Consider the following 57477-nt stretch of genomic DNA (forward strand, 5'->3'; position numbering starts at 1 on the left):
ACCACCGCGCTCACACCGCACTCGGCGGCCAACCACCCGCCAGCCGCGTCCCCAACCTCTCCGGGCAGAACACCTAGGCGGCGATCGCTCGGGCAGCGGCGTACATGTCTGCCGGCAGCGGATGCGCCAGCTCCCACACGATTCGCATCGGCCTGTCCCCACTGTGCCGCCGGTATGTCATCGGCCCGGCGTACAGGTACGCCGGCACCCCCAGTGCCCCCTCCGCGACCTTCGTCTCTCGCACGAACAGATGCACCGTCGATCCCTGCGACGCGTGGTGGATGTACCGCTGCCCGGTCGCCGACGCCGACGAGGTGGTGCTCTGCGACTCCCACTGGAACAGCGTCTCGGTGATGGCCCGGTCGGCGTACATGGTGGTGGGGGAGTAGTGCTGCTCCGACTTGACCAGGGTGACGAAGAACAGGTCCGCCTGCTCTGACTCAAGCCACTTCACGCCCTCCCGCAGCGATCCCGGGTTGGGCATCCCGAACGCCGCGCACGCTTCGTTGCGGCTGTACCGGGCGTGCACCCGCAGCGGCACCTTGCCGAGCCCGACCGGCTCGGTGACCCGGTGAATTCGGTCCCGCAGCACCTCCGCGACTTGGCGCAGCTCGACGCACCGGGCCGGCTCAGCCCAGAGCCGCGCCAGCCGCGCGTCCCGCTCCGACAGCGGCACGTTCGGCCCCCACAGGCTGAAGTGCAGCATGTCCAGCAGCCGCCCGCCGGTCACCGGTCCGCCCGCCGCCACCTGCTCCCACAGCGCCAGCCGCTCCGGGTCGTCGGTGTGCAGCATTCGGCCGATCGCCCGCCCCAATTCCCGGTCGTTCGGCCCCGGCAAGGACGTCTCCACCCGGGCGAGCCGCCGCAGCCCGGTCCACCCGCCGAGCGTCGCCGACCGGTACACGTCCTCGATCTCCAGGCCGGTGTCCCGCAGGAAGTCGGCGAGGGTCACGTCACCGAGCTGGCGTAGCTCGGCCACCATGCTGTTCTTCGACGACGGGACCGCCTTCTCCAGGTTGCGGAGCACCACCTCCTTCGCCACCCGGTCCAGCTCGACGTGGCAGCCGCTCGGCAGGGACGGAAAGTCCTGCTCAACCGTGTCGTACACCTCTCGGCGGCTGACCCCGGTCAGCGCCCGCCAGCGGAGGTCGAAGCGGAAGTTGGCGTTCTGCCCGCCGATGAAGTCGAGCACGGTCAGGCAGGGCTTGTCGTCGTCCAAACGCAGACCCCGGCCGAGCTGCTGGAGGAAGATCGTCGCACTCTCGGTGGGCCGCAGCATCAGGATCGTGTCGACCATCGGCAGGTCGACGCCCTCGTTGAACAGGTCCACGGTGAAGAGCACCCGCAACTTGCCGGCCTTGAAGTCCCGAATCAGCGCCTGCCGGCCCGCGGTGTCGACCTTCGAGGTCACCGCCGCCGACGGTACGCCCTGCTGGGTGAACCAGTCCGCCATGAACTCGGCGTGCCCGATGCTCACGCAGAAACCGAGCGCCCGCATCCGCCCCAGGTCGACCAGGTCCCGCGCGGCCCGCAGCACCATCCGCGCCCGGGCCTGGTTGCCGGTGTAGAGGCCGTCCAGCTCAGCCGGGTCGTAGCCCTGCCCACGCTTCCACTGCAACTGGGACAAGTCCACGTCGTCGTGCAGCCCGAAGTAGTGGAAGGGCACCAACAACTGCCGCTCCAACGCCTCCCGCAGATGCAGCTCCACGGCCGCATGACCGTCGAACCAACGCCGCACGTCGCCGCCGTCGGCCCGGTCGGGCGTCGCCGTCAGCCCCAGGAGTACGCGCGGCCGCAGCCGCTCCAACAGCCGGGCGTACGTCGGCGCCTCCGCGTGGTGGAACTCGTCCACGATCACCATGTCGAACCGCTCCGGGTCAATTTCCTGGCGGTGCAGCGACTGGATCGAGGCGAAGACGTGCCGCCACTGCGTCGGCTTCGCTCCGCCCACCAGCGTCTCGCCGAAGCTGCCATCCCCCATCACCTGGCGGAACGTCGAGCGGCTCTGCCGCAGGATCTGCTCCTGATGCGCGACGAAGAGCAGCGAGTCCACGCGCTTGTCCCGGTGCAGCCGCCGGTAGTCGAGGGCGGCGACCACCGTCTTTCCGGTGCCGGTCGCCATCACCACCAGGTTCCGCCACCGCCCGTGCACCTCGCGCTCGGCGGTGAGGTCGTCCAGGATCTCCCGCTGATACCCGTACGGCCGGACCTCCAGGTTCGCGATCTCCGTCGGTGCATCGTCGGCGCGCTCACCGCGCAACGCGTGGCGGAGCCGCTCGCCATCCTTCGCCGGGTCGTACGCCTCGAACGCCGGGTCGTTCCAGTAGTCCTCGAAGGTGGCGGTGAAGGTGTCAATGACGTGCGGCTGCTCCAGGTTCGCGACTCTTACGTTCCACTCCACGCCGTCTACCAGCGCCGACTTCGACAGGTTCGACGAGCCGACGTAGGCGGTGGTGGTGCCGTTATTGCGGCGGAACAGCCACGCCTTGGCGTGCAGGCGGGTGGTCCTGGTCTCGTAGGAGACCTTCACCTCGGCGCCCAACTCGGTGAGCCGGTCGAGGGCGCGCTGGTCGGTGGCGCCCATGTAGGTGGTGGTGATGACCCGGAGGTGGCCGCCGCGGTCGATCAGCTCGCGGATGGCTGGCTCGATGAGGCGCAGGCCGTGCCACTTGATGAACGCGCAGAGCAGGTCGACGCTCTCGGCCGACGCCATCTCGTGGGTGACCTCGTGGCCGATTCGCGGCTGGTGGCGGCCGTTGACCAGCAGGGCGCCGGTGGAGAGCGGGGTGGTGGGGCGTTGCGGGAAGGCTGGTCCGGCGGGCGGAGTCGGTGGGGCCGCGATGGCGTGCAGCAGGTGCTTGGCGTCGGCAACCTGGTCGTCAACGCCGACCGCGCGGGGCTCGACCGCCGCGATGCTCCCGGCGATGCGGTTGGCGACCTCGACCTGGCGGGCGAGCTTGTCGTCGCCGCCGGGAACGGCGAGCAGCGCCCGCCGGGCGAGGGTCGCGATGTGCCGGGCGAGGACGTCGTGCGCGTCGGCTACGTCGAGCTTGTCCTGCTGGACAAGGGCGGGATCGACGTGCTGGAGGCGTCCGGCGAGCTCACGGGTAATGACGTGCTCGTAGATACCCGGATCAAGATCAGTCACGCCGGCAATCTATCGACACGAGGATGCTCCGCGCGTCCCCTACTCGGCTGGGCAACTGGATGGCTCAACGTGCTGGTGCCCTCGATCGGTTGACACGCCGCCCGTTGCACGAGCAGTTGACGCGCTGCCGCGACCGTTGCCGGGTTGAGAGCCGGAGGAACCCCGCTACTTTCGGCCCGGGACTCGCGGGGCCGGGAACCAGGCGTCGTCGCCAAGTGGGCCGAGATAGACATACGAGACAGGGCCGCCCCCATTCATCGGGGCGAAGAAGTGACCTGCTTCGTTGATGTACGTCCGTCCGCCCTGATGTCCTTTGACCGCTGCCAGACGGCGTGCGAGGTGCTGGGCCGCAGCGGTCCCAACCGCTTCGGACAGATGATGCGTCTGTGCCCCCTGGCCCGACGTGGCCGCGTACCTCATGTCCGTCCCCCCGGCGGTCAGTATGTAGGGGATGCCGACGTGAGGTCCTGGCCATCGGTCGCCTGGCGTCAGCCCTGCCGGTGGAACGGGGCCAATCTCCTGCCCGTTGAAGTCGAACTTCAAGGGCTTGTGGTACGTGTCGGCATAGACGCTTCCGCCGTGAGAATGTGGCACTAGGACATGCCCGAACTCATTGATGTAGAAGATGCCGCCCAGCCTGCTCTTCAGCTCCTCCTTTACGCTATTGATCATCGCCACGAGCTTTTTGTGTCGACGAATAGTCAATAGCGACTTCTCCCCCTCGTCGCTGCGATAGATCAGTCGGACCTTCCAACCGCCCTCTGGGCTGGAGACTAACGAGTACTTGGCGTCCTTGTTGGCGTTCGACGGTGATAGGCCTGGGTACGGATAGTGCACTCTTGCTCCTGAGGGGAAATTCAAGCAGCGACCGGGGGCTCCATCGCTGGGCGTCCAGCGAGCCTAGTGTTCACCAAGTTTGCCATCTACTTAGGAGGCCAATCCGGCGTCAATATCAACCGATCTCCTTGGGTTGGCGCCCCTAGGTACGACCGGTACCGGTCAAGAGGGCCAGGCGAAGCCGCCCGGAACGTAGGCGAGGAAGTACCGCTGGCCGCCTTGCACGTACCACGCTCGTCCGTCGTGACTCACGAAGAAGCTGATCCCTCGGTCAAACAGGTGACGCCACCCGTCCAAGGCTCGCTGGGCGTTCGCTGCGAGTGCAGCAGGTGCTGCGTCACCGGTGAGGGCGAACTCAGTCGCACCACCCGTCGTTCGCCGCTCGATCACGCCGCCCCTCTTCTGTCGAAGGCGGTAGGTGCCACCGTCCTTGTCGAGCGGCTGATGAAGTGGGGTGCCCGGCGTGAGCGTCGACGGGTCCGTGCTCTCGTCCGTCGGTGCGGCGTCGGTGGCTTCAGCTTCAAGCGGCTCCGCGAGTTGCCCGGCGACGTACGGGACCATGCCGTCCGGACCCTCACCCCAGACGAGGATGAGGCCATGGACGGGTGTGACTCGGAAGCGTCCCCCGGGGCGCCCCCGGACCAGATGCACCATTGACGCGACCTGTTGAGGGTTGCGGATCAAGGTGCCGAAGCTGTTGGTGACGGTGCCGAGGGTATCTACTGAGTACTCTTGGCCAACGATCACTCCCTCCCAGCGAACCGGCTCACTCGGCGGACGCCGGCCCAACCTCTCCCACTCCTGCTCCTCAGTCGGGCGCGGGGTGGCGGGCGGCCCTGGTATCCCTTCCTTCGCCTGCTCGGGCCCACGCGACCAGCGCCAATAGTGGTTGGCGCCCTCACCCGTGAGATCAGCCCAGTCTTCCTTGGCGTAAATCTGTTCGTCGACCGTCCCCGCAACATAGATGAGGTGCATGTCGGCGTGCTTACGCGGCGAATCGTCGAAGCGTCGGCGCAGCACCCTGCCCAGCGCCTGGATTCGCTGACGAACGCTGGATGTGGCGGCGACCGATACCCCGAGGTCGGCCTCCGGCACATCAATGCCTTCTACAAGCGACTTCACAGAGACCAAGATCTGGGCTTGACCCTCTCGAAACCGCTCTAAGGCCTCTACCCGCTCTCGCGTGCCGAGGCGCGAGTGCTCTAGTGCGATTGAGTTTCCAGTCATCTCCTGCTGGAGGTGGTGGTAGAGCCGTTCCGCCTCGCTAACACGCTCATGAAACATGAGGACTCGCCGGGCGGCACTCGTTTCGAGGGCTTCCGCAACGATCCTATGGGCTACGCGACCTCGGTCTTCGGCCCGGTACAGCAGATCTTTGCGGCGGGAGGTGGTTGCGATGTATCTACGAGCGGCCTGCCCTACCTCGTCGCGGCGTGTCTGTAGCTGCTGTGCCCGCCCAGCCTCAAAGCCAAGCGATCGCAGCTCGTCGGCCAAGTCGTCGACCTGCCGGCTGATCTTGTCGTACTCGCGCTGCTCGTCGTCATTCAGCTGAATGCCGTGGTGATGGATGTCGTAGTCCGGCAGCCATCCGGCAAGCCGCGCGTCGCGCAGGGTGAAGCGGTACACCACGGCGCCCAGTTTCCGGCCAACGAGTTGCTCGTCGTAGCGCAGCGGCTGCCCGGATTCGTCGAGTTCCTCCCGGTCCGGAGTGGCGGACAGGCCGAGTTTGTACGCCGCGTCCGTGTCCAGCACGCGGGCGAACGTCGGAGCACCCGCGCGATGGCACTCATCAACGACAAGCATCAGGGGCTGTGCGGCCCGCGCCGCCGCTGGTAGCTCCTTAGCTGCCGTATTCAGTACAGCCACCAAGGCCCGGCAGGTTGACAGGTCGGCGGAGCCGCCAGCACCAAGGAGCCCGATGTCTGAGGGCTTCAGTGTGGTGTACCGCTCTAGTGCCGACTGCCACTGGCGCGCCAAAGCCTCGGTCGGCACGACGACGGCTAGCCGCAGGTCAGGGTCACGCTCTCCGGCACGTGCCGCACATGCAAGCGAGATGAGTGTCTTGCCGCCCCCGGTAACAATTTCAAGTGTTCCTCGGTAGGGCACGTCTCCCGTGGCCCAAGCATCGACCGCCTCGGCCTGCCAGTCCGCTAGCTCGAACCCGCGTGTCTCAATCAAGGGCTTCCCGTCTCTCATGATCAACCTGGCGCACCTTCTGCTGGCACTCCACCTCAATCAGCGTCGTTTCCTGCCCGTTCTTGCACAAGCTGTGCACACGCGAGCTCGTTGACAACTGCCGCCACCATCTCCCGGAGCCGGCGGAGCTCCCCTGCGGTGAGGCCGAGCTCATAGCAGTGGTGGTGTCCGGCGCGGGATAGCGCGGCCCAGGCGTATCCGGCCCGGGCAGCGATGTGTCGGCCAGCGTAGCGGTCGAGAATCAGGAACTGCGGTGACCGGGCGCGCATCCCGGCGACCTCCGGATGGAACCGCTGCCAGTATTCGTCCATCGCTGCCTCCAGCGCGAGGCGGAGTAGCCAAGCGCAGGCGCGCGGCCAGGCGCCGCGCGTGCCGCGTACGACGCTGGACAGCAGTTGATCGGCGGCGTCCAGGCAACTCTGCGGCACCGTCACCAGCGGGCCGGCCGTCATCGCAGGTGCTCCGCGAGTCGGCGGGCGTCCCGGACGAGCGCCTCAAGATCGAAGGTGCCCGGTCCGTGCACGCCCTGCTTGCAGGCCTGGAACGCGTCACCGGCCCACCTGCCGAACTGGTTGATCCTGGTGAGCACCTTGCTGCCTTGATGCATGTCGCCGAAGAGGGCCAGTGCGGCTACCTGGTTGAGCGTCATTGCCTTCTCGATCAACTCTTCGACGTCACCGTGCCGCTCACCGCGGCTGATGCGGTCACGCCGGATCCGCTCGTGACAGGCGGCCTCAAGCGCCGATCGGCAGAAGCCGGAGACCAGGGGATAGCGGGCGTTGTCGGCCAGCTCCTCGGCCTTGAGGATCGAGGTGGCGTCGTTGAGGTACCGCTCGATCGGGTCGCTGTTCTTCCGAATCTCCACCACCGACTCGTCGCGCCGCGTCACTGCCCAGATCGTGGCCTCGATACGCAGCCGACGTACCGCCTCGGGCAGCCGGTTGTCGTGCGTGAAGACCACCACCTGTCGGGTCTCCGCCAGGCTGGCGAGCACCTGGGCCAGGCCGTCGACCTTTGACGGATCCATGCTCTGCACCGGGTCGTCAATGATGAGGAATCGGAACGGACTGTCGTCGGCGCAGGCCCGCGGCAGGAACACCGACAGGCCGAGGGCCTGGAACTCGCCCTGGCTCATGACGGCCATGGCGGAGGTGGTGGTGCCGTCGACCCGGGCGGGGAACGAGATTTTGCGACGGGTGTTGGTGCCGTCGAGTCGCATCCCGCTCAGCTCGACGTTGCTCTCCTGGCGCAGCTCGTCCCAGATCTCCTGCGAGCGCTGGGCGAAGGGCTCGAACCGCTGGTCTCGCAGCTTGGTGATCGCGGTCTTCAGCCAGTCCCGCGCGGTGTTGATCCGCTTCAGCTGTGCGTCGTTCTGCACGCCGACCCGTGCCCGAATCAGCCAGTCCTGCAGAGAGACGGCATGCTCACGCCAGGCGTCGTGGCGCTGCCGCAGCCAGGCGCTCGTCTCGTCCTGCAGTTCGGTGAACGCCTCGAGCAGCGGCGGATAGGCGGTCCGGAGGTGCGCGGCGAGCTGGTCGGGGGAGACCTGGGCTGCGGCGGAGCGCAGGTCGTCCGCTTTCGCGCGGAACCGCTTCACCACATCAGCCTGGTCGAGCGCGCTGGCCAATGCCTCGAGGTCGTCGCTGCTGATTCGCCGGTCCAGGTCGAGCAGCCGCGCGGCCCGGGCCTGCGCCTCCTGGAGCCGCCGGTGCCCCTCCTCGACAGCGACGATCTCGCGCTGGATCTGATGGATCGTGTCGCCGGCCCGAGTGCGCCAGGCGGCGTCCAGGGTGCCGGTGCCGCAGACGGGGCACGGGCGGTCGCCGTGATCGTTATGGAAGGCGACCGCCATCCGGAGCAGCTGGGCTGCCTGCTCGGCCGTGCCGGCGCGGGTAGCGGAGAGCTCGGCGAGGTGCGCCGCCGCAGCGGTGAGTTCATCGGCCACCTCGGTGGCGTATGCCGCGTCTGGTAGCGCGACGGCGACCAGGCGGCGGGCCGCGACGGCGACCGGGTCGTTGGTGTCGCTACCGGCGTCGGCGAGCAGCTGGTCGAGGGCCTCCAGGTTGGGAGCCCGCTTCGCGAGGAGCGCGACCGCTGCCTGCGCCCGCTGGTCGTCGACGCCGACGAGCACGGTACGCAGCGCCTCGCGCGCCGTCTTGACCGCCGAGACCTGGTCACTCAGATCCTTGCGCACCCGCATCAGCCGCTTGTCGGCCTCGACGATCGGGTCCATGCCGAGGATTGGGGCCATGGCGTCGAAGAGCCCGCTGGGCGTGGAGGTCACGAGCCGCGCGAGGTCGCTCGCGGTGAGGAACGGGCGGTAGGCCTCGAGCGGCTCCTGCCAACCGAGTTCCGCGGTGTCCGCGTAGCGGTTCCCGTCATCCGCCAGGACTTGGCCGACCCCCTGGTGCGCCTCGGTGTGGTCATCGCGCCAGGAACGGCGTACTCGAATGGGTTTCGCGGCTCCTTCGGCCCGGAGCATGACCTCGATCTCACAGGGCGAGCCGCAGTGCAGGTTGCGCCAGCCGTCCTTGAAGACGCTGTTGCGGTCGGCCCAGCGCGCGCTGTCACCAGTGAGGGCGAGCTCGGTGGCCTCCGCATAGCTCGACTTGCCGGAGCCGTTTCGACCGACGACGAGGGTGAGGCCAGCGTGCGGCTGCAGCCGAAGGCCCTGCTGTGGACCGACGCCCCGGAAACCGGCGACGGTGATGGACTCCAGGTAGAGCGGCTGTGGACGCGGTCGGGTGGAGGGGTCCCGCTCCGGCAGATCGACGGGCTCGCCGCCGAGGACGGCGGCGAGTTCCTCGTCCCCGGCGTATGCGGCGAGCACAAGATCTACGACGTCGTCGGCGACGTTGTCCTCGGCCAATCGGTCAAAAACCTGGTCAAGTAGGGACTGGTCCGAGGCCATACGGGTCTCCCTTCCAGGCACGACGCTAAGTATTGTTGCCTCGACAAACAACCCGCTTGCCGGGGGATTGCTGGGAAACACTGGAACTTGTACCATGCCTCTCGTGGCCGAGTCCATAGAGCACCTCGAGCGCCGGATCGAAGAACTGCGAGCAGCAGTCCGACGGGCGGTGATGGCTCGCGACTCCGCCCGAGCCCGGGCGATGCGGGCTGAGCTGCGAAGCGCCGAACGGGAATGGGAGCAGGCCCTGACGGATCTCGCCGACGAGGTGGAGGCCGACACACCGCCGGCGAAGCTGGAAGCACCGCTGGTGCCGGTGCGCGAACAGGTCCACCACGCGCTCACCCTGCTGTCGGTGCCGGCCGCGCCGAAGCTGATCGCCGAGGTCCACGCCGCGTTTTACGGCGCGAGTGCCACCGGGATCGCGTCGGGCAAGCTCACCCACCTGCGTCGGGACGAGGAGCGGTCCTTCCGGACGGCGCGGCACTCCCGGCCGTACTACCTCTGCTCCGCGCTCACCGCCGAGCACCTGGCCCCGGCCCGGGGTCTGCTCGCCATCTCCACCTGGCCACTCGATCGGCGCATCATCGGGCCGTTGAGCCTCCGGGTCGACTTTCTGACAGCTGCCATCAACGTGGCGGAGCGGGCAGCCAGGATTCCTGACCAGGATCCGGGCGTTACCCGGCTGCTCTGGCGTTTCGCCACCACCATCCCGGGAGCAGCCCAACCGCACGGGGCGGTAGACGCGGCGACCATTGCCAAGGCCGCTCAAGCGGAGCTCGACGTGCACGCGGCGACCGACCAGTCGCAGCGGGAAGCGGCGGCCGAGCGTGCCCGCCGGCAGATGGACGAGGCCGAGCAGCTCTTCGGCAGCAAGCTGCGCGTACTCAGGGGGTTGGCATGACGAACGTTGGCCAGCGGCTGGCCGCGATCCGGGGCGGGGGCGTCGCGAGCCGGCACAACGCCCGGACCATCGCCGCCCTGACCACCAACCCGGGCTGCGCTCGGCGGGCGGTGCTCGACTGCGCGGGCGTCGACAAGCAGCGACTGGCCGCCTACGTCGACTACCCGGCCCGCTTCGGTCAGTCACAGTTCGCGATCACCCGCGGCAACGCCTTCGAGGCGCAGGTGAAGGCCAACGGCTGCGCCGAGCTGCTGCGGCTGCTGCGGGAGCGGCTCGACCTCGACATCCCGGAGGTCTCGTACGACGACCTGGAGTCGGTCGCCGGCCGCCACGAAAGCCAGGACCTCCGGTACGCCCGGTCGCGCGCCCTGCTCACCCGGGCCGCCGCGCAGGCCGAAGGGGCCGGCACGCTCTTCGACCACCCGCTGCTGCGGCTTGAGGTCGCCGGCCAGCAGGCCTACCTGGAGCCGGACCTGATCGCGTTCCAGCACGACGGGCAGTTCCACGTCGTCGAGATCAAGTCGTTCGCGGTCATCGACGGGCAGGCCGATCCGGGCAAGGTGGCCGGCGCGGCGATCCAGGCGGCCGTCTACGTGCTGGCCATGCGTGCGCTGCTCGGCGAGGCCGGGTTCGACCCGGAGATCGTCTCGCACGACGTCGTGCTGGTCTGCCCCCGCGACTTCTCCAACCAGCCGATGGCGGTCCGGATCGACGTCCGCAAGCAGCTCGCCGTGCTGCGTCGGCAGCTGTCCCGGATGACCCGGATCGACGCGTTGCTGGCCGACCTGCCGGCCACGCTCAGCTTCGACTTCGCGCCCGACGACAACGGAGTGCCCACCCGATCGCCGGCCTCGCTGGTAGCCGCCCTCGAAGCTGTCGAGGCGCGGTACTCGCCGGAGTGCCTGGCCAGCTGCGAGCTGGCGTACTTCTGCCGGCACGAGGCCCGCGGCTGCACGGCGGCGCTGGGCAAGTCCGCGCGGGACGAGATGGGCGGCATCGAGCGGGTCGAAACCGCACTCGCCATCGCCCGCGACCAGCTCGCGCCGGCCGAGGACCAGCAGGAGGCGGCCGCACTGCTGCGGGCTGCCGCGCGGTTGCGGGCCGAGCTGATGAGTGGGGTGGCCGGATGAGCACCCTGACCACGTTGGCGCGGGCCGAGGCCGTGGTGGAGGGCATCGCCCAGCGGACCACCACCGTCCGTCACGTTCACGTCGCCGACCGACCTCTGGTCTTCATCCCGCTCACCATGGCGGGTGAGGCCAACGCGCCGCTCGCCGCGATGGTGGGGGACGACCGGGACGCTCCGACGTTGCTGATCGTGCCGCAGCCTCGGAACCGGGACCAGCGGTTCGCGTTCGCCGCCGAGCTGGCGGGCGTTGTCGTTCCCTACGTCGACAGCTTCCGCAGCGACGTCGAAGCGGTGCCAAAGAACAAGGGCAAGGAGGTCCGTCACCGGTTCGCGGACGCGCCGCAGCTGCTCGTACCCAACCCCGGTGGAGTCGGCTTCACCCGGCTCTTCGGTCGGTCCACCCGGTTCCGCCGCACCGACGGCGACTACCCGGTGGACCCGTCGGTGCCGCTGCTCGGCCGCTGGCTGACGTACTTCTTCGAGCGCGCCGAGCACCCCGGTTCCTCGGCTCTGGTGGCGATGACGCAGGCGCTCTCGATGCACTGGGCCACCGGGCAGAGTCCACTTGAGGACGCGCAGCTGGCCGCCCTCCTGGCCTGGATCACGCCCCCGCCGGGCATGACCGGCGCCGAAGCGGCCGCCGCCGCTGAGGATCCGGTGACCTGGCCGCCGGCCGGTCCGGCCACCGACCCGACCTTCGACAACGAGGTGCTGGCCCCGGCCATGGCCGCGTACGACCGGGCCGTGGCCACGGACTCGCATGTGGCCCGGCGTCGCGGCGAGCTGGAGGAGGTCCTGCGCTCGCAGCTGGAGCCGACCTGGCGGCTGATGTGGCAGGCCATCTCGCTGCTGCGGGAGCTACCCGCCGGAGCGCACGTGACCAAACGCTGGGCGGAGGACCGAGACGCGTTCACCAACTTCACCGCGCATCTGGATGAGGGCGGATTCCCGCAGCCTCGCCGGGACGGGGCGGTCGCCGCGGCCAGGAAGCTGCACCGCATGGAGGGGGCGCTGACCTCGTACGACGTGCAGCGGGCCTACGACGACCCGATGGTGATGGCCGACTACCGGCTCACCGGGGAGGCGTTCGTGGGTAAGGTGACCACCGCCCACCCGACGCGGATTGACGACAGCGGGAAGCGGCGCGCGCTGCGGCCGTGGATCGCGGTGACCACCGCCGACACGGTGCTGGTCACGCCGGGCACCACGCTGTACTCGCCCGAGCAACCCAACGGGCAGAAGGCGCGGGTGATGTCGGTGTCCCAGCGCGAGGACGGGACGACCGCGGTCGTGCTGGAGCTGACCGGGGGCATGGGACGCTCGCTCACCCCGGACCCCGGCACCGTGCCGGAGGTGGGAAAGCGGATCTGCTACACCACGCTCAGCGACTCCTTCATGCCGCCGGGCGCCTTCCCGTCCCGGGAGGAGACGCCGTGGACCCACGGCGGCCCGCCAGCGCCGTACGAGGACAGCGCACCGAGCGCCGAAGACGCTCGCGAAGAGTGGTCGTGACGTTTCGGCCCGCAGCAGCGCTATGCAATGACCAACCATTCAGATCCGTGGGGGAGCTGATTTGAGCAAGTTGGGGACCATCCTCGACCAGATTGATTCGGGCACCGTGCTGTTGCCCGAGTTCCAGCGCGGCTACGTGTGGAACCGGGATCAGGTACGCGGCCTGATGCGCTCGCTCTACCTCGGCTTCCCCGTCGGCGGGCTGCTGGTCTGGGAGACGGAAGCCGACCACGGCTCCGTACGGGGCAGCGACCACGTCGGCGGGGGCGTGAAGCTGCTGCTCCTCGACGGGCAGCAGCGCATCACCTCCCTCTACGGGGTGGTCCGCGGCAAGCCGCCGGCGTTCTTCGAGGGTGACCCGGCCGCTTTCACCGGCCTGCGGTTCAACGTCGAGGAGGAGACCTTCGAGTTCTACGCGCCGGCGAAGATGAAGGACGACCCCACCTGGGTCGACGTCACCGAGCTCTTCGTCGACGGCATCGAACCGCAGATCGGCAACCTCACGGCGCACCCGGACACCATGCCGCACTTCGCGACGTACATGGGTCGGCTCATCCGGCTGCGCAACATCCTCGAGCGCGAGTTCCACCAGGAGAAGATCACCGGCGCGGACAAGGGCGTCGAGGTGGTCGTCGACATCTTCAACCGGGTCAACTCGGGCGGCACCAAGCTCTCGAAGGGTGACCTGGCGCTGGCGAAGATCTGCGCCGACTGGCCCGAGGCCCGCTCGACGATGCGCAAGCACCTGGGCGCCTGGTCGACCGCCGGGTTCGAGTTCAACCTCGACTGGCTGCTGCGCAACGTCAACGCGGTAGCGACGGGCCGGGCCCAGTTCGAGTCCCTGGAGGGGGTCGGCTCGGCCGACTTCGCCCAGGCGCTCACCTCGAGCGAGCGCTACATCAGCGGTTTCCTTGACGTGATCTCCGGGCGGCTCGGCCTGGACCACGACCGCGTGCTGATGGGTCGCTACGCCTTCCCGGTGGTCTCCCGCTTCCTGCATCTCAACGGTGGCACGTTCGCCGACGCCACGCAGCGCGACCGGATGCTCTTCTGGTACATCCACGCCGCGCTGTGGGGACGCTTCGCCGGCTCCACGGAGTCGACGCTGACCCAGGACTACGAAACCGTCGCGCGTAACGGCATCGATGGGCTGATCACCAGCCTGACCCGCTGGCGCGGCGGCAACCTGGTGATCGACGGCCAGGACTTCGAGGGATTCGGCCGCGGCTCCCGCTTCTACCCGCTGCTCTACCTGCTCACCCGGGTGCTCGGCGCCCGCGACTTCGGCTCGGGCCTGGAACTCAAGAGCGAGATGCTGGGCCACCTCACCTCCTTGCAGGTGCATCACATCTTCCCCAAGGCGCTGCTTTACAAGCACGGCTACGGCCGGTCCGAGGTCAACGCCGTCGCCAACTTCTCCTTCCTGACCCAGCAGACCAACCTCGCCATCGGCAAGCGGCCGCCGGAGGACTACTTCGCCGAGACCGAGCAGAAGCACCCGGGCACGCTCGAATCCCAGTGGATCCCGACCGACCCGCAGCTCTGGCGCCCCGATCGCTACCTGGACTTCCTCGCCGCCCGCCGGGAGCTGCTGGCCAACGCCGCCAACGGATTCCTCGCCGGCCTTCGAGACGGCACCAAGCCGGCCGCCGAGCCGCTGCGACCGGTGGTCGTGGTCGCCGAGGAGGAGGTCGACGACGTCCGCGCCGGGCAGGTGAAGGCCCTCGTCGAGGAGCTGGTGGCCGCGGGTTGCGCCGAGCCTGCCCTCGACAGCGAGATCGCGGATCCCGCCACCGGTCGAGTGCTGGGCGTTGCGGAGGCGTACTGGCCGGACGGCCTGCAGCCGGGGCTGGGTAACCCGGTCGTGTTGGAGCTGGACGCTAACCCGGAGCTGGCCCGGATGGAGGAGCTCGGCTACGAGGTCTTCACCTCGGTCGACGCCCTGCGCGGTTACGTGGCCCGGCGCAACGAGCAGGCGGCAGGACTCGCCGACGCTGAGCCGCTCGCCGAGGAGCCGGACGCCGACGTCGAGAGGACCAACGGCTCGGAGGATGCGCCGGTCGTGCCGGCGCAGGCCGGCGGCGATCAGGGGACGGTCGCGGACTTCGAGCGGGCGATGCGCGGGGTGTACGAGGCGGCGCGGCGCGAGGCCGGCTACAACGCCACCTACTTCCTCGGCATGGTCGCCGAGCATGGTGGGCTCGCCACCGCCAAGAAGCTGCTCGCCAGCCCGGTCGTGTCCGACGGGTTCGCGGCGCTGTGGGAGCGCGGGCGACTCGACCTCACGGTGGAGGCCCTGGTGGTCAAGGACGACTACGAGTCGCTCTTCACGCCGCACGAGCTCGACATCGCTCGGCACCGACTGCGGCAGTTCGACTTCGAGACCGCGGCACGGCGGTGAGCACCATGACCACCCTGCTCCTGCCGGACGCACCGGCGGACCCGCCGGCGGTTCAGGCCGAGCGCGTCATCACCGAGGTGCTGGCCGACCTGCGCTCCGGCCTGCACCGCGGCGTCGTGGTCGACTCGCCCCCCGGGGCCGGCAAGTCGACCCTCGTCGTCCGCGCCGCCGCCGAACTGGCCCGCGCCGGCGAGCCGTTGATCGTGATCGCGCAGACCAACGAGCAGGTCGACGACCTGATCGACCGCCTGGCGCAGAAGGCGCCCGACCTGCACATCGGGCGGCTCTCGGCGACCGACTACACGGCGACCGACCGGATCAAGCAGTACGCGACGGTCCGGGTTGCCGCCAAGGTCGCCGACCTCGGTGGTCCATCCGTGATCATCGGTACGGCCGCGAAGTGGGCCATGGTGTCCGAGGGCTGCTGGCCCTGGGCGATTGTCGACGAGGCGTACCAGATGCGGTCGGACGCCCTGCTGCGCGTGGCCGGCCGGTTCGAGCGGGCGCTGTTCGTCGGTGATCCCGGTCAGCTCGACCCGTTTTCCACCGTCGACACCGAGCGGTGGACCGGGCTGACCTGGGACCCGATGCAGTCCGCGGTGGCGGCGCTGCTGCGGCACAACCCCGACCTGCCGGTGCACCGGCTGCCGGTGTCGTGGCGACTGCCTCCCTCGGCGGCGCCGGTGGTGGCCCAGGCCTTCTACCCCTTCACCGGGTTCCAGGCCGGGACGACCGATGGCGAGCGGTCGCTGTCGTTCACCACGGCTGGGTTCGGGCATGGGCCGGTCGACGCGGCCGTGGAGACGGCGGCGGCGACCGGGTGGGCGCTGTATGAGCTGCCGGCCCGGCACACGCTGCGGACCGACGCGGAGGCGGCTGCGGCGTGTGCAGCCCTGGCGCGCCGGGTGCTGGAGCGGGGAGCCGTCGCGGTCTCGGAACGTGACCCGGGCGGAGCGCCGGTCACTGCGGATCGGATCGCGATCGGGGCCGCGCACCGCGACCAGGTGGCGGCGATCCGCGCACAGCTCGGCGCGGCTGGAGCGGACATCACCGTCGACACCGCCAACCGGCTCCAGGGCCGGGAGTACGACGTGACGATCGTGCTGCATCCGTTGTCGGGGCGGCGGGATGCGACGGCGTTCCATCTGGAGTCGGGGCGGCTGTGCGTACTGACGTCGCGGCATCGGCAGGCCTGCATCGTGGTGGCGCGGGCGGGGATAGCCGAGCTGCTCGACGCCCACCCGAGCACCGAGCCGGTGCACCTCAACGTGCCGGTCAAGTTCCCCGACGGCTGGGAGGCCAACCAGTCAGTCCTGGCTCATTTGCTGGCCCACGGAGTGAGGAGCTGACGGTGGCGAGCCGTTGCGAAAGACCGTGGGCGGGGGCGCCCAATCTAGCCGTGACCGCAGCTACACGGTCGCATGCCTCACACTACTCGTCATCTATGTCTGCACGCCGGAGGGAACGAGCATGACGGGGACGATCGAAAACCCAATCCTGAACTCCCCGCATGAGCAGCCGGACCGCTACTACGAGATTGGCCCGCAGGGCCCGACGGGGGAGATCAAGGACGGGCGCCGGCCGAGCGAGTCGTTCATTCCGATCGCAATCACGAAGAAGGGAAAGCCTCAGTTCCAGCAGGGCGCGTTCGACTTTGACGCGACCGGTGAACGGCGGGAAAAGAATACCCTCATCAACGAGATCCGGCGGGATGTCGCGAAGTGGCGTCGCGGCGGCGATTACGCTGGCGTAACCCCAATCACCCGAAAACTGCTTCAGCACTGGGCGGATTCGAAGCGGGAGAACCGCGTCATTTTCGCTCAACGCGAAGCAGCCGAGACCGCCATCTTCCTGACGGAGGTGGCGGGCCGCACCCACAGCTACACCGATTGGCGGAAGCGACTCGAGCCGCAGAACGGGGCGCACAATGACGGCCTTCCTCGGGCTGCCCTACAAATGGCAACAGGCTCAGGTAAGACCGTGGTGATGGCGATGCTCATCGCATGGCAGACCCTCAACCACCGAGTACGCGCACACCTAGGGGGGTTTGTCGGGTGCTGGTGCAGCAGGAGCCGGCCAACCTGCGATTCCTCGGCGGCACGATCCAACGCGCCAAGCTGGGTGACCCTAAGATTCCGCTTGTGTCTGTCGCCGAGCACCAGCGCATCGTGACGACCCTTCGGGAGTTGACCAGGTGGGGCAACTCGCTGCTCGACTCCGAAGGCGCCGCTACCGTGCGAACCGGCTACCTCGACGCACTCCGCTACAACGTTGACCTGACCAGCACCGTCACTAAGGATTCGCCGAATGAGCCTCGCCGCCAATGTCCAGAGGATCGCCTCGTTCATCTGGGGAATCGCTGATGACGTCCTGCGCGACCTGTACGTGCGTGGCAAGTACCGCGACGTCATCCTGCCCTTCACGGTGCTGCGTCGGCTCGACGCCGTGCTCGAGCCCACCAAGCAGAAGGTCCTAGACCTGAAGAAGATCCTCGACGAAGCCGGGATCATCGACCAGGACCAGGCCCTGCGCCAGGAAGCCGGCCAGGCGTTCTGGAACACCTCGCCGTTCACGATGCGCGAGCTACGCGGCCGGTCCTCACAGGCTCGCCTGCAGCAGGACTTCGTGGCGTACATGGACGGGTTCAGCCCGAACGTGCAGCGCATCATCGAGAACTTCGAGGTGCGCCAGCAGATCCCCAAGCTGGCGAAGGCCGACGCTCTCGGCGCGCTGATCGAGAAGTTCCTTGACCCCGCCATCGACCTCAGCCCCAAAGGCCTGGACAACCACGCCATGGGGACGGTGTTCGAGGAGCTCGTGCGCCGCTTTAACGAAGCGAACAACGAGGAAGCTGGCGAGCACTGGACGCCGCGCGACGCGGTTCGTCTCATGACGCGGCTCATCTTCGACCCGATCGCTGACAAGATCCCCGACGGCACCTACACCCTGTACGACGGCGCCATGGGCACCGGTGGAATGCTCACCGTGGCCGAGGAGACCCTTCAGGATCTTGCCGCCAAGAGTGGCAAGCGAATCGTCACCAACCTGTTCGGCCAGGAGATCAACGCCGAGACCTACGCGATCGCCGTCGCTGACCTCCTACTCAAGGGCGAGGGCGCCAACGCCGACGGGCTCGTCGGTGGCCCCGAGTATTCGACCCTTTCGAACGACGCCTTCCAGGGCCGGGGCTTCGACTTCATGCTCTCCAACCCGCCATACGGCAAGAGCTGGTCCACCGACCAGCAGCGCATGGGCGGCAAGAAAGAGATCGTCGACCCTCGCTTCATCGTCGACCACGCCGGCGACCCTGAACTCAGCCTCATCACCAGGTCCACCGACGGACAGATGCTCTTCCTGGCCAACATGGTCTCGAAGATGAAGAACACCCCGCTGGGAAGCCGCATCGCCGAGGTCCACAACGGCTCCTCGCTCTTCACCGGTGATGCGGGCCAGGGCGAGTCGAACATCCGCCGCTACATCATCGAGAACGATTGGCTGGAAGCGGTCATCGCCCTGCCGCTCAACATGTTCTACAACACCGGCATCGCGACCTACATCTGGGTGCTCACCAACCGCAAGCCCGAGCACCGCAAGGGCAAAATCCAGCTCATCGACGCCACCGAGTGGTACACGCCGCTACGCAAGAACCTCGGCAAGAAGAACTGCGAGCTCGGGCCTGACGACGTCGAGCGGATTATGCGGGCGTTCACCGACTTCGACAAGGCCGACGATGACGGCGACCGGTCCAAGGTCTTCGTCAACGCCGAGTTCGGGTACTCCAGGGTCCAGGTCGAACGGCCGCTGCGACTGGCGGGCCTCGATCCGAATGCGATCTACAGTACGGCTCAGATCAACAAGCTGCTCAAGGACGGCGCCGAGCGTGACCCGAACGCGGAACCCGTGATCACGAAGGTCTACTCCGTGGGCACTGAGCCGGACCCGTACCTCGGCCTTTTCGAGGCGGAGTTTCGCGGAAAGACCCGCGTCGTTGCCTACGCGCCAGACTCGCAGCTCCGTGACTACGAGCAGATTCCCCTACTTGAGCCCGCCGGAGAGTGGCGCGACGGCATCGAGGCGTTCATCCGTCGCGAGGTGCTCCCGTACGCACTCGATGCCTGGGTCGACGAGTCGAAGACGAAGATCGGCTACGAGATTAGCTTCACGAGGCACTTCTACAAGCCGGCACCGCTACGCACCCTCGACGAAATCCGCGCTGATATCCGCGCACTCGAAGCTGAGTCCGACACTCTCATCGCGGAGATCGCTCACTAATGTTCCAAGATCTCAAGCCTTACGCAGACTACGCCGAGACCGCGTCGCCTTGGCTTCGACGCGTGCCCACCCACTGGTCCATGCGCCGAATTAAGGGCGTTGTCGAAGAAGTTAGCGACAAGGGCCACCCCGACGAGCCACTACTCGCTGCGACTCAGTCGCGAGGCGTCATCCGCAAGGATCATTACGAGAATCGCACTGTCGAAGCGACCAAGTCACTTGAGACGTTGAAGCTTGTGTGCGTCGACGACTTTGTCATCAGCCTCAGGTCGTTTCAGGGCGGGATCGAGAGAGCTCACGCGAAAGGGATCATCAGCCCCGCATACACGATCCTCCGAGCCTACGACTCGACGACGCGAGATTACCTGACTTTGTTGTTCAAGTCGCGTCCGTTCATTGAAGCGCTCCGGCTCGCTGTCACTGGAATTCGAGAGGGTCAGAACATCGAGTACCCGCGCCTTGCGCGCGAGTCGATCCCGGTGCCGCCGATCGAGGAACAGCAAGCAATCGTCACCTACCTCACCCGCGCCCATCAGCGCATTAACAAGGCGATCGCCACCAAGCGGCGCTTAATCAGGCTCTTGGATGAGCAACGGAATGTAGTGATCAATGATGCGGTGCTGCGCGGTGTGGATCGAGGAGCCCAGCTAGCGGATTCCGGCAGCCGTTTTGTCGGCGCCGTGCCGGCGCACTGGGAGACCCTCAGGTTCTCTCAGGTCGCAACGGTGGTGCAGCGGCCGGGTTTCTCGTCTGAAGACCTGCTGTCTGTCTACTTGGGTCGCGGAGTGATTCCCTATAGCGAGGGCGGGAAGCGCGTGCACGCGCCGAGCCTCGATCTCACGGCCTACCAACTGGTCGAACCGGGGGACGTCGTGATGAATAACCAGCAGGCATGGCGGGGATCGGTAGGCGTCTCAGCGCTTCGAGGAATCGTCAGTCCCGCATACCTCGTGGCCAGACTGTCTGAGACTCTGATCGACTCGTATGCGCGATACCTCTTCGCGGCTCGACCCCTGGTTGACCAGTACGTGGTGGCTTCCAAGGGTGTCGGAGACATTCAACGGAGTCTCCACTGGCCCTATCTGCGAAACGTGCTCGTGCCAGTGCCGCCAATCTTGGAGCAAGAGGAAATCGTGGCGTACCTGGAACGCTCTTTGGCTAGGACCGATCGGGCCATTGGGAAGGTTGCCAAGGAGGTCGACCTCCTCGAAGAATTCCGCACCCGCCTCACCGCGGACGTTGTGACCGGGCAGGTCGACGTTCGCCACATCGCGGCGACATTGCCGCCGACCGACCTCGAAGGCGTGATCGTCGGGGCTGAAGGCGCCGACGCTGGGGACGATGAGGAGTCTGCCGAGTACGACGGGTTGGAGGACGAGTGAACGCGGTGATGAACGAGGAGAGCCTGGAGGCCCTCGTTGTCAAACAGATGGTTGAGGTCGGCTGGAAGCAGGGGATCATCGCCCCGGCGCTGGCCGTCGCCGACGCCGAGCGGCGGGTCGACGTGTCGTTCGCGCCTGGCTACGGACTGGACGTGCAGCAGCTCGCTGCCTTCCTCCAAGAGACCCAGCCCGCCGTCGCCGAGGCGGTCGGTCTCGGGGCGGCCTGGGCGACGGAGAGCCCTGCCCGCACGAAGTTCCTCGCCAAGCTCCAGGGCGAGATCACTAAGAACGGCGTAGTGCAGGTGCTGCGACGCGGCTTCGGTCACAGTGCCGTGCCACAAATCACCTTCTACTACCCGATCCCGACGCCAGGGAACACGATGGCCGAGGCGCTGCATGAGGCGAACCGGTGGGTCGTCGTCAGGCAGGTGCACTACTCGTCGGTTGACGCGGGCAAGTCGCTCGACCTGGTCGCGTTCGTCAACGGGCTGCCGATCGCGACGTTCGAGCTGAAGAACTACATCACTAAGCAGACCGTGGCGGACGCGGTCGCCCAGTACCAGGTCGACCGGAACCCGAAGGAACTCCTGTTCCAGCCGGGACGGTGCCTGGCGCACTTCGCAGTCGACGACAAGCGCGTGAAGTTCTGCGCGGAGCTCACGGGACCCAAGTCGTGGTTCCTTCCGCTCGACAAGGGCCAGCAGGACGGGGCGGGCAACCCTCCGAATCCCGATGGGCTGATGACGGACTACCTGTGGAGACAGATCCTCGCGCCGTCGTCGCTGGCCGACATCATCGAGAACTACGCCCAAGTCACCATGGACAAGGATGCGAAGACGGGCAAAAAGTCCCAGAAGACGATCTTCCCGCGCTACCACCAGCTCGACGTCGTGCGCCGGCTGCTCGCGGACGTCTCGGCGAACGGTGTCGGGCGCCGCTATCTGATCCAGCACTCAGCTGGGTCGGGCAAGTCGAATTCGATCGCGTGGCTCGCCCATCAGCTCATCGAGGCGAAGCACAACGGCGTGAACGCTGTTGACTCGGTGTTGGTCGTGACCGACCGGCGTGTGCTGGACGGTCAGATCAAGAAGACCATCAAGTCCTTCACCCAGGTCGGGTCGACGGTCGCGCACGCGGAGCACTCCAGCGACCTGAAGAACGCGATTGAGGCCGGCAAGCGGCTCATCATCACGACGGTCCAGAAGTTCCCGTACATCGTCGGGAGTCTGGGCACCGAGCACCGGGGTCGGAAGTTCGCAGTCATCATCGACGAGGCCCACTCGTCCCAGACGGGCAAGGCGGCGGCCGCGCTCTCCGGGGCCCTGTCAGCCGAGGGCGCGCAGGGCGACGAGGAGTCGGCCGAGGACATGCTGCTGCGGATGGTCGAGCAGAAGAAGCTGCCGGCCAACGCTTCCTACTTCGCGTTCACCGCGACCCCGAAAAACAAGACGCTCGAGCTCTTCGGTGAGCCGGTGCGCGGTGAGATGGGGAAGCAGCCGTTCCACTCGTACACGATGAAGCAGGCGATCCAGGAAGGGTTTATCCTCGACGTCCTGCAGGGCTACGTGCCCGTCGAGAGCTACTACAAGCTCGTCAAGACCGTCGAGGACGACCCGGAGTTCGACGCAGCCAAGGCGTCGAAGAAGTTGCGCGCCTATGTCGAGGGGCACGAGACCGCGATCCGCAAGAAGGCGGAAATCATGGTCGACCACTTCCATGCGCAAGTCATCGGCAAGCACAAGATCGGCGGCAAGGCCCGCGCGATGGTCGTGACCAAGACGATCGCCCGCGCAATCGACTACTACGAGGCGATCCGCGACTACCTCGCCGAACGCGGCAGCCCTTACAAGGCGATTGTCGCGTTCTCCGACTTCGAGCGGGACGGCAAAAAGGTCACCGAGGCCGACTACAACGGCTTCCCCGGCAAGGAGATTGCCGACCGGATCCAGGAGGACCCTTACCGGATCCTCGTCGTAGCCGACAAGTACCAGACCGGCTATGACGAGCCGCTCCTCCACACCATGTACGTCGACAAGCCCCTATCGGGCGTGCTCGCCGTGCAGACGCTGTCGCGGCTCAACCGTGCCCGGCTGGGCAAGACCGACACCGCCGTGCTCGACTTCGCCAACACCGCCGACGAGATCCGTGCCGCGTTCGAGCCGTACTACCGCACCACCGTACTGACCGGCGAGACTGATCCAGACAAGCTGCATGACTTGCAGGGTGCGCTCGCCCGAACTGGCGTGTACTCCGATGAGGATGTTGACCGATTCACCGCCCTCTTCTTCGACGAGGGCGTCGACCGCTCCCAGCTCGACTCGATCCTCGACCACTGCGCCGCTGAGTACGTGGAGCATATGGACGAGGACGAGCAGATCGAGTTCAAGAGCCAAGCCAAGGCTTTCGTGAGGACCTACTCGTTCCTCTCCCTCGTCCTGCCGTTCAGCAACATCGAGTGGGAGAAGTTGTCGATCTTCCTCGGCCTACTCATCCCCAAGTTGCCCGCACCTGAGGAGACCGACTTGTCGGCTGGCATCCTTGAGACAATCGACATGGACTCCTACCGGATCGAGAAGCGCGAGGAGGTCTCGATCGCGCTCGCCGATGCCGAAGGAGAGCTCGATCCGGTTCCCACTGGCGGAGGGGGACGCGGGATCGACCCAGAACTGGCGCGGCTCTCCGAGATCCTCAACCAGTTCAACGACCTGTTTGGCAACATCAATTGGGACGACGCCGATCGCATCAGGGACCGGATCACCACCGAGATCCCCGAGAGGGTGCTCGCCGACCAGGACTACGCCAACGCCCGATCGAACAACGACGCCGACAACGCCAAGCTCGCCATGACCGCCGCCCTGGCGAAGGTCATGCAGGGCATGCTCCGCGACGAGACTCAGCTCTTCAAGCAGTTCGTCGACAACCCGGACTTCAAGGCCTGGCTGACGGACACGGTGTTCAGGTCAACGTACGACAAATAGGCGACCTAATACGACAGCCGCAGTTCGTGGGGTTACCTCGGATCCTGCGGGAACGGGGACAGCCACCGCATGATCGTCTGTGCGTTATGGACAACATCAGGCCTTCCGGTGGCCGAAGGTCATTGAGTAGAGCCTGCTCGGTGACCAGGGCCCCGGCAAAGTCGTGACGGTGTCTAACTTGTGGGGCTTGGAGTAGGAGCGCCGCTTTTGGTGGCAGCAAGACGAGCATGACCTGTTTAGAAGATCATCAAGGTTCTCTACGCCATGCTGATCGTCCGAAGTGAGTCATGCCCGTGCTGCCATCATCGCTGATCTCGTCCCTGTCCTGCGCACCGGCTCTGGCTGTTGCCGAGACCGCTGGTGGGCTGCCCGAAGCGCTCGCCGGTCTGCCTGATCCACGTGCCAGGCGCGGTGTCCGGCACCGGCTGACGGTCGTGGTCACCGCAGCCGTGTGTGCGGTGGTCGCCGGCTACCGTTCGTACGCCGCGATCGCCGAATGGGTCGCCGACGTGCCGGCCGAGACGGCTGTCGCTCTGGGCATGACTGCCGACCGGCGCCCGTCGGAGGCGATGATCCGTCGGCTGTTGCAGGCCATGGATCCGCAGCTCCTGACTGCGGCGATCAGTGTCTGGCTCGCCGGTCGGGCCACCGCCACCACCTCGACGGCCGGCCGAGCGATCGCCGTCGACGGCAAGACCCTGCGCGGCTCCCGCACCCCCGACACCCCTGCCCGGCACGTGATGACTGCCTGCGACCAGGCCACCGGTGTGGTCCTGGCCGGCATCGACGTCGACGGCAAGACCAACGAGATCACCCGGTTCGCGCCGCTGCTCGACCAGCTCAGCGACCTGCGCGACGCCGTGATCACCGCCGACGCTCTGCACTGCCAGCGCGAGCACGTTACCTACCTCGCCGAGCGCGGCGCCCACTGGATCCTGACGGTCAAAGGCAACCAGCCCCACCTGCACGCCCAGCTCACGGCACTGCCCTGGCGAGCCGATCCCGTCGCCACCCGTGACACTGACCGCGGGCACGGCCGCCGTGAGATCCGCACCATGAAGATCCTGAGTGTCTCCACCGGTATCGACTTCCCGCACGCCGCCCAGGCCATCCAGATCCGCCGCCGCAGACGCCGCCTCGACCAGCCGAAACGCTTCACCACCGAGACCGTCTACGCCATCACCGACCTCCGCGTCCACCAGGCCAAACCGGCACAACTGGCCAGCTGGATCCGCGGGCACTGGTCGATCGAAAACAAGGTCCACTGGGTCCGCGACGTCACCTACGACGAAGACCGATCTCAGATCCGCACCGGCACCGGCCCCCAGGTCATGGCCGCTTTACGCAACGCCGCCATCGGCGCCCTACGCCTGACCGGAGTCACCAACATCGCCGTCGCCAACCGACATCACGCCCGCGACAGCACCCGCCCGCTGGCACTACTCGGCATCACGTGACGACTTTGCCGAGGCCCTGGCTCGGTGACGGCGCACCATGGACCTGGTGATCGATTCGTTCGCCGGCCGGTTCTGCCGGGTCGAGTCCGCCGGGCGGCGGTCGGTTTTGTCACTGGTCTGCTGGCAGACCTGCAGGTCAAGATGTGCGGGGGGTGGCTGAGTGGACCGGTCATGACCGGCCGGATGCGATGAAGCGGCTGCTCTACCGGGCGAAGTGGGACGCCGAGGCGGTGCGGGATGACGTGTGTCAGGTCGTCGTGGACCGCCTCGGTGTGACCGGGTCCCCGCGAAGTGGCACACCTGATGTGAGAGTCCGATGCCCCATGATAAAGCGGGAAACGGATCAGGACATGGGTGCGCGCCGTCGGCATACGCCGGAGCAGGTCATCCGGAAGCTGCGTGAAGGCGAGAAGCTCATCGGTCAGGGCAACGGCCTGGCCGGGGTGTGTAGGCAGTTGGAGATTTCCAAGCCGGCTCGGTGCGCGGCAAGGCGATGACCTTCCTGCAGAAGGTCGGCGCCGGCGACATGGAGAGCCGCCGGGCTGCGACTGGCCGCTGATAGGTCTTGTCTCAGTTAGGCGTCCGTGCGCGGCTGGGCGAGGATGGGGGCGGGCATTGGGAGGGACCGCGAATCGGCGTGCCGGACTGGTTCCCGTTCTCCGTGTCGGCCCCCAGTTTGAAAAGGACTCCTCAACCGGTCCAACGCCCCGGAGAACCTGCTCGCGGTTGAGGGCCCGCTGACCTCCTGTGCCAGCCCGTGAACGCCCGGCCTTGTGGCTACCGATCCAGGGCGGCCCGGCGGCTCATCTGACGCTTCTATGTTTGTCAAAGGCCGGTTCCCCGAGGTCATCGATTGGGTGAGCTGGCGGTAGAGCTCGCGGGCGATGTACCGCCTGAGACAGCGGCGGATCTCTCGGGGGGTCTTTCCCTCCGCGGTGCGCCGCTCGACATAGGTCCGGGTTCGAGGACAACTTCGTATGCGGGTCAGCGCAATGGTGTGGATGGCGCGGTTCAGGGCTCGGTCACCGCCGGGCCCCGCCGTTGGCAGGAGGCAGCGGACGTGCCAACCGGGCTACACCGGCACTTGGAGTTGCTCCGCGACCATCCGCCAGTTCAGCTCGGCGGGCAGTGGCGACACGGTGACACCCGCCCCCTGAAGTAACCGCAGGTGTCGGTCGTAGCTCGGATGGGCGGCAAGCTGCGCCTTGACGTTCGGGAACGCGTAGACCGGGATGCCAGCGCCAAGTGCCTCGTTGAGGATGCCGAGCGCAAGGGTGTCGTTGATCGCCTGGGCCCACTTGTTGATGACGTTGAAGGTGGCGGGTACAACGGCAACCTCGTTCGCCGGAGGATGGGGCTCCGGGTCGCCGGGCATCCGCCAATCGACCCGGACTGGATAGCCGGTCTGCCGCGCGAGCGCTTCCTGGTCTATCCAGGTGGCAGCGGTCGGCGTAGCGGTAAGGCAGACGGTCCAGCCGTCCTCCTGTAGTAGCTCGATCAGCTCGCCGATGCGCAACACGGGAGGAGCGGCGCAGGCGACCAGAGACAGCACGCCCCCCTGTGTCATGCGAGTAGCCCGGCCCGTTCAGCCAGCGGCCGCAGTCCCGGTGTCGCCGATCGTCGCTCCTTCGCCAGCAGGTCGAGCAGGAGGGTGCGGGCCTGGACGTTGGCATGGACCACCTCTGCGGCTATCCGCTCGGCTTCGAGCAGGTGCAGCAGCGAGACGGAACTGTCGCCGGACGACATCATCGCCGCTGCGGCCAGGTCGACCTGCACCTGTGCCCTTCGGCCAACCAGCACCGTCGGCAGCCGAGAGGTGTCGAGCCGTGCTCCGATCTCCAGCGCCCGGTTCGCGTTGCCCGCCCGAACCGCAGCGGAGACCGCGTGGATACCGACGTTCGTCGGGCCAAATCCTGTCCACAACCGGTTGCGATCAAAGCCCAGCGCCGTTGCCAGCCCTTTGGCCTGCGCCAGGAGCTGACCTGCTTCCTTCGGCTTGCCCTGTCCGGCCTTCATGACGGCAGCCAGAAGCAGCAACGCCCCCTGAGCGGAGAGCAGGTCGAGATCGCTGGGAGGGGCAGTGGTTGTCAGCCGAACGATGCTTGTCCGCACGACCTGCTCGGCTTCGGTTGCCCGTCCGGGCAGCCGCATGAGACCGCAGGCCGCCTGGTACGCCGCAACGGCCGCAAGCGCCTGGTCGTCGGCGAGCCGCGCCGCCGTGGAAGCCCGGTCGGCGGTCAGTAAGGCGGTCTCGCCGTCGCCCACCTTGGCCGCCAGCTTTGATGCCGCGATGTACGCGGCGGCGAGCAGCCGAAAAGCTCTGCTGCGACGCATTCCGGTGGACCTGCTGGACAGGTTCGTCGCCTGGCTGAGCACGTCCGGCAGCAGGCGGGCAGCGGATGTGTAGCTTGCCCGCTGGTAGAGGTTGTGCACTCGACCGACGCTTCGCCGCACTTCGACGACCGACCGAGCTGGCCCAGCGGGCGCTGTCAGGTAGCTGGTGAGGAAGGTTCGGAGGTCGTTCAGCACGTCCGGCCGGGTAGCGCCGGAAGCGGGATTACGAGTCTCATCTCCCATGGCCTGCCCTCGATGTGCTGCCACCGACACGTCGACGAGCATGCCGTCGAGCTGTTCGAGCGTAACTCCCAACGCGGATGCGATGCGGGTTCGATGCCAGGGCTGAGGATCCGTCTCAGCGTTCTCCCAGCGCACCACGGTCGACCGCTCCACGCCGAGGACCTCGGCCAAGCGCTCCTGGCTGTACCCGAGGGCTTTGCGCCGCTGGCAGAGCAGGTGTCGCTTCAAGGCCACGACCCGATCTCCCTCCGTCTGCCGCCACTGTAGTAACAGTTCGTCGATCAGGCGGGTACGGAGATGCCTCATTTCTGCGTCACCGAGGCCTCTCAGACGCTGTGGATCCTGGCCTGCTTCTTGCCGAAGCTTGGAGGCATGGCCCGGGGTGGGTGCTGGGCTCCGGCCGGTGCGGACGCGCGGCCGTACCGATCGTCCCCGCCCGCCTCGGCGCCACACCCAACAACTCAGGGAGGGACATGGACTCGGTTGACGAGATCCTCGGCGAACTACCCCTACCGCCCCACGTCACCGCCGAAGACATCACCTTCGCCGTCAAGGCGGTCACCGTGCACGCCGCCGAGCAGTGGCCCGACGGTCCGCGGTGTCGCAACGACCGTGCACCCCACCCGTGCCGACTGCACCGTTGGGACCGCCGGGTCCTCGACCAACGCGGCCTCACCGACCGGCAGGTTCGCGCGCTGATCGCCGAGCAGGAGGCGCCGCAGTGATCTTCCACGTGACCGGAGAACGCCTGCACCCGCACCACGCCCGCGTCGCCTCCTTCGACACCCGCTGGCGCGGCCTCGACCCCGCTCAGGTACACGACTACCTCAACCGGGTAGCCGACGAACTCGAACGCCTCCACCGCGAGCTGACCACGGCGAACACCGAGGCCGAACGCATCCGCCAGGCGCTGCGGCAGTGGCAGTCACGGCACACTGGCTGCCGCCATACAGATCCAGGTCCACTGAACAGTCGGTGGCAGCGATGACTTCGCCCCGCTGGATCATCCACCTTCCCACCACCCTGACCAGCCTCGACGGGGCCATCACCCTCGCCGCAGCCCTACGCGACTCGCTGGGTCACGTCACCGCCATCGACTTCGGCGAGACCACCCTCAGCGAGGAGGATCAGCAGTTCCTGCGTACCCGAATCTGGTGTGACGCCAAGCTCGACGGGGCCGGCCGCTGCCGACGCCGCGACGACCACGACGGCTCGTGCGGGGCCACGGATGAGGGTCCACGCCGGTAGCGTCCGAGGCTGCCCGACACCACGCCCGACGATCTGCTGGCCGGCTTCACGGCTCCCCAGCCGTACACCATGGAGGCCGTCGCCGACGCACCCCGCGCCCCCGGCGTGCACGTGGTCCTCGACGGCGCTGTGGTCATCTTCGTTGGCAGGACCAGGCGGGGTCTGCGGGATCGCCTCCGGCAGCACCTGAACGGCAGCCGCGACTCGTCGGTGTTGCACGACCAGGTCGGCCAGGAGCTCGACACCCCGGACAACGCGGCGTCCGCTGCTGACATCGCCGAATGGCTGGGCCGGTGCGAGGTCCGCTGGCAGGAGACCGACAACCCGGAGGTTACGAAGGAAGCCCTCGTCGTCGCCTTCAAGCCGCGATTCAACCGGCAGGTGCCGAAGCCACGTGACGCGGAGGGTGGCGAATAGCGGAGCGGCGCGTGGGTGACTGCCCCAAGCCGGAACGGCTCCGTCCTCCGACCTTCGGCGCGGATCGATCTCCATACGGCTGAACGGTCCCGCCGAGACTGTCGAAGCGTGCCTATGCTCTCGGCATCGGGCGAGGCTGCGGTTGAGGGCCGGTCGCGTGGGGCGACTTCGAGGGGCGCGCGTGGGATTCAACGTCGGTGACATCGTTGCCGTTCAAGCCGACCCCAGTCGAGTCGGGCCGGTCATCCAGATTCTGCAGAGCGTCGATGGCTTCGGCCGCTACCGCGTCTTCCACGAAGCGGGAAGCATGCGCGAGTACGCAGAGGACCAGCTGGTGCTCGCAGCGGCGCAACAGGAGGCGCCGACCGGCGGCCTGTCTCCCGAGGAGTTCCGCGCCCGCCTGGTGGCCGCCCGGCTCAGTCACCCGCTCACCGATCACGTCTATTCGCTGCGGGCAGCGCGGATCAAGTACGTGCCGTTTCAGTTCCGGCCGCTCCTGCGCCTCGCCCGCGCCGACGAGCCGCGGCTGCTCATTGCCGACGACGTCGGCGTCGGCAAGACCATCGAAGCGGGCTTGATCATGAAGGAGTTGGCTGCCCGCCAGCCGCTGGACCACGTGCTCGTCCTCTGCCCCAAGGCGCTCACGGTCAAGTGGCGCGAAGAGATGCGCCGCTTCGACGAGGACTTCCGGGTGCTCGACTCGTCGACCTTGCGCTACTGCCTCAACGAGGCTCACCTGGACGGCGCCTGGCCCGAGGAGTACCGACGGGCAATCGTGCACTATGAGCTCTTCGCCCGCACGGCATACCTGAAGGGGGATGCCAAGCGGAAGAAGAACAAGGGCCTGCGCGAGCTGGACCCGCCGCCCGCCTTCGACCTGGTCATCGCCGACGAGGCCCACCACCTGCGTACGCCGGGCACGAACTCGCACGAGCTCGCCGAGTACCTCAGCGAGATCAGCACCGCCCTCGTCCTGCTCTCGGCCACACCGGTACAGACGCAGGCCCAGGACCTGTTCACTCTGCTCAACCTGCTCCGCCCCGACCTGTTTCCGGACCGGCAGACGTTCTTCGAGGTTGTCGAGCCCAACCGACACCTCAACGCCGCCGTACGGGCACTGCGCAGCGGTGCGCCCGCCGCCGCCAAGGAGGCGCTCAAGGAGCTGGACACCGCGGCGTACACCACCTGGGGCCGGCAGGCGATCGCGATCGACCCCCGGTACGACGACGTGCGCAGGCGTCTGGACGCGACCACCTTGACCACCGACGACCGGGTCCGCTGCGTGCGCGAAATCGAGGAGCTGAACACTCTCGCGCCACTGGTGAACCGCACCCGCCGACGGGACATCGGAGGGTTCACCATCCGTGAGCCCCACACCGTATCGGTGCCGTTCACCCCGGTGCAGCGCCAGTTCTACGACCGCCTGCTGGAAGCCCGCCGCGACCAACTGCTCACCCGCTACAACCCGGTCGTGGTCCGCCTGATTCTCGACACCCTCGAGCGGCAGGCATCGAGCTGCCTGCCCGCACTCGCCCGACGCATCGTGGCGGCCGGCGAGCCGGCCATCACGGATCTGACCGACGCCCCCGAGGCCCAACCGGACGAAGCTCCGCCGAGGCTTCCCCTCCCGACGGACCCGAACCTACGGGGGCTGGCCCGTCAACTGCCGCCGGACGACCCCAAACTCGAGCGGCTCCTCCAGGCCGTCCGCGACGCCCGCGCCATCGACGGTCCCGGAAAGCTCCTCGTCTTCTCGTTCTTCCTCGGCACCCTTGACTACCTCGCCGAGCACCTGACGGCGGCCGGCGTCCGCGTCGGGGTCGTCACCGGACGAGTAGCCGAGCCCGACCGGCAGCGCCTGCGGGACCGCTTTCGCCTCGACCGGGAAAATGCGGAGGCCATCGACGTCCTGCTCTCCAGCGAGGTCGGCTGCGAGGGCCTCGACTACGAGTTCTGTGATCGGCTCGTCAACTACGACATCCCCTGGAACCCCATGCGGATCGAGCAGCGCATCGGCCGCATCGACCGGTTCGGGCAGCGCAGCCCGAAAGTGCTGATCCTCAATTTCGTGACCCCCGACACCGTCGAGGAGCGGGTGTTCTACCGCTGCTGGGACCGGCTGGACCTCTTCCGGGACACCGTCGGTGACCTTGAAGGCGTGCTCGGCGAGATGACGCAGGACCTGGCGGCCATCGCCACCAGCCCCGACCTGACGCCGGCTCAGATGGAGGAGCGGGCTCGACAGCTCGCCGACAACGCCGTCCGCCTGGTCGCCGAAACCCGGGGCGTCGAGGACGCGAGCCAGGACCTGCTTGGCGTGGACGACAGCCTCACCCAGGACCTCGACGCCCTCGTCGAAGAGGGCCGGGCGGTCACCGAACAGCAGCTGGAGGAGTTGGTCCGCGCGTACCTGACGCGGCCCCCTTTCTCCGGACAACTGGACCGGCTGTCCGAGGATGAGCTGCGGCTCCGACTGCCCCAGTCCGCTCGGTCAGAATTGCTCGCCGCCATCAGTCGAAACGAGGCGAGGCTCGGCGGCGGCCGGCCCGTCCAGCAGCTGCGCCACTGGCTCAACGAGAAGGACAGCGGACTGCGGCTGACCTTCTCCGACGAGGCAGCCAGCCGGGATCGGTCGGTCACCTTCCTGACCGCCACCCATCCGCTCGTTCGCCTCGCGGTGGTGGCCCTCGCGCCAACTCAGGACCAGCAGCTGCGTGCGCAGCTTCGGGTCGTCGATCCGGATCTGCCGGAAGGCCCCTACGTCTTCGCCTGCGACACCTGGGAGACGATCGCCGTGCGGCCGGAGTTCCGCACCGTCTCGTTCGTCATGGACGCGGCCCGACTGACGGCCAGCAAGATCGTGGAGCGTCGCCTCTTCGCGCTGCTCGCCAACGCGCTGCCCGGGGAGGGCGAGCCCGCCGATGACCTGCGGGAGGCGGGAGCGGCACTTGACAGGTACGCCGAGCAGCGCCGCCGAGACGCCGCCAGGGACGCCCACGCCCTCAACCAGGTGCTGCTGGCCCGCCATACCGGAAGCCTCGAAGCTCACCACCAACGAAGCCGGCAGCGCCTTGACGATCGCCTCATCAACGAGACGGAGCCTCGAATGCGGACCATGCTCACGGCACAACGAGCACGCGCCGTTCGGAAGTTCGAGCAGCGCCGTGAGCAACTGGAAGAACGACGCCGGGTGGACATCGTCAGCCATCGGATCGCGGAGGGAGTGTTGACGATCAGCCATGCCGAGTGACTACACGCGCATCCGCGAGGACAACATCCGGGAGTACGGCGAGGGCACCCGCCACCTGGACTTCCTGCAACGGCTGTACGCCGACCGCACCCACTTCATCCTCGAGCTGCTCCAAAACGCCGAGGACGCCCGGGCGTCGCACGTCACGTTCACCCTGCACCTGGACCGACTCGTCGTCGAGCACGACGGCCGCCCGTTCAACGAGCGCGACGTCCGGGGCATCTGCGGGGTCGACGCCTCCACCAAGACCAGCGAGCTGACCAGCATCGGCAAGTTTGGCATCGGCTTCAAGTCCGTCTACGCCTACACCCTCGCACCCACGGTGCACTCCGGCTCGGAGCACTTCCGCATCCGCCACTACGTGCGCCCCGAGGCCGCAGACGTCCCGCCCGACCTTCCCGCCGGCCTCACTCGGTTTGAATTTCCCTTCGACCGCGACAATGTGCCTGTCGAGACCGCGTACACCGAGATCGGCGCCGGTCTGAAGAGGTTTGATCCGGTGGCCTTGCTGTTCCTTCAGCATGTGCGGCGGGTCAGCGTGCAAGGAGCCAGCGGAGCGGTCACGTTCTCCCGGCTCGACCAGGGCGAGTTGTCGCCAGACGTGGAGCTGGTCGTCCGCCAGAACGATCGGGTGATCAACCACCAGTACTGGGAGGTTTTCCGCCGGGGCTTGGACGGCATCGGCCACCCGGGCCGGCGGGTCGAGATGGCGTTCAAGCGGACGAGTGAGGCACCGGACGCCCCCGTCGAGCGCATCCCCCACGCGCCGCTGGTGGTGTACTTCCCCACCGACAAGCCGAGCGGCCTGGGGTTCCTGTTGCAGGCGCCGCTGCGAACGACCCCGGCACGGGACAACATCCCGGAGCGGGATCCGGACAACGCCCGAGTCATCGTGGAAGCCGGCCACCTGCTGATCGAGGCTCTCGAGGAGCTGCGCCGTAAGGGGCGTCTTGGGATCGACGTGTTCGACGTCCTGCCCATCACGGCGGTGGACTTCCCCGAAGGTTCCCTGTTGCGACCGCTGTTCGACGCACTTCTCGAGGCGGTGCGGACCCGACCGCTTCTTCCGGTCGCCGGGCCGTTGGGCCATGCTCCCGCTACGCGGATGCGTCTTGCGCGGAGCGCGGGCCTGCGTGAGTTGTTGACACCGGAGCAGCTCGGTGCCCTGGAGGGGACGGGCGAGCCGCTGCAATGGCAACCGGCCCGGCTCACCCGGGAACGGAATCGCGACCTGTGGGACTACCTGCACGACGTCGTGGACATCGACGAGTTCGACGCCGAGTGGCTCGTCGACCAACTCGACAGGACGTTTCTGGAGTCAGCTCAGGACGCGTGGCTCGTTCAGCTGTACCGGTTCCTCGCCCAGAGCCCCGCACTGTGGCGTAGGCCGCGGCCGCCCTGGAACCGGCCGGGACCCGCGCGGGAGCTACCGCTGATCCGGCTGAACGACGGCCGCCATGTGGTGCCATTCGGTGCAGACGGACGTCCGCAGGCGTACCTGCCCGGACCCGTGTCGTCGAGCTTTCCGACGGTGCGGGCTGAGGTCGCTGCCAGTCCAGAGGCGCGGGCCTTCCTCGAAGAACTGGGCCTGTCCGAGCCCGACGCCGTCGACGAGGTTCTCGAATTCGTCGTGCCGACGTACAACAATCCGTCCAGTGCCATTGCCGACGAGCAGCACGATGACGATCTCGTGAAGATCTTCCGCGCGATGCAGGCTGCGACGAGAAGACGCAGGGACACCTTGGTCGAGGTGCTACGCAACACGCCGTTCCTGCAGTGCCGTCCAGCTGGGGGTTCGGCTCTCTCGTTTCGGTCTCCCTCCGTCGCCTACTGGTCCGAGGAGGACCTGGAGCACTACTTCCTGCCAAGCCCGCACGGCTGGCTTTTGCACGAGCGCTATCGGCCTTACCAACAGGAGCTGAGCATTCTCGGGGTGGCGCAGGCGGTCCGGGTGCTGTCGTCGCCGCCGAACCCACTCGGGCACGTCATCCTTCGCGCCGACTGGGGCGACCACAGCCGCGGGCTGCACGGGTTCGACCCGAACCTTCGCTTCGCCGGCCTGGAAGCTGCCGTGACTCATCCCGATCGCCGGCGAGCGGCGTACGTGTGGAATCGGCTGCTGCTGCCGTACGCGAGCCGGCTGCGAGGAGTCGTGGAGTCCGCAGGCCGGCAGGACTACTCGAACAGCAAGTCCGTTGAGAAGATGTCCAAGGCCCTGGAGCTCGCAATCTCTCACGCGTGGCTTCCGACCGAGGCGGGCGAGTTCGTGGAGCCTGCCAAGCTTTCGCTGGACGACCTACCTGACGGCTTCGAGCCCAGCCAGGCACTTGCTGACGCACTCGGCATGGTCTCCTCCGCCATTGTGCAGGTGAGCGCGGAACTCAACGTTCCGGTGGAGACACTGCGCTTCGTGGCCGACAACCCGGATGTCATCGCCGAACTGAACCAGTTGCGTCAACGCCGCGAGCACAAGGAGCAGGACGGCGGCGAGACGACGGCCGGTGCCGGTCTCAGTCCCGAGGCGTACGCCGCCGCTCTGGAAGATGCGTTCGACAAGCCCGCGGCGCACGGCGAGTCGGAGGATGGCCGGCTGGCCGCGGGCGACCGAGTGGGAGCCCCTGCGGTCCGTCGGCAGCGGACCCGGGACGACATCCGCGAAGGCTTGGCGGACGAGCCCGCGCCGCAGGACCGGTTCCGCGTCATCGGGCGCAAGGTCTGGGACGGAAAGGATCCCGCCGTCCGCCAGTTCCTGCTCGAACAGTACGGCGGCCGCTGTCAGGTCTGCACCGCAACTTTCCCGAAGCGGGACAGGACACCCTACTTCGAAGTTATTCATCTTGTTTCGCACACGGCTGCCGCTTGGATTGGTCGCCCAGGGAACACCCTGTGCCTCTGCCCGACTTGCGCCAGTAAAATCCTTTACGGCGAGGTCCGATCCGAGGAACTTCGGTCGCAGATCCAGCATTGGAAGACAAGTGTGGAGGGCGGGCTCGGCAGCAGCCTGCGGATCGAACTCTGCGGCGAGCCGGTGACGATTGGCTATACCGAGAAGCACCTGCTTGACCTGCAGGAGATGATCAGGACCGATGACGTCGCACTGCGGGGGTAGCAGGCAATCGTCAGGGTTCCTGCGGCATCCAAGGCTGGTCTAAAGACCACGCAAGAATATCGATGATTCGCACGTCGGTGAGCCGGCTTGCTGCCTCGACGACAAGCCGATCCTGGTGTCGGCCAGCGACCTCACGAAGGATCGCGAGTCCGTCCCGGGCGCGAACCACGTCCCGTCGGTATGCCGCCCAGTAGGCACGCCGTGGTGCAGCCTGACGCCCCTGCAGCCACCCGAGGTCCCGCGCGGCCTGCTTTGCTGACTGTCGGTACAGGCTAAGCAGGCGGCTGTCGAGGATGGGGAACAACGCTGGGCGCATGAGGTACAGCGACTTGCTCACCTTGGCAACGGCGATCCCAGTTATGCGAGCGTCATAGAAGTGGTGGTAGAGCTCCAGAGCGCTTGCATAGAGACCGTCAATCTGCACTGGGTCGGCGTCTCCCAGGCGGGCCTCGCCGGCGACGGCCTGCCATGGGGCGGTCTCGCTCAATCCAAGCATGTGTAGCTCCTGCTTGCGGCTGATCCTGCTGCCCATCCGCCTGGTCGCCTTGATGAGCTGGGGCGTCAGAACCGGGCTCGAGCCGGCAAGCCAGTCGTAGTTGCGGATGGTGCCGCCGTTTCGCTGACAGTAAACGACGAAGGGTGTCAGGGGATCTTTGATGATCCGACCGGCGACCTCGATTGGGGGAACTTCGGACGTCATCTGACGCTTCCTCCTGCCTGCACCCTTGTCCGCAGCCGGATCAAGGGTTTGCTCGCTGGAAACTGACTCCGGCTGCGGGGAATGCGTCCCGCAGGGCAGAGAGGGTTGGCTCGGTGTTGCGTCCCCACATTTTGCGCACCACCCAGGTCGTGCCGTCCTCGACCAGCGCCTGAGCGGTGAACCAGCGGCTGACCTCCACCCCGGGGTACTGCTCAGCCAACGCGGCCTGGACCTCCTCGTCGCTGTGGTGCTCTCCCTCGAGAGGCCGGAAGCGCCCTGGTGTGAGCACCTTCCCGATGGCCGCGGCAGTCACCCCGCATTCGACCAGCTTCTCGATCATCAGCCGCACCGTGCGGCGCTTGTTCTCGTCCGGCAGTAGCTGGCCGTTGACGATGATGTGGTAGCGCGTCCACTCCCGGCCGTCGGTGCTGCGCCGCTCCTGTTCGGTGACCTTCCGGCCCACCCGGATCTGATAATCGGCCGCCTCGGGGAGCGGGATGACCTGCTGGATGTCCAGCAGGACCCGCCCGTCGATCTCGTAGGGAATCAGCCGGACACAGCGCACGTCCATGCCTTCGAAGCGGTTCAGCCACAGCACCGCGGTAGTGAGTTCCCGGCCGAAGTCCGCCGAGACAAGCAGGATCCGCACGTCGGAGGAGATGATCGGCGCGTCGTCGCTGTCGCTCAGGTCCAACCAGCTGCTGAGTTCGGTCCGCGCGTCGACATCCGCATCCGGTCGCACCTTCGATAGGTGCACCTCGAAGGCGGCGACGACCTCGTCGAAGCTCATCGCGGACACCATCGCGGCGTACCGCAGTGCCTGAAGCTCCATGTGACCGCCGTCGTCGGTGCGCTTGAGCTCGATGACCACCAGGTGACCGGCTTTGTCCACGGCGAGCAGGTCGATGCGGCGCCGGGAGTCCTCCCAGTTGCCGAACTCCTCGGCGATGACGAGCAGATCCGGGCTGAGCACGGCGATGTCGTCGCGGAGAAGCCGCTGCAGATCGTTGCGCTCGTAAATGCCGAGGGCGGCGAACCGTGCGGCGTCATGCCGGCGTAGCCGGTCCCCATGGATCTCGTACAGCGGCATGCGTCTTCCTTGGCGTGGCTAGGAAATGAGGGAGGATAGGCCACCAGCGGCGGCCACCGTCTGGCGGAGGCGGGACTGTGCGGCGATGAACCACTCGACGTAGTCGTCCCACTCGTCGGTGTTCACGATGTCGCCTTCTCGGTATTCGGCGATGCGGCACCCCTTCCTGCCGGTCAGTGGTTCAAAAGACAGAGGCGCCGGGTAGGCCGGTTCGAGCTTCGATTGTGCCGCCGCAAAGCGAGCGTCGTTGACGGCCGGGTCGGGGTGCTGGAAGAAGATCTCGCTGGACAAGCCGGAGCGACTGAACGTGCAGGCGTAGGACACCCAGCTCATGCCGCTCGGCAACGAGTACCAGTTCTGCGCGTACCCCTTGGTTGAGGTCGTCCATTGGAGCTGGCGCTGCTGGATGGCCGCCAGAAACATCGTCCAGAACGACTGGTAGGCCTGGTTGCGGCCGCTCGCTGCGGCGTCGTGGGTGCTCGCCTTTACCTTCTTGCCCCAGTCGTTGGGCTGCACGACCAGGCGCATGAGCGGTGCGGGAACGGACTGGCCGATCCGTACGGCGCTGATCTCGATGCCGAAGAAGCGGGTGTTCTCGTCGGTCCTGGTGTTCAGCCAGTCCAGAGCGGCGCGATGCTCCTCCCGGAAACTGGTCGCGATCCACACCACGTTCACCGGGTCGGTCCCGCCCGCGTAGGTGAGCAGTTGGCCCAGATGGTTGTGGTCCGTTCTCTCCAACTGGTTCTCGATGATCACCGTCTCGTTGGTCGCCTCGTCGGTGCCGATGAGGTCCAGCGAGAAGCCGCCCACCGGGTGCTCCGCGGCCGAGAGTGCCAGCTCCATGCCCAGCACTTCACAGAGCACCTCGGCGTTGGCGAGCAGCCACGGCGTGAAGGTGTGCGCCTCGTGCTTCCAGACCTCGCGGACGTTGACGCTGTCGAGCTTGCCCAGCATCGGTAGACCTTCTGCCCCGTCGACTGTCGTCATGCCGCAGACCGTATCGGGCTCCGGCAGGCGGACGCTGCCCCCAGCCGGGGCTGCTCCCGGGCCGGCCGGTCGGTCAGCACTGCCTACCCCGGCCGACGCTGGTCAGATGATTGGACCGATCCTCGCGAGCCGGACCTGACGGGGCGGTGTCGGGTCCGAAGCTTCACTACCATCACGCATTCTCGGCCACGCCGTGGTCGTGAGCCGTCGAGGCTCGGGTCGGATGAGGAGTCGGTGAGATGCCTGACGAGCACGGTGGCAAGGGCCAGTTCGAAAGATTGATGGCCGGCCCGTACTACTTCGCGGTGGTGGCTGCGAACCGGGCTTACCTGAAGGTGGCCGTTCCCGACGCGTCCGCCACGGAACGGGAGTACTGGACGCTTTCCTGCCTACCGAACACGACATCGAACCCGCGTCGGCTCTCGGCGGTCTCCATGAAGAGGATGGAGACCTTTGTCTTGCATGAGCCCACCGGGCCGGCGGATGACGGGATAGCCGAGGGCTTCGTGATCGTCCGGCAGTCGGTGTTGGATCGGTAATGGCCCAAGCGTCGGGCCTTCGAGAAGGCGTTCCCTGGGCTGACCCTTGAGGATTGCGACTACGAGGATCCGGGACCGGACCAGGTTCGGGTCAACGGCCGGCACGACGAGCTGATCGCCGCCCTCGCGGACGAGCGCTTCGCCGCTGCGGTGCGTGACCTTGTTGCGCCACTGCTCGCCGTGCGGACGATGCATGGTGCCGGCCACAGTTATTCGCTGGTCGACCACGTGCTGAGCCGTGCCTCTCGCCCCGCCGAGTGGATCTACCCGGCGAACGAGCGGAGTGAGGCATGGGGGATGATCCGGGAGTCCTAGAGACCTTCCGTGGCATCCGCGAGGGCGACGTCGCCGAGTGGCACCTGTCCTCCTGCTTCCACCAGATCAGAGCTGGCGACCGGATCTGGGTCTACGCCACGGCACCCCACCAACGTCTCGTCGCCGCCGGTGTCGCCTGGTCGAACCCGATCCAACGTGTCGACGAAGGCAGCGTCTGCTGGGCGTTGGAGATTCGGTGGGACCTTCGACTTACCCGCTCTTTGCTGTCGACCGTCGTCGCTGCGTCCGACGTGCTGCAGGTCGGGGTACAGCGGGTGCGGGCGATGAAGCCGGGGGAGTCCGACAACCTGGCGAAGATTCTGACAGACCGCCGAGCCCCCGAGCCGGAGGGCTTACCTGAGGGTCGGCGGCGCCGACTTGCGGAGGTCACCGCCCGGCAGGGCCAGGCCGACTTCCGTCGGCGACTCCTTGCGGCGTACGACGGGCGGTGCGCCATCACCGGCTGCGACGTGGAGGCTGTGCTCCAGGCGGCTCACATCTCCCCGTACGACGGACCCGCCACCAACCGAGTCACCAACGGTCTACTGCTCCGCGCCGACCTGCACAATCTCTGACCGAGGCTATCTCTGGATCGACGGGTCCTACCGGGTGCGGGTGGCGGCCGGGCTCGATCACTACGCCAACCTCGACGGTCAGCGGCTTTCGCTTCCGCCCACCGACGACCGACCGGACAAGGAAGCGTTGGCCCGCCACCGGAGCGATGCAATAAGGCGGGTATCCCCATGAGAACCAGCGGACGTCAGCCCTGCTCCTGATCGAGTAGCTCGCCGGCCCGGCTGAGCACCGCCTGCCAGAGGCTCGGTGCGACCGTCTCCCTGAGCAGCGCCACGACCTCCTCCGCCCCGAGATCGACGAAGCGGCGCGAGACCGGACGCGGTGACAGCTGTGCGTTGCTGGCCATGTTCCGCCCGGTGAGGGTGGCGACCGACTGGTCCGGAAGTCGTCGGCTCTGAGGCTCGTTGACAGTGACGGGCACGTCTGCGGAGGTGCGACCTTCCGGTGCGGCCTCGTCCGAGGCGGGTTCCGGTGCGGTGTCGTTGGAACCGTCGCTCAGCTCTGCCGGCAGGTGGACGCAGACGATGTCGAGGTATCTCGTCGTCCGGGTGAGGGCGACATAGAGCAGCCGGTGACCCCGCTCGTCCTCGGCGATGATGTCGTCCGGCTCCACGACCACGATCGCGTCGAACTCAAGCCCCTTGGATTCCTGCGGGCTGACGACGTTCACACCCGGGCCCAGGTCGCCGGCGGAGGCCGCCCGCCAGACGACATCCCTGACGGTCAGCTGCCGCTCGATGTCCGCCCGGCCGGACTCCGGGCAGATGATGGCCACGGACCGACCATGCGAGGCGTGGTCCATGGCCACCCGCACCGCCGTCGACGCCCGCTCATCCTCGTCCTCCACCCGGTGGATGGCCGGATCCGCCGGCCCCTCCCGGACGACCTGGGGTGCTTCGACGTCCGGCGCGGCGATCGGCAGGAGCTTGGCCGCGAGGTCGAAGACCTGCCGGGGGACCCGGTAGCCGTAGTGCAGCTCTTCCAGCACGTGGGGCAGCTCCGCCGGCAGGTGGTCCAGCAGGTCTTCCCAGTCGTCGCGCGCCCAGTGCCCGGTCGACTGCGCGATGTCCCCGACCACGGTCATCGAGCCGTTGCGGGACCGGCGGGCAATCGCGCGGAGTTGCATGGGAGAGAGGTCCTGCGCCTCGTCCACCACGACGTGCAGGTAAGCGGCCTTGACGCCGTTGATCAAGTGGTCGAGTTCGTCGAGCACTGCGAGGTCGGCGTCGCTCCAGGTCTCGTCCGAGAGCCGTTCGGCCGGCCGCCGGTGCAGTACGGACACCTCTCGTGCGGTGAACTCGTCCCCGGCAGCGGTGATGAGCCGGTCCCGGGAGCCGTAGAGTTCGCGTAGGAACGACGCGGGCGTGTAGGACGGCCAGAGCCGGTCCATCACCGGGTCGAGTGCGAGGCGCAGACGGCTGCGATCCATCCGCACCCGGGAGCTAACAAGCTGGGTCAACAGATCCCGGAACAGCTGCCGCCGTTCGGAGTAGGTGCCGGCGCTCGCGCGAGACCGGGTGACCAGTGGCTTGAGCTCCTCTCCGGGGAGGCGCAACGTGCGATTCCCGATCTGCACCTCGACCCACTGCTGGCCCTCTGCCGGGCCCACCCGGCCGTAGAGTGCCCGCCGGACCAGCCCGGCCATCCGCCCGTCGCCCTTGAGCTTGACGACGGCCGGATCATCCTGGCGGCCCCGCTTCACCGGCGGGTGCAGCTGATGCACGTCAACCTGGGTGACGCTGGTTTCGCCGAGGCTCGGCAGCACCAGCCGCGTGTAGCGGGTGAAGGTCGGGCTGGGCCCGACCATCAGGATGTCGTCCGCGGTCAGGTGCCCAAGGCTGTTGAACAACAACCAGGAGATTCGATGCAGGGCGATGGCCGTCTTGCCGGTTCCGGGGCCGCCCTGGATGATCGTCAGCTGATCGGCATCAGCGCGGATCAGGTCGAACTGCGAGGCCTGGATCGTTCGCACGATGTCCTGCATCGTGCCGGTGCGGTTGCTTTCCAGGTCGCTCAGCAGCGCGTCGCTGATCTCCTCGTACGCCTCCAGCTCCTCGACCGCCTCGGCGAGCTGAGCGAAGACCGTGTCGCTGAACGAGATGATCCGGTTCATGGAGCAGTCGTAGGTGCGCTTAAGGCGCAGGCTTCTGGGATCGGCGTGACTGGCCTCGTAGTAGCGGGCCGCCGCCGGCGCCTGCCAGTTCATGACGAGGAGCTCGGCATCGTCGTCGAAGATCGCATGGTGGCCGATGTAAAAGCGCTCGCCGCCCTCGTCGTCCATCCGGCCGAAGGCGACTGGCTCATCCGACCCACCGATGCGATCCAGCCGGGCCTGGGTGTCCTGCTTGATGCGGGTGGCAGCGCCGCTGTTGGCGGCGGCTCCCGGCGCAAGGCTCAGGGCACTACGCATCCGCTCCCGGTGATCCCATGCCGCATCGAAGTATTTCTGCTCGCGACGGAGCTCCTCCGAGAGCACGTCCATGTCGATCCCCCCGTGGCCAATCGTCGATGCGGTACCTGCCAGCATCGGGACGGCCGGCCTGGCGCCGTTCCGGCTGTACTGCAAGGCGTCCTGACGATATGGGGCGTTACAGCCGGTGTCGCTCGGCCAATCGCTTGTCGGAGGTGAACCTTCGGACTACCGCAGGCTGACGGCTCCATCGCCGCACCGGGTGCCACCCGGGCAACGACCTAGACGCGGCGGTGGAGTTGGCCGCGACCTGACGATCGTGCTCCACCCGCTCTCCGGGCGACGGGACGCGACGACGTTCCACCTGGAGTCGGGGCGGCTCTGCGTGCTGACGTCCCGACACCGGCACGCCTGCATCGTGGTGGCGCGAGCGGGCATCGGTGAGCTGCTGGACGCGCACCCGTCGACCGAGTCGGTGCACCTCGACGTGCCGGTCAAGTTCCCGGACGGCTGGGTGGCGAACCAGACGATGCTCGCGCACCTCGGCGCGTCGTAGTCACCGTCGAGCCCGCCTTGGCGGGCCAGGTGCCGCAGTCGGTGATGACCGGCGGGGATGCCGGACAGCCGCTTCCTCGATACCGTCCGGGGATGACCGAGACCGCCTACGGCGACCTGCTCGCCGGCTTCACACCCGCACTGCCGTACACGATGGACACAGCGGAGAGCGCGCCCCGCGCGGCCGGCGTCCACGTGGTCCTCGCGGGCGACACCGTCATCTACGTCGGGCGCACCGGGAACCTGCGGGACCGGCTGCGCCAGCACCTGACCGGCAACCGCGGCTCGTCGGTGCTGCACGACCAGATCGGCCAGGAACTCGACCGTACGGGGCCGGTGGCGACGGCCAGCGACGTCGCCCACTGGCTGAGCCGCTGCGTCGTCCGCTGGAAGGAGACCGAGAATCCGGAGGCCGAGAAGGAGGCCCTGGTGCTCGCCCTCACGCCACGCTTCAACCGGCAGGTGCCCCGGCCCCGCTGATCGGACGCGGATGCCGGACCGCCCTGCGCGCCGGTCGGCATCCGTTGACCCGGGATGCCGTTGCCCGGCAACCCGCTCGAGGTGACGCAACTTCACCGCCTGAGTCGTTGACGTCATCAGCTCGAAAGCGGCCGCGACCATCTCCCGCCGGGTGAGGGACCGGCTGGTCAGTGGGACGGGACATTCACGACGTGCCCGTCCGGGTCGCGGACGAAGAACCGTCGTACGCCCCACGGCTCGTCGGTCAGCTCGTACACGATCTCGGCGCCGGACCCACGGGCCGCGGCGTACGCGGCGTCCACGTCCTCGACCTCGATGGAGGCCACCGGTACGACCGGGGCCGTCGCGTCGTGGGTCCTGAGGCTCAGCTGCACCTCCGGCCTGCCCGGGTCGGCGAGCGTCACGATCCAGCCATGGTCCATCACGACCTGCAGACCGGTCACCTCCGTGTAGAACGCCACGGCCTCCGGCAGCGAACGGAATTTCAGGTCGGGTACCACGCGAGTGACCGGCATGGGTCGGATTGTCAGCGTCGGCAACCGGGCCGGCGAGCCGGCACGCAGTGGACGAGCCGATCAGGCGCCCGGGGGCTGGTAGGGCGCCTTCACCCGGGTCGCCTCGTCGACCTCCTCGGCCGTCAGCACCGGTGTCATCCGCACCCTCAACCCGCCCGCCGCCCGAATGGCGATGGCCAGTGCGGCAGCGGTCTTGTGGTCCGGCAGTTCACACAACACGTAGGTGTCGTCCTCGTCGAACGAGAAGTGCATCGACTCCATCCGCCCGCCGCTCGCCTCGATCGTCTTCCGGACGACCTCGGCGCGCTTGGTCCCGCCGTCCTTGGCCAACCCCTTGAGCCCGTCGACGGTGTAGGTCGACCTCAGCAGGAATCTGGGCATGTCGACACCAACCTCCGCTTTCGTGGAACAGGTTCAGGCGGCGCGCTCGCCGCGGCCACCCACCGGCCGCGCGTACCCGCCACGAGGGCGGCTAGTCATCCGCCGCTCGACACGATCAGTAAAGGTCAGGGCGAGCATGCACAGGAATACCTGTTCACGCCGCCGTAGATCACCGACATTCATGTCCGCCTCCCGATAGCAGAGCCGTTCAGGTGATCCATTCCGGTCGATAGAGTCCGCCACAACAGCCCGTAGGGGAAGGCGGACGATGAACCACAACGGACACCCGCTCAGCCGCCGTCGACTGCTGGTCGGCACCGCGGCGGCCTCGGCGGTCACCCTCGCCGGCGTGACCGGCGCGCAGGCCGCCGCCACCGCCGGACCGCCCCGCGCCACCGCGCCGCTCGTCTCCCGGGACCGGATCGCCAGCGCGCTGCTCCGTATCCCGGGCGGGAGCCTCGCGGCGGCCCGCTTCCAGGTCGACTTTCACGAAGGGCTGGCCGCCTGGCTGGCCTTCTGGTCGGCCAACTCACCCCGTGACTGGGGGCCACCCGCCGAGCTGGTCGCCGAGGTCGACCCGGGCGGGGGCGCGCTGACCCTGCACGCCATCCGGTACCGCCGCGTCGACGAACTGCGCGACGGGTTCGCCGCCGGCCTGCGCGACGCCACCCACCGGGCCACCCTCGCCAGCCTGCACCACCACTTCCCGGGCGTCCGGCCGCTGCCCGGCGGCGCGGTCCGGGTCACCCACGGCGCCGCGGGCTTCACCGGCTCCACCGAGCAGGTGGCCTTCGCGGTCGCCGCCTGTCGCGAGCTCTGGGGCGACCGCGCGGCCACCACGGCCGGCTGGCAGGGGTACGCCAACCGCGCGCTGGCCCGCGTCGGGCAGCGGACGGATGTCACCTCGCGGGCCGGCTGGGCCACCTTCACCAGGACCAGCCTGCGGCGCGGGCTGGGCACCGAGTCGTACGAGTGATCGGAGAGCACATGTCCCGCAACGAGTTCCGGTTCGTGGTCGACGGCGTCGACCTGACCGCCGAGCAGCAGAGCCTCATCGCCGGGGAGATCCAGAAGGCGGGGCTGGCCGCCCTGTCCACCGCCGGCGCCAAGCTCGCCAGCCCGGTCACCGTCGGGCACGCCAACCTGAAGCTCCGCCCCGAGTGGTACGGCCTGTGGGTCCTCGACGGCCCGTTCGCCGAGGAGTTGGGCCACAAGTTCAACGACATCGGTTTCTGGATGCCCCGGTGACCCAGCCGGTCCGTCGGCCGGACCCGCCGGAGCGGATGTGCCCGAGTACGCCCGCGGCCAACGCCACGGTCTTCCTCGGCATGATCACTCCGGCGGGTCGGGTCGCCTACGTCACCCCGCAGGTGCCCGCCGAGGTCGCGCTCGCCGCCCCCGTCGCCGCGGACACCCCGGTGGAGGCCCGCTTCCGGCTCGCCGGGCCCTGCGTCACCTCGTCCTGCGGCTTCTGGACCGGGGAGCACTGCGGCCTCGGCGAACGCGTCGTCGCCTCCTACCGGGAGACGGTCGGCCCCACCGAGGCGGAGCTGCCGAAGTGCGCGATCCGGCGTACCTGCCGGTGGTTCGCAGAGCAGGGACCGGCGGCCTGCCCGGCCTGCTCGCACGTGGTCACCGATTCGCGCTGAAGCCGACCACCGCCGCCGGCGGCCGCGTCGTCAGCGTTCCTCGTCCAGCGCGTACGCGTCCCAGTCGACCTCACGGAGGGCACCGGCCGCCTGGCCGGTGGGCAGCACCGCGTCGTCCTGGAACCAGACCACCGCCAGGCGGGAGTGGCACAGGACGGCGTCGAGGGCCGGATCGATCGGCTCCGAGGTGAACCACCCGGCCATGATCACGCCGGGCAGCTTCTCCACCGGGCCGAACGGCAGCCCCTCCGTCGAGTCACCGTCGGGCCGGGTGCGCACCGGTTCGATCACCTGGACCGGCAAGCTCGGCCACGTCCTGCGCGCCATGGTGTCGACCCCGGCGAGAACCATGTCGTTGAGCCGCTTGCACGGGTAGCCCTCGAGCAGGTTGCCGTACATCGACCGCATGCGCACCTCGCGCAGTCGCACCAGGCGACCCGAGGCGAGTTCCACGTGGGAGAGGGTCATCCCAGCGCCTTGATCTCGTCGCGGGTGATCTCGTGCCGGTCGCCGTCGCCGCCGCCCATCCGTTGCCAGATCTTCGTCGTCAGGCGGGTCGGGCCGTCGCCGGCGTGCAGGGTGAAGTGGAAGCCGCCGTAGAAGCCGGGGATGATGAAGACCGTGCCGTGGCCCGGTGTCTCCAGCAGCACCTCCAGCTCGGGCAGGCGCAACGCCTCCCGGTCGACGAGGCGGCCGGCCCGGGAGCGGATCAGGCCGTGGAAGAGCTCCTGGATCATCTCGAGTTCCCAGTCGGGCACGTCGATCAGGCGGGGCGGTGTCAGGACCTCGCGCAGGTGGTCGTGGCCCAGCCGGAGCGCGATGTCCAGCGGCCGTTCGCCGTCGGCGGTACGCAGGGCCCGCCAGGCGCCCAGCTCGACCAGGCGCCGCGCCACCTCGACCGGCGCGCCGGCGTGGGCGGCCTGGTGCAGCGGGGCGTACCAGGAGCGGCCGTCGAGGCGGGCGGCGTTGATCCAGTTCACGTTGGTGTCCCGGCCGAGCAGTTCGAAAAGCCCGGGCCAGTCGTACGCCCGGGCCCGGTCGGCGAGGGCGGTGCGCCGCTCGATCACCCAGCCCGACACGGAGCTGCTCTTCGTGATCCCGTCCCACTGATACGACACGAAGATCATTCTGGCCGGCGCCCCCGGGCCCCGCCACCCCGTCCGCCGCGGGGTTCCACCAGTAGCCGGCACGAAGTTCAACCGATCAAAGGAATATCAGGTCGTCGTCGGGAGCGGTTGCTTCAGTGAGCGCCGACGACGGGAGAGACGGATGACCGAGGTCCACATCGCACGCTGGGACGAGAGCGACCTGGACCTGCTGGAACGGCTCAACGCGCCGGAGGTCCGCCACCACACCGGCGGCCCGGAGACCGACGAGGAGGTGCTCGCCCGGCACGAGCGCTACCTGCGCGGCCCCGGCCCCCGCAGTGGCTTCATGTTCAGCGTGGCGCTGCCCGACGGGGTGAAGGTCGGCACCGTCGGCTACTGGGAGCGGATCTGGCACGACGAGCAGGTCTACGAGACGGGCTGGGCGATTCTCCCCGAGCACCAGGGGCGGGGCCTGGCCACCGCCGCGGTCCGCGCCGTGGTGGCCGAGGCCCGCGCCGAGGGCCACCACCGGTACGCCCACGCCTACCCGTCGGTGGAGAACCCGGCCTCGAACGCGGTCTGCCGCAAGGCCGGCTTCACCCTGCTCGGCGAGACCGAGTTCGAATATCCGCCGGGGCGGATGATGCGCTCCAACGACTGGCGGCTGGACCTGCGGGCCTGACCGTCACAACCGGACGCCGGCTCAGTTCACCCCGGTCGGCCGCCGGTCCGCCCGGCTGCTCGCGCCCGCCGCGCCGCCGGTCGACGCCGTGCCGCTAGCAGGCGCCGCGCCGCCGGTGGGTGCCGCGCTGACGGTGCGGCCCGGCACGATGGGGGCGTCCCGGCCGGTGCCGCGCCGGCCGTCGGCGGGCTGGTCGCTGCTCTGCTCGTGGTAGTCCTGCTCGACGTTGACCGACCAGACGTCGTGGCCGGCGCCGTGGGCGATGTTCTCGGCGGTCAGCATCGCCGTCATCATCGAGTGGTCCTGGTTGTTGTAGCGGTGCATCCCGTTGCGCCCGACCGGGTGCACGTTGGGCAGCTCCCGCGCCAGCCAGGCCCGGATGGTGTCGACGTTGTGCTGGTAGCGCTCGTCGTAGACCGGGTACGCCTTCGGCATCCGCACCACGTAGCCGCTCTCCACCGCGCCGGGCCGGACCAGGCCGAGCTTCTCCAGCTCGGCGGTGGCCAGCGCGACGAGGTCGGCGTCCGAGGTCCGCCACGTCTCGTCGTCCTCGAAGACGAAGTACTCCAGCCCCAGGCAGGTGCGGCCGTCCTTCACCAGGTACGGCGACCAGGAGCCGAAGTTCTGGATCCGGCCCACGTTGACGGCCGGGTCGTGCACGTAGATCCAGTTGTCCGGGAAGGAGAACTCGGCCGGCACCACCAGCGCCACGGTCAGGAAGTCCCGGTAGCGCAGGTCGGCGGCGCAGGCCGCCACCTCGGCCGGGGCCGCCGGTCGCACCGCGGCCACCAGCTCGGAGATCGGCATCGAGGAGATCACGTGGTCGGCGGGGACCCGGCGCTCGCCCTCCGGGCCGTCGACGCTGACCGCCACGGCCCGCCCGTCCTCCCGGTGCACGGCGGTCACCCAGGTGCCGGTGCTGACCTCCCCACCGCGCCGGCGGACCTCCTCGGTGCAGCGCTCCCACATCATGCCGGGGCCGAACTTCGGGTACTGGAACTCCTCGATCAGGCTGGTGACGTCCTTGCGGTTGCGGCGCGGCAGCAGCGCGTTCAGCACCGCGGTGGAGAGCGACATGTTCTTGATCCGCTGGGCGGCCCAGTCGGCCTGCAACTGGTCCGCCGGCATCCCCCAGACCTTCTCGGTGTACGTCTTGAAGAAGATCGAGTAGAGCCGCCAGCCGAACCGCGCGGACACCCAGCCCTCGAAGTGCGACTGGTCCTTGGGCGGGCGCAGCCGGGCCCGGGCGTACGAGCCCATGCAGCGGGCCGCCTCGCGGACGCCGAGGTTGCGCAGGGCGTTGCTGGCGTTGAGCGGGTAGTCGTACAGCGCGCCGCGGTAGAAGATCCGGCTCATCCGGGGTCGGAGCAGGAACTCCTCGTCGGGCAGGATCTCGTGCCAGAAATCCTCGACCCGACCGACCTTGGTGAAGAACCGGTGCCCGCCGATGTCGAAGCGCCAACCGTCGCGCTCGACGGTACGGCTGATGCCGCCCACCACGTCGTCGGCCTCGAAGACCCGCACCGTTTCGCCGTGCCGGAGCAGCTCGTACGCGGCGGTCAGCCCCGCGGGGCCGGCGCCGATGACCACGGTGCCGTGACGCTCGTCCATCCTGTTCCGCTCCTACCCTGGGGGTCCATCGGAGGAGGCGCGGTTACCCGGTCTCCGCGACATCTCACGTCCGGCGTCCCGGCACTCCCTGATGATGCCGCCCGGAGTGACCTCCTGGGAACCGGCAGGTGTCAGCGGGCGCGGAAAGGGGATCACCGGTGGTCAGCTCCGCGGCCCTGGGCCGCCGGTTCGGGTCCGACCCCCGGGGATGCGCCGCATGGTCGACAGGTCACGCGACACCGCAGATGGCCGGCGCGCGCCCGCCGCCGGTCGGGCGGGGGTGCGCGAGCGCGTCCGCGCGGCGCGGAGCCGGACCGGAACGCTGGTCGCGCGGGTGCCCGCCCGCTGGCGGTACGCCCTCGCGCTCTTCGTCGGCGCGAAGGTCGTCCTCGCCCTCGTCGGCGTGATCGCCCTCTCCGCCTGGGACGGGGCGCCCGCCGCGCCACCGGCCGACGAGGCCAACATGCGCGCCGACCAGGAGGAGATCTCCTCGCACCGGTCGATCTCGATGTGGTTCGCCTGGGACGCGCTGCTCTACGACCATCTGGTCCGGGAGCCGCTCGACGGGCCATGGAACGATTTCGCCTTCCCGCTGCTCTTCCCGTTCCTGGCCCGGCCGCTGGCGTGGGTGCTGGGCGGCGACACCGCCATGGCGCTGCTGCTGATCAGCAACGTGGCGTTCCTGGTGTTGCTCTGGTACGCCACGGCGCTGGGCGAGAAGCTGCTCGGCGACGACGCCTCGGCCCGCCGCTTCACCCGCTACCTGGTGCTGCTGCCGACCGCGTTCCTGTTCCAGGCGGCACTGACGGAGTCGCTCTTCCTCTGCCTGGCCCTGGCCACCTTCTACCACGCCGAGCAGGGGCGCTGGTTGACCGTCGGGGTGCTGGGGTACTTCCTCGGGCTCAGCCGCTCGGTGGGCTTCCTGGTCGCCGTCCCGCTGGCCCTGGTCCTGCTGCGCCAGCACCGCTACCGGCTCGACCCGCGCAGCCTGTTGACCTACGTCCGGACGGGCTGGCCGCTGGCGCTGATCCCGGCGGGCTGGCTCACCTTCATGGCGTTCTGCCGGTGGCGGGGGGGTGACTGGTTCGCCTACAAGCACGCCCAGGAGAAGGGCTGGGGCATCCGGGTGCAGAATCCGGTGCCGGTGATCTGGAACGGCCTCACCGGGGTCGAGACGCGGGACGCCGCGCGGGTCTGGATCGCCGTCGTACTCCTGGCGGTGGTGCTCGCCGGTGCCCGGCGGCTCGGAGCGCCCTACGTCGTGTACGCCCTGCTGATGGTGCTGGCGCCGCTGTCGATGGGTCCGCCGGTGTACAAGAGCCTGCTGCGCTACCTGCTGGCCGCCTTCCCGGTCGGGCTGGTCCTGGCCCGCTGGGCCAGGAACGCCACGGCCGACGCCTGGCTCGGCGCCACCCTGGCTCTGCTCCAGGGCGCGCTCTTCGTGGTCTGGCTGGCCTACTGGACCCACTTCATCATCTGAGGGCGGTGTGCGGCACGCGGGGAAGGGGCCCGTCGTGGGACCCTTCCCCGATCCGTCGCGCCGCTGGTCAGCGCGGGACGTAGTCGAACTCGTCCGGGTTCGGGCCCTGCCGCCCGGCCTCGCCCCGGTCCAGTCCGGTGATCCGCTCCATCATCGCGTCGTCGAGGGTGAAGTCGAAGATGTGCAGGTTCTCCTCGATCCGCTGCGGCGTGACCGACTTCGGGAAGACGATGTCGCCGCGCTGCACGTGCCAGCGGAGTGTGACCTGGGCGGGGGTGCGGCCCAACTGCTGGGCGATGTCGACGATGGTGGGGTCGTCCAGCACCTTGCCCTGGGCGATCGGCGACCACGCCTCGGTGAGGATGTTGTGCGTCCTGCCGTAGGCCCGCACCTCCTCGTTGCCGAAGTACGGGTGCACCTCGATCTGGTTGACCGCCGGCACCAGGTCCGCCTCGGCGGCCAGCCGCTCCAGGTGGGCGACCTGGAAGTTAGACACGCCGATCGACTTCGCCCGGCCGTCGCGCTGGAACTCCTCCAGCGTCTTCCAGGTGGAGACGAAGTCGCCGTCGTAGAGGGTCGGCAGCGGCCAGTGGATCAGGAACAGGTCGATGTAATCCATCTTCAACGCGGCCAGGGTGGACTCGAAGGCCCTGCGGGCGTCGTCCGGCCGGTGGAAGCCGTTGTTGAGCTTGCTGGTCACGAAGACCTCGCCGCGGTCCAGCCCGGAGGTGCGGATCGCCTGGCCGACCTCCGCCTCGTTGCCGTACATCTGGGCGGTGTCGATGTGCCGGTAGCCGAGCTCCAGCGCCCGGCCGACCGCCTCGACGGTCTCCTTCGGCTCGATCTGGAACACCCCGAAGCCGAGCTGCGGGATGGTGTTGCCGTCGTTGAGGGTGATGTCGGGAATCGTGTTCGCCATCCGGCTCACATACCCGGTCGCGCCGGCTCCTCACGACCCGACCCGGTGATCTGCGACAAGGCGGAGCTGACCGCGACGGCGGCGGGGCCGGGATCGTCACGATCCCGGCCCCGTCATGACGCTGGTGTCACTTGGCGAGCGGCTGGCCCTGCTTGTCCTTGAACGAGCCGATCAGGATCAGGATGAAGTCGATCAGGGTCCAGACGCCGAAGGCGCCGAGGGTGATCAGCTGGAGAACGCCGGTGCCGATCTTCCCGGTGTAGAACCGGTGCACGCCGAGCGTGCCGAGGAAGAAGCAGAGCAGCAGGGTGACGAGCCAGGACTTCTGGGTCGTGGCAACGGGAGCGGTCACTATGGTCCTTTCACAGGTGGAGACAGCCGCGGGAGCGTATCGAGGGCCACCACCGGAGGCAAGATCGGGAAAAGCATGATCGACCGTACGGACGAGCAGGTCCGGACCGATGCGGTGCGCGCCGTCCGCCCGGTCAGGTCGCATCGAGCGCGCACCGGCTTGCCGCCACGGCGGTGGCCGGCTCCCGCCGCCGTCCTGATTCGACACCTGCGGGCCGCTGGGCGAGGCGGTGGTGCGGGGCTGCGTCGACGCCGTCGGAAGGCGGATGTCCGATGAGGCGTGATACCTCAGGGGCATCAAGATGCCTCTGAGGTATCACGCTCGTTGCCGTGTTCGGTACCCGGGATGACCACGCCGGCCGGCGGCCGGGTCAGAGCAGCCGTCGGCGCGGGAGCGTGCGGTCAGTGCGGGTCAGCGCGCCGACCCGGGCCCCCGCCCGAAGGCCCGGCCGGCCCGGACGGGCTCCGGTCGGCCAGCGCCGACCGCCGGTAGCCGTACAGGGCGTAGATGACCGCGCCGATCACGAACCAGAGCGCGAACCGCAGCCAGGTCTCCGGGGCCAGGAAGGTGATCAGCCAGACCGAGAAGAGCGCGCCCAGCGCCGGCACCACCGGCATGCCCGGCAGCCGGAACGTGCGCGGCGCGTCCGGGCGGCGGTAGCGCAGCACGATCACCGCGATGCAGACCACCACGAAGGCCAGCAGGATGCCGATGTTGGTCAGCTCCGCCGCCTCGCGGATCGGCAGGAACCCGGCGATGAGCGCCGAGCCCACCCCGACGATCCAGGTGACCCGCACCGGCACCCGGCGTACCGGGTGGACCTTGGCGAACCAGGCCGGGAGCAGGCCGTCCCGGCTCATCGAGAACCAGACCCGGGTCACGCCGAGCATGAAGGTGAACATCACCGTCAGGATGCCGATGATCGCGCCCACCGCGATGACGCTGGCCAGGCCGGAGAGGCCCACCGAGGCGAACGCGGAGGAGAAGCCGCTCTCCGGGTCGATGTCCCGGTAGTTCTGCATCCCGGTGAGCACCAGCGTGGCGAGCACGTACAGCACCATCGAGATGACCAGCGACCAGATGATCGCCTTGGGCATGTGCCGGCGGGCGTCCTTCGACTCCTCGGCGGCGGTGCTCATCGCGTCGTACCCGAAGACGGCGAAGAAGACGGTGGCCGCGCCGGTGATGGCGCCGCCGACGCCGAACGGGAAGAACGGCGAGTAGTTCGCGGTCTTGACGTAAAAGAAGCCGACCACGATCACCAGCACCACCACGGCGACCTTCAAGCCGACCACGAACGTCTCGAAGCGGGCGGCCGTCCTGATGCCGAGGGTGAGCAGGTACGCGATGAGCAGGCAGAGCAGCACGGCGAAGAGGTCGACCACCCGCCCCTCGCCGGTGCCCGGCGCGCCGAGCATCCAGGCCGGCAGCTCCAGACCCAGCTCACCGACGAGGAAGCCGAAGTAGCCGGAGATGCCGATCGCCACCACCGCCACGATCGCGGTGTACTCCAGCAGCAGGTCCCAGCCGATGAACCAGCCCACCGCCTCGCCCAGCACCGCGTAGCCGTAGGTGTAGGCCGAGCCGGCCTTCGGGATCATGCCGGCGAACTCGGCGTACGACAGCGCCGCCGCGGCGCTGGCCAGGCCCGCGATCAGGAACGACACCAGCACGGCCGGACCGGCGGTCTCGCTGGCCACCGCCCCGGCCAGGGCGAAGATGCCGGCGCCGATGATGCCGCCGATCCCGATCGCGGTCAGCTGCCACAGCCCGAGGGAGCGGGACAGCGGTGTCTCGGTCTCGTCGACGATCTCGTCGACCGGCTTGCGGCGGAAGATCCCGCCGGGACCCGAGGTCATGGACGTCCCCTCTCACTCGACGACCGGGAGCACGACCTCGTTGCGGCGCAGGAACCACGGCTTCCACGGTGGGTCGAAGCGCGCGTACCGGATCGCGCCGGTCGGTTGGAGCCCGGCGGCGGTGACCGCCCGGCCCAGCATGGTGGCCCGCTGGCCGAACGCCGCCTCCGTCCACCGCCCGGAGAAGCGGACCGCCGCGGCGAGCTGGGCGGGGATCTCCCGGATGACGATCCGGTCGTCCTCCGGCTCGGGCGCGGTGCCCGCGGTGAGCTCCGCCGGCAGCACGAACCGCACCAGCCAGCAGTCGGGTCGGTCGCCCTCCTCCTGCACCACCGGAGAGGTCATGGCGATCTTCTGCGGCTCGGCGGGCTCCTGCACCACCGGCGCGGTCATGCCGACCTTGCGCCGGACCCGGTTGGCGCCCGAGATGTACGCCGCCAGCGGCTGGAACGCCTCGTTGCCGGCCTCGACCAGGCCCCCGGTCACCCGCATCTCGGCGACCAGGTGGGCCGGGTAACGGCGCAGCTCGAAACCGGGGTGCGTCGCCACCACCCGGTACCGCTGCTGCTCCGTCATGGCACGCTCCCGGCGGCTGGGGCTCTTCTCGCCTCCTCACGCTACCGCCCGTCGGGGGTTTCCTCCCCGGGAAGCGCAACCGGGACCAGCCGCCAGTACTGGCGTTTCTCCTCGTCGCGCAGCACCACACCGAGCCGGGCCAGCTCGGCGCGCAGGTCGAGGGCGTCACCGCGCCGGTCGGACTCGATCGCGCGCTGCCGGGCGCGCAGCAGCGCGTCCGCCCCGGCCGGCAGCCCGGGCAGCCCCTCCACCCACCGCCGGTACGCCTCCCGGTGCGGGTCGGCCTCCGTCCACGGCCAGCCGTGGGTGTCGAAGGCGTCGCGCAACCGCCGCCGGCTGAGGTCCGACTTCTCCCGGACCAGTTCCTCGCCGCCCGCGCCGAGCACGACCAGGTCCTTCCGGTCGGTGAAGACCGCGCTGACCGACCGGCGCGGCACGTCCCGGTCGGCGCCGTCGCGGTGCAGCCGCAGCCCCGCCCGGTCCACCGTGACGATGAGCCGCTCCCGGGTGCCGAGGTGCGCGACGAAGAGTCCGAGCAGCGCGCCCAGCGCCACCGCGCCCGCGATCGCCCGCCCGTCGGGCAGCCCGTCCACCAGTTCGAACAGGCCCTGCCACGGCATCCAGCGCAGCCCGGCCAGCCAGCCGGACACCTCCGTGAGCGCCCAGCCGGCCCCGGCGCCGAGCAGCGGGAAGCCGACCCACATCACCACCAGTTCCCCGGCGCCGCCACCGACCACGGTGGCGGCGCCGGGCCGCTGCGCGGGCACTCAGGACACCTCGCGCCGCAGGGTGCGCACCAGACCGGCGACCAGCGGCACGACCAGCCAGACCAGCAGCGACACCGCCATCCGGCCCCACTGCCCGGCGGTCACCTCGGGGCCCATCAGCGGCTCCATGGTCACCGAGGTGTCCAGCCAGCGGGCCGGGCCGCGCAGCGCCGAGATCAACGAGGAGAGGATCGTCCACACGGCGGGCAGCAGCAGATAGGCCACGATCGCCAGGGGCGTGTTGAGCAGCAGCAGTCCGAACGCCGCCCCCATCAGCACATTGACGAGCTGGAACACGCCGGCGTGCGTCACCATCTGCCATTCGAAGTTCCAGGTGCCCGCCCCGCCGGTGGACCGGGCGATCAGGGTGCCGGCGGCGGCGACGGCGAGGCTCACCGCCAGCGACGCCAGCGCGGCCAGCACCATCGCGGCGAGCTTGGCGACCACCACGCGTTCCCGGCGGGGCACCAGGGCGAAGGTGGTCAACGCGGTGCGCTGGGACCACTCGCCGGTGATGGAGAGGATGCCCAGCACCGGCAGCAGCAGCCCGACGGGCAGCAGCGACGGGGCGAAGAACTCCCGGAAGGTCTGGTCGGCGTCGTCGAGGACGAAGAGCTGCACGGTGACGATGACGGCGGCGATCAGGCCGATGGTGATCAGCAGCCAGAGGCCGGCCCGGGTGTCGGCGAGCTTGCGCAGCTCCACCCCGGTCAGCCGGGCCAGCGACGGGCCGGGCACCTCCGGGCGGGGTCGGGTCGCGACGGGCGGTGGGGTCAGGGTGGAGGTCATTTCACGGCTTCCTTCGTCGACGCGCCGGCGGTGAGGGTGAGGAAGAGCTGTTCGAGGCCGCGGCTGCCGGCCGGGCGCAGCTCGGTCAGGACCAGACCGGCGTCGGCGGCGGCCTGCCCGACGGCGCCGGGTTCGGCGTGCACCACGTACCCGCCGTCGGCGCCGGCGGTGGCGTCCAGGGCGGCCCGCTCCAGCGCCAGCCGCAGGGCGTGCGGATCGCGGGCCCGGACCAGGGTGCCGGTGCCGGCGAGCAGCTCGTCCTTGCCGCCCTGGGCGACCACCCGGCCGCCGCCGATCACCACCAGCCGGTCGGCGATCGCCTCCACCTCGCGCAGCAGGTGCGAGGAGAGCAGCACGGTGCCGCCCCGGTCGGCAAAGTCGCGCAGCAGGCCGCGCATCCAGAAGATGCCCTCCGGGTCGAGGCCGTTGGCCGGCTCGTCCAGGACCAGCACCCGGGGGTCGCCCAGCAGCGCCAGCGCCAGGCCGAGCCGCTGCCGCATCCCGAGGGAGTACGCCCCGACCCGCCGCTTCGCCGCCGTCGCGTTCAACCCGACCAGGTCGAGCTTGGCGGCGACCTGACCCCGGTCGACGCCCATGGTGCGCGCCGCCAGGGCCAGCGTCTCCCGGCCGGTCCGCCCCGCGTGCTGCGCCGAGGCGTCGAGCAGCACGCCGATCTCCCGGCCGGGGTTGGGCAGCTGCCGGTAGGGCCGCCCGGCGACCGTGGCCCCGCCAGAGGTCGGCGGGGTCAACCCGCAGATCATCCGCATGGTGGTGGACTTGCCGGCGCCGTTGGGGCCGAGGAAGCCGGTCACCGTCCCCGGCTCGCACTGGAACGAGACGTCGTCGACGGCGGCCTGCGGGCCGTACCGCTTGGTGAGGTGTTCGACCGTGATCATGGCGATGAGCCTGCCGGCGCCACCCGGCTGTCCGCTGCGGCCGGCGGTCGAGGGCCACCCCTACCTCGGTCTAGCGCCGGACCTCGACTTTGGTAGGTGTCGGCGCGCTGACCGGCTCCCTAGCATGGACGGGTGACCAGCGTCGTCGTACCCGATCATCCCTGGCTGCTGCCGGGGGCCCTGACCCCGGCGGCCCGGGTGATCCGCCGTACGCCGCGGGACTGGCTGGTGGACGTCGTCGCCTTCCTGCTCTCCCTGAGCTGGGTGGTGGTGACCTTCGGCGACTCGGTGAGCCCCGACCCGGAGTTCGCGCTGAACGCCGGGCCGTCCTGGCTCAACGAGGTCGACCTGGTGGCCGGTGTCTGGCTCACCGCCGCGCTCTGGCTGCGCCGGCGCTGGCCGGTCGGGCTGGCCCTGGCCAGCCTGCCCCTGGCGCTCTTCTCGGTCACCTCCGCGGTGGCCCTGCTGATCATCCTGTTCACCGTGGTGGTGCACCGGCCGCTACCGGTGGCGGGCGCGCTGGCCGGTTTCCA

49 protein-coding genes and 1 pseudogene (1 of these 50 only partly in view) are annotated in these 57477 nt (G+C 68.6%); 27 read left to right on the forward strand and 23 right to left on the reverse strand.

The features are described from left to right. Window positions 1–73: 73 nt before the first annotated feature. The 5 genes from AC5L3Z_RS12505 to AC5L3Z_RS12525 form a co-directional block, all read right to left on the reverse strand. Complete coding sequence (locus tag AC5L3Z_RS12505; protein ID WP_494841707.1) at window positions 74–3148, reverse strand: DEAD/DEAH box helicase; 3075 nt, start codon at window positions 3146–3148, stop codon at window positions 74–76. 165 nt (window positions 3149–3313) lie between these two features. Next, complete coding sequence (locus AC5L3Z_RS12510) at window positions 3314–3985, reverse strand: hypothetical protein (protein WP_494841708.1); 672 nt, start codon at window positions 3983–3985, stop codon at window positions 3314–3316. Between the two features lie 162 nt (window positions 3986–4147). Beyond that, window positions 4148–6181 carry a DEAD/DEAH box helicase gene (locus AC5L3Z_RS12515; protein ID WP_494842173.1) on the reverse strand — a complete coding sequence of 678 codons (2034 nt, stop codon included), beginning with the start codon at window positions 6179–6181 and terminating at the stop codon, window positions 4148–4150. 35 nt (window positions 6182–6216) lie between these two features. Further along, window positions 6217–6633: a hypothetical protein gene (locus AC5L3Z_RS12520; RefSeq protein ID WP_494841709.1), complete on the reverse strand. Its 417-nt coding sequence runs from the start codon at window positions 6631–6633 to the stop codon at window positions 6217–6219. Next, the gene (locus tag AC5L3Z_RS12525) at window positions 6630–9092 is read right to left on the reverse strand and encodes an AAA family ATPase (protein ID WP_494841710.1); all 2463 of its coding nucleotides are present in this window, start codon (window positions 9090–9092) and stop codon (window positions 6630–6632) included. Before AC5L3Z_RS12525 ends, AC5L3Z_RS12520 begins: the two co-directional genes overlap by 4 nt. Before the next feature lie 103 nt (window positions 9093–9195). Here AC5L3Z_RS12525 and AC5L3Z_RS12530 point away from each other — a divergent pair, with 103 nt between their 5' ends. The 11 genes from AC5L3Z_RS12530 to AC5L3Z_RS12580 all read left to right on the forward strand — a co-directional run bounded on the left by AC5L3Z_RS12530 (window position 9196) and on the right by AC5L3Z_RS12580 (window position 25624). After that, on the forward strand, window positions 9196–9996 hold the full coding sequence (locus tag AC5L3Z_RS12530; protein ID WP_494841711.1) for a hypothetical protein: 801 nt from the start codon (window positions 9196–9198) through the stop codon (window positions 9994–9996). Continuing rightward, window positions 9993–11126: a hypothetical protein gene (locus AC5L3Z_RS12535; RefSeq protein WP_494841712.1), complete on the forward strand. Its 1134-nt coding sequence runs from the start codon at window positions 9993–9995 to the stop codon at window positions 11124–11126. Before AC5L3Z_RS12530 ends, AC5L3Z_RS12535 begins: the two co-directional genes overlap by 4 nt. Further along, the gene (locus tag AC5L3Z_RS12540) at window positions 11123–12637 is read left to right on the forward strand and encodes a hypothetical protein (RefSeq protein WP_494841713.1); all 1515 of its coding nucleotides are present in this window, start codon (window positions 11123–11125) and stop codon (window positions 12635–12637) included. Before AC5L3Z_RS12535 ends, AC5L3Z_RS12540 begins: the two co-directional genes overlap by 4 nt. 61 nt (window positions 12638–12698) lie before the next feature. Further along, complete coding sequence (locus tag AC5L3Z_RS12545; protein ID WP_494841714.1) at window positions 12699–15038, forward strand: GmrSD restriction endonuclease domain-containing protein; 2340 nt, start codon at window positions 12699–12701, stop codon at window positions 15036–15038. A 5-nt stretch (window positions 15039–15043) separates the two neighbouring features. Further along, the gene (locus AC5L3Z_RS12550; protein WP_494841715.1) at window positions 15044–16387 is read left to right on the forward strand and encodes an AAA domain-containing protein; all 1344 of its coding nucleotides are present in this window, start codon (window positions 15044–15046) and stop codon (window positions 16385–16387) included. A 121-nt stretch (window positions 16388–16508) separates the two neighbouring features. Further along, window positions 16509–17210, forward strand: coding sequence for a hypothetical protein (locus tag AC5L3Z_RS12555; protein ID WP_494841716.1), 702 nt, complete (start codon window positions 16509–16511; stop codon window positions 17208–17210). A gap of 135 nt (window positions 17211–17345) precedes the next feature. Continuing rightward, a complete protein-coding gene (locus AC5L3Z_RS12560) occupies window positions 17346–19310 on the forward strand; it encodes a type I restriction-modification system subunit M (protein ID WP_494841717.1) in 1965 nt (654 codons plus the stop codon). 62 nt (window positions 19311–19372) lie between these two features. Beyond that, window positions 19373–20692 (forward strand): restriction endonuclease subunit S, encoded by a 1320-nt coding sequence (locus tag AC5L3Z_RS12565; RefSeq protein ID WP_494841718.1) that lies wholly within the window; start codon window positions 19373–19375, stop codon window positions 20690–20692. Continuing rightward, window positions 20689–23670 carry a type I restriction endonuclease subunit R gene (locus AC5L3Z_RS12570; protein ID WP_494841719.1) on the forward strand — a complete coding sequence of 994 codons (2982 nt, stop codon included), beginning with the start codon at window positions 20689–20691 and terminating at the stop codon, window positions 23668–23670. Before AC5L3Z_RS12565 ends, AC5L3Z_RS12570 begins: the two co-directional genes overlap by 4 nt. Window positions 23671–23957: 287 nt before the next feature. After that, window positions 23958–25127 carry an ISAs1 family transposase gene (locus AC5L3Z_RS12575; RefSeq protein ID WP_494841720.1) on the forward strand — a complete coding sequence of 390 codons (1170 nt, stop codon included), beginning with the start codon at window positions 23958–23960 and terminating at the stop codon, window positions 25125–25127. Between the two features lie 152 nt (window positions 25128–25279). Next, window positions 25280–25624 (forward strand): hypothetical protein, encoded by a 345-nt coding sequence (locus tag AC5L3Z_RS12580; protein ID WP_494841721.1) that lies wholly within the window; start codon window positions 25280–25282, stop codon window positions 25622–25624. Between the two features lie 575 nt (window positions 25625–26199). On the opposite strand, the gene AC5L3Z_RS12585 is transcribed toward AC5L3Z_RS12580, so the two are convergent. Then, window positions 26200–26679 (reverse strand): flavoprotein, encoded by a 480-nt coding sequence (locus tag AC5L3Z_RS12585; protein WP_494841722.1) that lies wholly within the window; start codon window positions 26677–26679, stop codon window positions 26200–26202. 11 nt (window positions 26680–26690) lie between these two features. Next, window positions 26691–27938: a helix-turn-helix transcriptional regulator gene (locus AC5L3Z_RS12590; protein WP_494841723.1), complete on the reverse strand. Its 1248-nt coding sequence runs from the start codon at window positions 27936–27938 to the stop codon at window positions 26691–26693. A gap of 239 nt (window positions 27939–28177) precedes the next feature. On the opposite strand from AC5L3Z_RS12590, the gene AC5L3Z_RS12595 reads away from it, so the two are divergent. The 6 genes from AC5L3Z_RS12595 to AC5L3Z_RS12620 all read left to right on the forward strand — a co-directional run bounded on the left by AC5L3Z_RS12595 (window position 28178) and on the right by AC5L3Z_RS12620 (window position 35728). Continuing rightward, on the forward strand, window positions 28178–28429 hold the full coding sequence (locus AC5L3Z_RS12595) for a hypothetical protein (protein WP_494841724.1): 252 nt from the start codon (window positions 28178–28180) through the stop codon (window positions 28427–28429). After that, window positions 28429–28692: a DivIVA domain-containing protein gene (locus tag AC5L3Z_RS12600; RefSeq protein WP_494842175.1), complete on the forward strand. Its 264-nt coding sequence runs from the start codon at window positions 28429–28431 to the stop codon at window positions 28690–28692. Before AC5L3Z_RS12595 ends, AC5L3Z_RS12600 begins: the two co-directional genes overlap by 1 nt. Then, window positions 28689–28952, forward strand: coding sequence for a hypothetical protein (locus tag AC5L3Z_RS12605; protein ID WP_494841725.1), 264 nt, complete (start codon window positions 28689–28691; stop codon window positions 28950–28952). The genes AC5L3Z_RS12600 and AC5L3Z_RS12605 overlap by 4 nt, the downstream gene beginning before the upstream one ends. 69 nt (window positions 28953–29021) lie before the next feature. Next, a complete protein-coding gene (locus AC5L3Z_RS12610) occupies window positions 29022–29369 on the forward strand; it encodes a hypothetical protein (RefSeq protein ID WP_494841726.1) in 348 nt (115 codons plus the stop codon). Between the two features lie 181 nt (window positions 29370–29550). Continuing rightward, complete coding sequence (locus AC5L3Z_RS12615; RefSeq protein ID WP_494841727.1) at window positions 29551–32619, forward strand: SNF2-related protein; 3069 nt, start codon at window positions 29551–29553, stop codon at window positions 32617–32619. Then, the gene (locus tag AC5L3Z_RS12620; RefSeq protein WP_494841728.1) at window positions 32609–35728 is read left to right on the forward strand and encodes a sacsin N-terminal ATP-binding-like domain-containing protein; all 3120 of its coding nucleotides are present in this window, start codon (window positions 32609–32611) and stop codon (window positions 35726–35728) included. The genes AC5L3Z_RS12615 and AC5L3Z_RS12620 overlap by 11 nt, the downstream gene beginning before the upstream one ends. A gap of 10 nt (window positions 35729–35738) precedes the next feature. On the opposite strand, the gene AC5L3Z_RS12625 is transcribed toward AC5L3Z_RS12620, so the two are convergent. The 3 genes from AC5L3Z_RS12625 to AC5L3Z_RS12635 are packed head-to-tail and all read right to left on the reverse strand — an operon-like array spanning window position 35739 to window position 38505. Then, a complete protein-coding gene (locus tag AC5L3Z_RS12625) occupies window positions 35739–36428 on the reverse strand; it encodes a DUF6308 family protein (protein ID WP_494841729.1) in 690 nt (229 codons plus the stop codon). A gap of 40 nt (window positions 36429–36468) precedes the next feature. Further along, the gene (locus tag AC5L3Z_RS12630) at window positions 36469–37518 is read right to left on the reverse strand and encodes a hypothetical protein (RefSeq protein ID WP_494841730.1); all 1050 of its coding nucleotides are present in this window, start codon (window positions 37516–37518) and stop codon (window positions 36469–36471) included. An 18-nt stretch (window positions 37519–37536) separates the two neighbouring features. Further along, a complete protein-coding gene (locus AC5L3Z_RS12635; RefSeq protein WP_494841731.1) occupies window positions 37537–38505 on the reverse strand; it encodes a DUF4268 domain-containing protein in 969 nt (322 codons plus the stop codon). 239 nt (window positions 38506–38744) lie between these two features. On the opposite strand from AC5L3Z_RS12635, the gene AC5L3Z_RS12640 reads away from it, so the two are divergent. Then, the gene (locus tag AC5L3Z_RS12640; RefSeq protein ID WP_494841732.1) at window positions 38745–39044 is read left to right on the forward strand and encodes a hypothetical protein; all 300 of its coding nucleotides are present in this window, start codon (window positions 38745–38747) and stop codon (window positions 39042–39044) included. A 290-nt stretch (window positions 39045–39334) separates the two neighbouring features. Next, window positions 39335–39934 (forward strand): HNH endonuclease, encoded by a 600-nt coding sequence (locus AC5L3Z_RS12645; protein WP_494841733.1) that lies wholly within the window; start codon window positions 39335–39337, stop codon window positions 39932–39934. 185 nt (window positions 39935–40119) lie between these two features. Here AC5L3Z_RS12645 and AC5L3Z_RS12650 read toward each other — a convergent pair whose 3' ends face one another. Then, complete coding sequence (locus AC5L3Z_RS12650; protein WP_494841734.1) at window positions 40120–42417, reverse strand: HelD family protein; 2298 nt, start codon at window positions 42415–42417, stop codon at window positions 40120–40122. 235 nt (window positions 42418–42652) lie between these two features. Between AC5L3Z_RS12650 and AC5L3Z_RS12655 the strand changes: the two are divergent. Both AC5L3Z_RS12655 and AC5L3Z_RS12660 read left to right on the forward strand, forming a co-directional pair. Further along, a pseudogene (locus tag AC5L3Z_RS12655) lies at window positions 42653–42901 on the forward strand (helicase); the annotation flags it as partial. A 92-nt stretch (window positions 42902–42993) separates the two neighbouring features. Beyond that, window positions 42994–43380: a GIY-YIG nuclease family protein gene (locus tag AC5L3Z_RS12660; RefSeq protein ID WP_494841735.1), complete on the forward strand. Its 387-nt coding sequence runs from the start codon at window positions 42994–42996 to the stop codon at window positions 43378–43380. A 167-nt stretch (window positions 43381–43547) separates the two neighbouring features. Here AC5L3Z_RS12660 and AC5L3Z_RS12665 read toward each other — a convergent pair whose 3' ends face one another. Further along, complete coding sequence (locus tag AC5L3Z_RS12665) at window positions 43548–43895, reverse strand: VOC family protein (protein WP_494841736.1); 348 nt, start codon at window positions 43893–43895, stop codon at window positions 43548–43550. A 60-nt stretch (window positions 43896–43955) separates the two neighbouring features. Continuing rightward, a complete protein-coding gene (locus AC5L3Z_RS12670; RefSeq protein ID WP_494841737.1) occupies window positions 43956–44276 on the reverse strand; it encodes a GYD domain-containing protein in 321 nt (106 codons plus the stop codon). A 268-nt stretch (window positions 44277–44544) separates the two neighbouring features. Between AC5L3Z_RS12670 and AC5L3Z_RS12675 the strand changes: the two genes are divergently transcribed. The 3 genes from AC5L3Z_RS12675 to AC5L3Z_RS12685 are packed head-to-tail and all read left to right on the forward strand — an operon-like array spanning window position 44545 to window position 45925. Further along, window positions 44545–45252: a hypothetical protein gene (locus tag AC5L3Z_RS12675; protein WP_494841738.1), complete on the forward strand. Its 708-nt coding sequence runs from the start codon at window positions 44545–44547 to the stop codon at window positions 45250–45252. 11 nt (window positions 45253–45263) lie between these two features. After that, window positions 45264–45524, forward strand: a complete 261-nt coding sequence (locus AC5L3Z_RS12680) for a hypothetical protein (protein WP_494841739.1) — start codon at window positions 45264–45266, stop codon at window positions 45522–45524. Beyond that, window positions 45521–45925, forward strand: a complete 405-nt coding sequence (locus tag AC5L3Z_RS12685; protein WP_494841740.1) for a hypothetical protein — start codon at window positions 45521–45523, stop codon at window positions 45923–45925. The genes AC5L3Z_RS12680 and AC5L3Z_RS12685 overlap by 4 nt, the downstream gene beginning before the upstream one ends. Before the next feature lie 30 nt (window positions 45926–45955). On the opposite strand, the gene AC5L3Z_RS12690 is transcribed toward AC5L3Z_RS12685, so the two are convergent. Both AC5L3Z_RS12690 and AC5L3Z_RS12695 read right to left on the reverse strand, forming a co-directional pair. Beyond that, the gene (locus AC5L3Z_RS12690) at window positions 45956–46393 is read right to left on the reverse strand and encodes a hypothetical protein (RefSeq protein WP_494841741.1); all 438 of its coding nucleotides are present in this window, start codon (window positions 46391–46393) and stop codon (window positions 45956–45958) included. Next, window positions 46390–47043, reverse strand: coding sequence for a hypothetical protein (locus AC5L3Z_RS12695; RefSeq protein WP_494841742.1), 654 nt, complete (start codon window positions 47041–47043; stop codon window positions 46390–46392). Before AC5L3Z_RS12695 ends, AC5L3Z_RS12690 begins: the two co-directional genes overlap by 4 nt. Before the next feature lie 151 nt (window positions 47044–47194). On the opposite strand from AC5L3Z_RS12695, the gene AC5L3Z_RS12700 reads away from it, so the two are divergent. Continuing rightward, window positions 47195–47695 carry a GNAT family N-acetyltransferase gene (locus AC5L3Z_RS12700; RefSeq protein ID WP_494841743.1) on the forward strand — a complete coding sequence of 167 codons (501 nt, stop codon included), beginning with the start codon at window positions 47195–47197 and terminating at the stop codon, window positions 47693–47695. A gap of 21 nt (window positions 47696–47716) precedes the next feature. Here the strand turns inward: AC5L3Z_RS12700 and AC5L3Z_RS12705 are convergent, their stop codons facing one another. After that, window positions 47717–49306, reverse strand: coding sequence for an NAD(P)/FAD-dependent oxidoreductase (locus tag AC5L3Z_RS12705; protein ID WP_494841744.1), 1590 nt, complete (start codon window positions 49304–49306; stop codon window positions 47717–47719). A 217-nt stretch (window positions 49307–49523) separates the two neighbouring features. Here AC5L3Z_RS12705 and AC5L3Z_RS12710 point away from each other — a divergent pair, with 217 nt between their 5' ends. Next, window positions 49524–50786, forward strand: a complete 1263-nt coding sequence (locus AC5L3Z_RS12710) for a hypothetical protein (protein WP_494841745.1) — start codon at window positions 49524–49526, stop codon at window positions 50784–50786. Between the two features lie 67 nt (window positions 50787–50853). On the opposite strand, the gene AC5L3Z_RS12715 is transcribed toward AC5L3Z_RS12710, so the two are convergent. The 7 genes from AC5L3Z_RS12715 to AC5L3Z_RS12745 all read right to left on the reverse strand — a co-directional run bounded on the left by AC5L3Z_RS12715 (window position 50854) and on the right by AC5L3Z_RS12745 (window position 56944). Then, a complete protein-coding gene (locus tag AC5L3Z_RS12715) occupies window positions 50854–51705 on the reverse strand; it encodes an aldo/keto reductase (protein ID WP_494841746.1) in 852 nt (283 codons plus the stop codon). 127 nt (window positions 51706–51832) lie between these two features. Beyond that, window positions 51833–52057, reverse strand: a complete 225-nt coding sequence (locus AC5L3Z_RS12720) for a TM2 domain-containing protein (RefSeq protein ID WP_494841747.1) — start codon at window positions 52055–52057, stop codon at window positions 51833–51835. Between the two features lie 401 nt (window positions 52058–52458). Continuing rightward, a complete protein-coding gene (locus tag AC5L3Z_RS12725; protein ID WP_494841748.1) occupies window positions 52459–53916 on the reverse strand; it encodes an amino acid permease in 1458 nt (485 codons plus the stop codon). Between the two features lie 12 nt (window positions 53917–53928). Further along, window positions 53929–54492 (reverse strand): SOUL family heme-binding protein, encoded by a 564-nt coding sequence (locus tag AC5L3Z_RS12730; RefSeq protein WP_494841749.1) that lies wholly within the window; start codon window positions 54490–54492, stop codon window positions 53929–53931. A gap of 41 nt (window positions 54493–54533) precedes the next feature. Then, window positions 54534–55259 (reverse strand): YqeB family protein, encoded by a 726-nt coding sequence (locus AC5L3Z_RS12735; protein ID WP_494841750.1) that lies wholly within the window; start codon window positions 55257–55259, stop codon window positions 54534–54536. Further along, window positions 55260–56048, reverse strand: coding sequence for an ABC transporter permease (locus AC5L3Z_RS12740; RefSeq protein ID WP_494841751.1), 789 nt, complete (start codon window positions 56046–56048; stop codon window positions 55260–55262). Then, on the reverse strand, window positions 56045–56944 hold the full coding sequence (locus AC5L3Z_RS12745; RefSeq protein WP_494841752.1) for an ABC transporter ATP-binding protein: 900 nt from the start codon (window positions 56942–56944) through the stop codon (window positions 56045–56047). Before AC5L3Z_RS12745 ends, AC5L3Z_RS12740 begins: the two co-directional genes overlap by 4 nt. A gap of 132 nt (window positions 56945–57076) precedes the next feature. Between AC5L3Z_RS12745 and AC5L3Z_RS12750 the strand changes: the two genes are divergently transcribed. Next, on the forward strand, window positions 57077–57477 hold the beginning of the coding sequence (locus AC5L3Z_RS12750; RefSeq protein ID WP_494841753.1) for a sensor histidine kinase. It continues 847 nt past the right edge of the window; only the first 401 of its 1248 coding nucleotides appear in the window; its start codon is at window positions 57077–57079; its stop codon lies beyond the right edge, outside the window.

This window comes from Micromonospora sp. LZ37, assembly GCF_059359015.1.

Bases quoted from the DNA above. Each gene is read 5' to 3' on its own strand.
- AC5L3Z_RS12515 (WP_494842173.1), bottom strand. From the start codon at position 6,181: ATGAGAGACGGGAAGCCCTTGATTGAGACACGCGGGTTCGAGCTAGCG.
- AC5L3Z_RS12520 (WP_494841709.1), bottom strand. From the start codon at position 6,633: ATGACGGCCGGCCCGCTGGTGACGGTGCCGCAGAGTTGCCTGGACGCC.
- AC5L3Z_RS12525 (WP_494841710.1), bottom strand. From the start codon at position 9,092: ATGGCCTCGGACCAGTCCCTACTTGACCAGGTTTTTGACCGATTGGCC.
- AC5L3Z_RS12535 (WP_494841712.1), top strand. From the start codon at position 9,993: ATGACGAACGTTGGCCAGCGGCTGGCCGCGATCCGGGGCGGGGGCGTC.
- AC5L3Z_RS12540 (WP_494841713.1), top strand. From the start codon at position 11,123: ATGAGCACCCTGACCACGTTGGCGCGGGCCGAGGCCGTGGTGGAGGGC.
- AC5L3Z_RS12550 (WP_494841715.1), top strand. From the start codon at position 15,044: ATGACCACCCTGCTCCTGCCGGACGCACCGGCGGACCCGCCGGCGGTT.
- AC5L3Z_RS12555 (WP_494841716.1), top strand. From the start codon at position 16,509: ATGACGGGGACGATCGAAAACCCAATCCTGAACTCCCCGCATGAGCAG.
- AC5L3Z_RS12560 (WP_494841717.1), top strand. From the start codon at position 17,346: ATGAGCCTCGCCGCCAATGTCCAGAGGATCGCCTCGTTCATCTGGGGA.
- AC5L3Z_RS12575 (WP_494841720.1), top strand. From the start codon at position 23,958: ATGCCCGTGCTGCCATCATCGCTGATCTCGTCCCTGTCCTGCGCACCG.
- AC5L3Z_RS12595 (WP_494841724.1), top strand. From the start codon at position 28,178: ATGGACTCGGTTGACGAGATCCTCGGCGAACTACCCCTACCGCCCCAC.
- AC5L3Z_RS12605 (WP_494841725.1), top strand. From the start codon at position 28,689: ATGACTTCGCCCCGCTGGATCATCCACCTTCCCACCACCCTGACCAGC.
- AC5L3Z_RS12610 (WP_494841726.1), top strand. From the start codon at position 29,022: ATGGAGGCCGTCGCCGACGCACCCCGCGCCCCCGGCGTGCACGTGGTC.
- AC5L3Z_RS12620 (WP_494841728.1), top strand. From the start codon at position 32,609: ATGCCGAGTGACTACACGCGCATCCGCGAGGACAACATCCGGGAGTAC.
- AC5L3Z_RS12625 (WP_494841729.1), bottom strand. From the start codon at position 36,428: ATGACGTCCGAAGTTCCCCCAATCGAGGTCGCCGGTCGGATCATCAAA.
- AC5L3Z_RS12630 (WP_494841730.1), bottom strand. From the start codon at position 37,518: ATGCCGCTGTACGAGATCCATGGGGACCGGCTACGCCGGCATGACGCC.
- AC5L3Z_RS12635 (WP_494841731.1), bottom strand. From the start codon at position 38,505: ATGACGACAGTCGACGGGGCAGAAGGTCTACCGATGCTGGGCAAGCTC.
- AC5L3Z_RS12640 (WP_494841732.1), top strand. From the start codon at position 38,745: ATGCCTGACGAGCACGGTGGCAAGGGCCAGTTCGAAAGATTGATGGCC.
- AC5L3Z_RS12645 (WP_494841733.1), top strand. From the start codon at position 39,335: ATGGGGGATGATCCGGGAGTCCTAGAGACCTTCCGTGGCATCCGCGAG.
- AC5L3Z_RS12650 (WP_494841734.1), bottom strand. From the start codon at position 42,417: ATGGACGTGCTCTCGGAGGAGCTCCGTCGCGAGCAGAAATACTTCGAT.
- AC5L3Z_RS12660 (WP_494841735.1), top strand. From the start codon at position 42,994: ATGACCGAGACCGCCTACGGCGACCTGCTCGCCGGCTTCACACCCGCA.
- AC5L3Z_RS12665 (WP_494841736.1), bottom strand. From the start codon at position 43,895: ATGCCGGTCACTCGCGTGGTACCCGACCTGAAATTCCGTTCGCTGCCG.
- AC5L3Z_RS12670 (WP_494841737.1), bottom strand. From the start codon at position 44,276: ATGCCCAGATTCCTGCTGAGGTCGACCTACACCGTCGACGGGCTCAAG.
- AC5L3Z_RS12675 (WP_494841738.1), top strand. From the start codon at position 44,545: ATGAACCACAACGGACACCCGCTCAGCCGCCGTCGACTGCTGGTCGGC.
- AC5L3Z_RS12680 (WP_494841739.1), top strand. From the start codon at position 45,264: ATGTCCCGCAACGAGTTCCGGTTCGTGGTCGACGGCGTCGACCTGACC.
- AC5L3Z_RS12690 (WP_494841741.1), bottom strand. From the start codon at position 46,393: ATGACCCTCTCCCACGTGGAACTCGCCTCGGGTCGCCTGGTGCGACTG.
- AC5L3Z_RS12700 (WP_494841743.1), top strand. From the start codon at position 47,195: ATGACCGAGGTCCACATCGCACGCTGGGACGAGAGCGACCTGGACCTG.
- AC5L3Z_RS12705 (WP_494841744.1), bottom strand. From the start codon at position 49,306: ATGGACGAGCGTCACGGCACCGTGGTCATCGGCGCCGGCCCCGCGGGG.
- AC5L3Z_RS12710 (WP_494841745.1), top strand. From the start codon at position 49,524: ATGGTCGACAGGTCACGCGACACCGCAGATGGCCGGCGCGCGCCCGCC.
- AC5L3Z_RS12715 (WP_494841746.1), bottom strand. From the start codon at position 51,705: ATGGCGAACACGATTCCCGACATCACCCTCAACGACGGCAACACCATC.
- AC5L3Z_RS12725 (WP_494841748.1), bottom strand. From the start codon at position 53,916: ATGACCTCGGGTCCCGGCGGGATCTTCCGCCGCAAGCCGGTCGACGAG.
- AC5L3Z_RS12730 (WP_494841749.1), bottom strand. From the start codon at position 54,492: ATGACGGAGCAGCAGCGGTACCGGGTGGTGGCGACGCACCCCGGTTTC.
- AC5L3Z_RS12740 (WP_494841751.1), bottom strand. From the start codon at position 56,048: ATGACCTCCACCCTGACCCCACCGCCCGTCGCGACCCGACCCCGCCCG.
- AC5L3Z_RS12745 (WP_494841752.1), bottom strand. From the start codon at position 56,944: ATGATCACGGTCGAACACCTCACCAAGCGGTACGGCCCGCAGGCCGCC.